Below are 57,671 nucleotides of genomic sequence, written 5' to 3' on the forward strand. Positions count from 1 at the left end.
GTTTTCAGTCATGGTTGTGCATTCTACTCTTGTCTGTTTCGGGTGGGGCAACTCCTCAGCAGGCGGGCAGCATCCACAGTGGGTGTTCAATCGGGCATCAATTGCGAACGATTGCAGGCCAGACTAGCAGGCAAAAGTCGAGAAATCATAGAGCCTATGCTCTTGATTTACATTGTTAATGAGTGTGATAAACCTTTAATTTTTTGGCATTGATTGGGTTTGTGCGTTGCTTTTGCAGAGTTTGCCGTAAGATTTGAGGGCATGAATGAGATTGTGAACGAAAACGCGAGCAAGATCGAAACGGCAATGACCCTGCTTTCGGAGGTTCCCGAAGAAGGTCTGCACATGCGCCAATTGGCCCAACTGAATGAGTCGAGCACCGGATTTGCCGCCCTGCTTGGCCTTCGCTTCACCGAGGTAACCCCGACCTGCGTCAAGGCGGAGATGCCGGTATCGGATGCACACCTGCAGGTGTCCGGAGTTGTCAACGGCGGCGTCTACTGCGGTATCGCCGAGTCGGTGGGCTCGATCATGGGCATTATCGCCGCCAAGGGCAAGGTCGTCCTTGGTGTCAACAACAACACCGACTTCCTTTCTTCAGTGCCGGCAGGGGTCATTTCTGCCGAAGCAACCGTGATCCGCAATGGACGCAATACCCAGTTGCTCAATGTGGAGATGTACCACCGCGACAAGCTCGTCGCGCGTACCACGCTGCGCACCATGCTCGACCCGGCTCCGGTAGAGGGAAATCCGGGCCGTCCGGAGGACAAGTTCAGCGTCTAAAAGCTTTTACTTTATTTACGGTTTAACCCCGCACGACGATAAGGCCACGGCGCCTTCGTCGTGCGGGGTTAAGCTTGCGTGTTATTTAGCCTGCAAAAGATCAGTGGCTGAGTTCTACTAAAGCCAGTTGCGCTTGCGGAAGAACCACCACAAGGCGGCGACGATCAAGACGATGACGCCGAGGACATAAAAATAGCCGTATTGGGAATGTAGCTCGGGCATGTTGTCGAAGTTCATGCCGTAGATGCCGGCGATGAGCGTGGGCACCGCGGCCATGCCGACGAAGGCCGAAATGGCACGCATGTCCGTGTTTTGCTGCAGGGTAATCTTGGCAACCGCCGCATCAATCAACGAGGACAGGCGTTCATCGAAACCAGCGATCTCGTCTTTGATCATGATCTCGTGATCTAATACGTCGCGGAAGTAGGACCTTAATTGCTTACCCAAGATGTCCTTATTTCCGGTAATCATCGTTCTTAATGCCGTATCTAATGGATCCACGGCATGCCGCATTTCCAAGATCTCGCGCTTGAGCAGGTAGATATGGTCGACGCTGAACTGCGAATCTGGTGTGAACACCGTTTCCTCAAGGGCGTCCACGTCGTCGGAAAGCTCAGCTCCGATTCGGACGTATTCGTCGACAAGGGCGTCCGACATGGCCCATGCCACCGCGAGCGGACCGCTGGCGGCCAATGCATCCTGAGACAGGCGTGCGGACACGTCGGGCAGTGGAGTGTTGTGGCGGATGGTGATGACGAAATCCGGTCCGACGATCATTTGCATCTCACCTGTCTCGATCACTTGACGCGAGCTGATCACCGATCGTTGCCGCTGATCGAAGTCCAAGTACTTCACCGAACGAACAACCATGAAGAGCTGGTTTTCATAACGCTCGACCTTGGGTCGCTGATGTGCGGTGACCACGTCTTCCACGATGAGGGCGTGCACACCGAATTCGGCCGCGATTTTGAGCATTTGATCTTCGGTGGGCTCGCACAAGGAAAGCCACACGAATCCCTGGTCGGTCTCGCCACAACGCTCGGCCAGCTGTGACAGTGCTGCGGAATGCTTACAATCCCCAGGGATCGACTTTCCGTTGATATAGAGGCGACAATGGTCGATGACCCGCTCGACCGGGACATGAATCCGCGACGGTGCTGAAGGGGAAGGCCTTTTCCTACTTAATGGATTCCTTGAGTAGCCGAACTTGGGCTGAGTCACGAATGCACCTCGCTTTCCGACGATCTGGGGGCACACAGAACAAGGAGTGCAAGATGTGTGCAGGATCCGGCCTGAATTCTACTGCAGGTTTTTCGTGTTTATCGAATAGGGCCACAATGCTGAATGAGGTTCCAATACAGACGGGTCGCACAATCGTCGTGGCGCCTGCGTCTGTTTCCCTTATACCGCCGATACAGTACGTCGACCGTGGCGCGAAAAATAAATCGTGTACTTCGGCGGTCCGCCGTTTTCACACGAAAGCATGTTAGTGATGGTGATAGAGTCTAGAGGTCCATTCGCTGGGGAGCGAAGCAGGGCGATAGCAGGGTAGGTTAAGGAAAGAATTCGGCTTGAGTGACAATTTGGTGAAACCGTTAAACACGACGGTAGAGCAGTTGCAAGAAACACTCGCTTCTTTGGAAAAAGAACGAGATGTCTTTGTCAAGAAGCTACAAATGGCAGAAGATCGTGTCATCGTCCTCGATCGCAAGATCTCGGCACTCAAGAAGCAAATCGAAGATGCTGTACACCCTGCGAAGCCAGCACCCGAAAAACGCGCCGAGTCCACCGTGGTGGGCGCGCACAAGCCGAAGGCATCCCTGATTCGGCGCGTGCCCGGCATTGATGGTCTGCGCGGTCTTGCCGTACTCACCGTGGTCATCTACCACTTCCTAGGGGACTTGCTACCCGGTGGTTACCTCGGTGTGGACCTCTTCTTCGTACTGTCCGGATTCCTCATCACCTCATTGCTGATTCGTGAGGCCACCGTCACAGGGCGAATTAACCTGCAAAATTTTTGGCTGCGCCGAGTTCGCCGCATCTTCCCGGCCGCCGTTACCGTCTTGCTCTTAACTTCCTCCATCGTTGGCCTGCGGGGTGGCGACCTCGCGGTGGGGCTTGGCAAGCAGTTTCTTAGTTCCCTGGTTTTTGCCAACAACTGGGTACAAATCGCTGGTTCCCACAGTTACTTTGCCGACTCCGGCATCGAGGTCTTCGCCCATTATTGGTCGCTTTCCGTGGAAGAGCAGTTTTACGTGGTGTGGCCACTGCTGGTAGGGCTGCTCATCGTGGTTCTGCACCGCAAGCGGCTTTTAGCTGGGCTCACGGTAGTCCTTGGCATTGCCTCCGCAGTAGCGATGGGGCTCATGTATGACCCAACGGTGGATCCGACTCGGATCTACTATGGAACCGACACCCACGCCTTCGGCCTATTGATCGGTGCTGCATTGTCGCTGGCCATCACCAACACGCGTTCAGCTACCGGAGATAGCTGGCCGAAGCGTCGACTAGCGTTCAGCGGCCTCGCCGGCGCCGCGGCGTTAGTCGGGCTGTGTTTCGCCTTCTTCACGCTTCACGACGTTTCCGCGCAGGCCTACCGAGGCGGCATCGTGGCCGCCAATCTTGCCGGTGCGTTGGTGTTGCTGTCTGTGGTGCGGGAATCTGGTCCGGTATCTTGGCTTTTCCGGCTTCCCTTCATGCGCTACCTCGGCGAGCGCTCCTTTTCCATTTACCTGTGGCATTGGCCGATTATCAAGGTGATGGAAGACATGTCCCTCGGTTGGAATCAGTGGGTTCTCGCCGGTGTTGCTACAGCGTTGACGCTTGTCGCCTCGGAGGTGAGCTACCGCTACATCGAAACTCCATTCCGCCGCAAGGGAATTGTTAAGACATTCCGTGACCTCAGCAAAGCCCGAGCCACCGTAGCTTTGCTCGCCGTCCTCATAGCGATTGCGCTCACCATTGTTGGCGCGCGCAACGCACCAACCAAGACGAAGCTCGAAGCTGATCTAGAGCAACTGGCTGCCATTCAAGCCGAGGCGGCTGCGCAGGCGGAGGCCGAAAAGGCTGCGGAGCTTGAGAAGTTGTCCAAGAGGAAGATGCCCACCGGCGATAAGATCACCGCTGTTGGCGACTCCGTGATGCTGGCCAGCTATGAAGCACTCATGGCCGAGTTCCCTGGGATCTATGTCGATGGCGAGGTTTCGCGCCATTACACCGCAGCGATCCCAATCCTGCAGTCCATGGAGGCCAACGGCACCCTCGATCAGTTCGTGGTGCTCGGATTTGGAACAAACGGTGCGATGTTCGATGGTCAGCTTGACCAGATCCTGCAGATAATTGGCCCCGACCGTATTGTCGTATTCACCTTGCCCTACGGTGATCGGGAGTGGATGCCACCTGCGCGCCAGGAGCTCTATGATGCGGCGCATTCTTATGACAATGTGTATATCGCCGACTGGTGCAACGCCGCCCGGACAAACCCGAGCTTGCTGCGCGAGGACGATGTTCACCCCAGCCAAGAAGGTGCGGCCGTGTATGCACAGGCTATCCGGGCTGCCTTCCAGCAGTGGGTTGACGGTAAGAAGGTCGTGCCGACGGGCTGCTACAACTAGCAACCTATACTTGTTGGCATGCCAACTTGGAAAGAAATCACCGCTGCTAATCCGTTACACTCGCGCAATTACGCCGCCAGGTGGCGGCAATTTGCTGCCGAAGGAAAAGACATCGTCGGCGAAGCGCGACTCATCGACGCGATGGCGCAGCGAAGCAGCCGCATTCTCGATGCCGGGTGTGGTACCGGCCGCATCGGCGGCTATCTACACAACGCGGGACATCACGTCACCGGCGTGGATGTCGATCCCTATCTCATCGACGTCGCCCGCCAGGACTTCCCTGAAGCCACCTGGGAGGTGGGCGACCTTGCCGCCGAGGGCTCGATCCTCACAAGCGGCATGGGCGACGGCACCTTCGACCTCATCGTGTGCGCGGGCAACGTCGTTGGGTTTCTTGCCCCCGAAGAACGCGAACCTGCCCTGCGCAACCTGTATCAGGCTCTGGCGAAGCCCACGCAAGAAAGTCTGTCTGGGCGTTGCCTGATTGGCTTTGGTGCTGGGCGCGGCCTGCTTTTTCCGCAGTTTCTCGAAATCGCCCAAGAGGTAGGCTTCCACGTGGACTCCTTGCATTCCACCTGGGATCTACGCCCCTTTGATCCGCAAACGAGCAACTTCCTCGTCGCAATCTTCAGTGCCTAGGACAGTCAACGAGCACCCCAGCTTTCACGGCACAAAAACAGGCAGTGGCCACCTCGCACATCCTGTGGGGTGGCCACTGCCAAAGCTTGCGCAACTTCGTTGGTTTACGCTGCGGTTTTTACTTGGTCTTCTTCGCCGAACCGTTTTCGGTGGCCTTTTCAGCGCTAATTTCGGCGCTGAGCTCACGGCGCAGGCGAGCCAACTCGGTGCGAGCGTTGAGCTGTTGGCTGGTGGTCGCCAGGTTCCAACGCTTGCGAGAAATGGCGTTGATGCCCCAGGAGAAGGCAGCGGTAGCGCGGTTGCGGAAGCCGACGAGGAACATGACGTGGACGATCAGCCATAGGAGCCAGCCGAAGAAGCCGGTGATTTCGACCTGGCCCATTTTGACCACGGCGCTAAACCGAGCCACAGTTGCCATAGAGCCCTTGTCGTAGTACTCAAAAGGCTCGCGATCTTCTACGGAACGTCCCTCGGCCTCTTCGGAAAGCAACTCGGCTACGTACTCGCCACCCTGAATAGCGACCTGGGCAACGCCAGGCAGCTTGTTCAGGGACATCATGTCGCCGATCACGAAGACATTTTTCTCATCGCCCACTGTCAGGTCAGGGTTCACGGGGACGCGGCCGGCGCGGTCAACCTCCACGCCCACCTGATCGGCGATCATCTTGCCCAGCGGGGAAGCAGCCACACCAGCAGACCAGATCTTGCAGAAGGAATCAATGGTGTATTCCTTGCCGTCGGCGGTGTTCTTGTAGGTCACAGAACGCTCGTCGACGTTGGTGACGATCGCATTGAGCTTGACCGTGACACCGATCTTTTCCAGGGAGCGTTGCGCGTTGCGTCCCAGACGCTTGCCGAAGGGCGGCAGGACCTGCGGTGCACCATCGAGCAGGATGATCTTTGCGTTAGCTGGGTTGAAACGCTTGTATTCACCTGCCAGGGTGCGGTGAGCCATCTCGGCGAGCTGGCCGGCCAGCTCCACACCTGTTGGGCCTGCACCCACGACGACGAAGGTCAGCAGGCGCTCGCGTTCCTCGGGATCTTCGGTGAGCTCTGCACGCTCGAATGCGCCAATGATGCGGGCGCGCAACTCTAGTGCGTCATCGATGGTCTTCATGCCCGGTGCAAACTCTGCAAAGTGATCATTGCCGAAGTAAGATTGCCCGGCACCTGCTGCCACGATGAGGCTGTCATAGTGGAGAGTCTTGGAATAGCCATCCAGCTCGGCGGTGACGAGGTGGTCGGCGATATTGATGTCGGTAACTTCGCCCTTAATGATGTGGGCGTTTTCTTGCTCCGAGAGCACCTGTCGGGTGGAAGGTGCAATCTCGCCGGAGGAGAGGATACCCGTTGCTACCTGGTAAAGCAGCGGCTGGAAGAGGTGATGATTGGTGCGGTCAACCAGGGTCACATCGACGTCGGCGTTCTTGAGGTTTTGCACTGCGAACAGGCCGCCGAATCCAGAGCCGATCACCACGACGTGATGGCGGCCGCCTTCCGGGCGAAATGGAGTCTCAGACATGGGTTGTACTTCTCCTGTAATAGAGCGTTCTCTACACAATTGTGAATGTAAATTTCACCGATTCTCCGGGTGATTTATCTCATGCTACAGGTCGGGTTCTCTTTTTTCATCTTCGCCTATCCACCAATCGAAATTACTGCACATGCCTGTTATGTCTGTGCATGTTTTGGGGTTTGCATAAACTAAGCCACCTCCTCCTCTATAGCAAGGACCGAGCGGTTAGTGCAGGTAAGAGTCAGTTTCGTATGTCTTTCTATTGATTAGCGTGCAAGATAATCCAACTTCGATGTGGTCGGGCAATAAGGTGAATTGTGCGCCGGCGGGTGAACACTTTTGGGTTTATCTCCCAACCCCGGCGCGTGTACCAACGAGAAAAACCTCAATGCAGTTAAGCTAGGTAAGGTTCTGCAAGGCTTCACTCAGATGGTTGTGGGTAGTTGGGAAAGTGGGGCTAAGTGAATGGCTAACCGGGCACCCGTGCGCCGCCGCTGATCTCGCAGTCACCTCTTGCGCCTAGAATGCAACCTTTGTTTCGATGCTGAGCTATAGGTCCAGGCAAACTTCCCGGAGCGCTTGTCGGTTCACTGCGCTTGATTATTGTCCTGATTTTTCATTTTCCGCTGGTGTCTCGCGCGTTGAGTGTGGGGGAAAGGTCTCGTTGATGCCCACGAGAGGTGAATTCGCTGGTCGACCTAAGGCTGGCTTCCGCGTCGATGCCAGTGTGTGGCCGCGGATAGCCAGCGTCCCTTCGGGTAGGAAAGCCCTGTGGGGAGCACGTCGGGCGGAGGCTGAATTTGCCCAGGCGTGCGACAAGGCTGGACTGGTGCTTTCTGGACGCGATGCAGACCTCATCGTGTATGAAGAGTCGCTTTTTCTTCGTTTGGCCCAGTTTGGGTATCTGGGGCTTGCCGAAGGATTTATGGCCGGTGACTGGCAAAGCCCGCATGTTGCCGACGTACTTACGAAGCTACTCCAGGTTGGCTATGCACCCAGACGCGGCAGAGAAGATGTTGGCGGCGCCTATACTGGTTTGGAACTTCCGCCAGCGCTCGTACGCCTGTTTTCCGGCGATGGAATGAGCTCCAGCGGTACCGTCTTTTCCTCCGGTGTTCCTACGACGGAGCGCACGGAGACGAAAAGCTTCGTTCCGGGCGCAGGCCGCGGCGTTGAGCCGGGGATGCATTTCGTCGACATCACTACCTTGACCGACCCCACCTTTGTTGAGCGGGCCGATTTGCCCGAGGCACAGTTGCGCGCGATTCGCATGCTTCTCGACGCTGCCAAGGTGCGCTCGGGCACGCATCTGCTCGATTTCCCGGCCTCGGGGGCAGCAGCCGGCATTGCCGCGGCCCATCGCCAAGCAACAGTAGATGTTGTCGGTGCCGATGCCGACCTCATTCGGGACATTAGAATGGTCAACGACCTTGCCGGGGTTTCAGACAACGTCCGCGTCGAGCTCATGGACGAGCCCATTCCTCACCGGCGTAACTGGGTCGGGCACTTCGATGCGATCGTTAGCGTTGAAAAGCTGGAAAACTTGGGTGACAATGGGCGCCGGAAATTCGCGCGCACGCTGGACTCCCTATTGTCTGTGGGTGGGTATGCCGCAGTCCAGACAGTAGTTGCCACTCCCGAGCGTGAATCTCTAGCCACCGACGCACTAGAGCTAGCACGTGCTTACCTGTGGCCGGCGTTCGAGCCTATGTCAATCGAGCAGATTCACCGCCTCATCGACCGCGAGACGGGTCTGCGAATAATTGGCGAGACGCACTTCGGTAGCCACTATGTAGAAGGTCTGCGTCTTCAGCGCGAAACGTTTGAGGGAAACGAGCGCGAGGCAGCCGCCGATGGTTTCGATGCGGTTTACCGACGAATGTGGATTCTCTATCTCGCGATGAAAGAGGCGCTCTTTCGCGTTGGTGCACTCGACGCCGTTCAATTGACGATAACCACCCGCAACCGGCGCGGCCGTCGTTAAGCTCTCAGTCTACGTCGCAGGCCACAAGGCCAGAACGACCACGGAAAAGGCTAGAAAATAACGAAACCGTGGCCCCTTACAAGCCTTTCTGCATCGAGCATGTAAGGGGCCACGGAATGTACTTTGGCCTTTTGTTGTGGCCGATTCTGTCGCCGATTTCTACGGTTTATAGTTATCGCCAGTTTTTCATTGCGCTTTCCGACGCTTCCAAGGTGATCATCGGGTTCGTTGACCATCGTGGATCGTTGCGATGACAACTGCGTTCATCGCTGTAGCGACGTGTCCGGCGCAGTTAGATGGACTCGAGGTTGAGTTCCTTGGTCTCCTTCATGATGATCACGGAAACCAGGGTGATAACCGAGACGACAATCAGGTAGTAGCCGACGGCTTCCACTCCGTGATCGCGGGCAAGGGCGGTTGCAATAAATGGTGCGACCGCAGCGCCCAGGATGGAGGAAACGTTGTAGCTGACTCCGGAGCCTGTGTAGCGGACGTTGGTGGGGAATAGCTCGGGCAGCACGGCGGACATCGGGCCGAAGATCAAGCCCATGATGAACATACCAATGGTCAGGAAGCCTAGGACGCTCAGCTTCGTGGCATGATCGGGGCTCAGCCAGAAATCAAAGGTGAAACCGAAAGCGATCATGACTGCAGAAACAACCAGCAGGAAATTTCGACGGCCATACTTATCGGCCCAGATGCCTGCCAGCGGAATGCCGACGATGAAGGCGAAGATGGAGATGAGCTGCAGCTTCAGGAAGTCATTGTAGGCGATTCCCAAGCCGAGGCCGGCGTCTTTTTTGCCGATACCAAAGGAAAGGATCCAGGTGGTAACCAGGTAGAACAGCGTGTAGCAGCTCAGCATGATGAAGGTGCCCAGGATCATGGGGCGCCAGGAGGTCTTGAATGCCTCCGCGATCGGGGTCTTTACCTTCTTGCCTTCGGCAACCGCAGCCTGGAAAACAGGGGTTTCTTCCAGCTTGATTCGAACCCATAGGCCGATGATCACCATGATGGCGGAAAGCGCAAATGGGATACGCCAGCCCCAGCTCATGAAGGCACCTTCAATGTTGCTATTAGTGTGGCCCAGGAAGGTCACCAATGCGAGGAAGAAACCATTGGCGAACAAGAATCCAAACGGGGCGCCAAGCTGCGGCCACATGGCCGCCCATGCGCGCTTGCCCTTTTCAGCGGTTTCGGTGGCAAGAAGCGCCGCACCAGACCATTCGCCGCCGAGACCCAAGCCCTGGCAGAAGCGCATGAGCGCCAGCAGAGCGGGGGCGAGGATGCCGACCTGACCGTAGGTAGGCAGGAAGGCGATGAGGAAGGTGGCGATACCCATGGTTAACAGGGATCCAACCAGGGTTGCCTTGCGCCCAATCCGGTCACCGAAGTGCCCGAACAAGACAGAACCTAGGGGACGGGCAACGAAAGCCAGACCGAATGTGGCGAAGGACTGCAGCAGCCCCACGCTCGGGTCGTCGTTCTTCGGGAAGAAAAGGTAAGGGAAAACTGCCACGGCTGCGGTGGCGTAGACGTAGAAGTCATAGAACTCGATGGTGGTGCCCACCATTGAGGCTGTGATAATGCGGCGCTTCATGGCCTTGTCGGCCATTGGGGCCGTGTGCGTTTGAGACGTGGTCTCAGTGGCGACGGTTGACATGAATCTGAGTGGTCCTATTTTGTGAGAAATGAAAGATAGGTCGCTGATTTTCAGGGCGCACCCTTGTGGATGCGGTGGCGATAGTGAATTGTGTTCGGCATCGTCGCCTTCTGTATCGCGACAGTTCAACCCTAGAATCTCAAAACGTGAGAGTCAAGTCCCATCTAATGGGATAGTGTCGGTTTGGTTGTAAAATGCCCGAATGCTTGGGTTCTAATTAATGAAAGTCACACTGAATGCCTCAAAATCAGAGGTGGCAACCCCGGAGGCAATGCCAATTTTTGCAAGAAATGACCGCGGCAAGACCTACCGGTCAAGCAGCTTCTTTGAAGAGATAGTGATATGTCAACCATATGGGGGTGGAGCTTGTTTATAGACAAGACCGGTGATCGTGGTGAGAAACCTCCAGGCGCCAGGCGCGATATCCCATCACTTGAGGCGTCTTCTTTCTGTGCGGAGGTTCCTCGCGCGACATTCGCAAAAATATGGGCGAATCTACGTTGCATAATCGAAGGCAACGGCATTGTCGGGAAACGGGGTTAGTAAGCGAAGGTGGGTGGCTCACAGCCATGCGAGTTCGTGCTTGCTTGAAGCTCCAATCCGATTCGTCCGCATGAGATGCTGGGCGGCACTCGGAGGGCTTTTGGGAGTTCAGGTCGGTGAAACTTCAGGTCCCCGAAACAGTCACAGCCAGCGTGACACGCGGGCGTGGCGTTGAAGGTGGTGTGCCGTGGGCGGCTGGAGGTACCCGAGAATACCCAGGGAAAGCGCCCGCTGATTGTCGGAGTGCAGAGGCTGCTTGGAGAATGAACAGGAGCGAGATTTTACTGGCAACTGACTGGGGCAGACCCCGCGGGTTCAAAATGACATAATGTACATTATCGGACAACAGGGGAATTGGATCTTCTTACCTCAGCTTGCGTCGCAATTCGACAACCCTAGCCCCGCCAGCCCGCCCACCTGGTTACCGGGTCGAATCGTTGTGAGTGTCGTTGTCATGGTGTCCCTTCGTCGACATCGCGGTCTAGGACGGTGTGCGGCTGTCGGGGCGAAAATATGGACACAGTGGGATGCGTAGCGTATTGGTTACCGAGACTGGTACGACACGTTGGGCGTCGACAAGCGCATCCGACGCGGCGTTCTTTCTTAATCCTTGGGGCTTAGCACCTCGTAGATCAAAACACCTTGCTGCCAGTTGGTTTATCAGAGCCACACGGCGTCGGCGCGTCTGATGCACATATGTCTCCGGTGGTGCCGGGCCTCACCATCGAGTCCCCTCATTCATAACCTTCGAAAAACCTGCGTGCCTGCAACTGAAACGCCCACCATTTCATCAATGTGACAATTTGGCGGGGTTATGGGGAAATGCGCTCAGCAATGTTATTGTGCGTTCTCCGGGGGCAACTGTTCTTGAAACTCTTTTTGCCTATACGCGGACACTAATTGCACCGAGGTGAGGATGATTAGGATTGCCGCAATGAGGGCGATCCACAAGGGGCCGGCGAAGGCCATGTAGATGCCGAAGGCGACCACGACTACTAGGCGCAACCACAGTGCAGGAATGATTTTTCGTGCCTGCACTAGTGCTTCTCCAGCGTGAGGAGGATGTTGATGTCACCTTCCTCGTTGATCTTGGCCGCCACGAACTCGGGGGTCTCAACATCATAGTCCCCACGATTGATGTGAATAGTCGTGGACACGATTAGCTGATTTTCCGAGCGCACGGCCTTGAATACAGGCTTCACATCCTGGGTGACGCCGTGGATCGTCAGCTTACCCGGAGCGGTGATCTCCGAGACCTCAGCGTTATCGCCGAGCTGAGAAACATCTACTGGACCGTCGAGCTCGAAGGACGCTGTGGGAAACTTATCGGTCTCAAAGATTTTGGTCTTGACGTTGATGTCACGCTTTTCCTGGTCGGTTCCCACATAATCCATATCCACCTCGACATTGGCGGCAGTGAGCTTTTCCTCTTCGATCTTCACCGAGCCGGTGACCGCGCGGGTCGAGCCAGAGGTCACCGTATCCTTAGCAGGAAGCAACTCTTGAAAGGTAAAGCCAACGGAGGAAATATTGGGGCTCTTGCCATACACAACTTTCCAATCGCCATTGACATCAGTCGTCGCCGGCTTGGCATGCGAAGCGTCAAGTTCTTCTGTTTTGACGCCCGGAGCTTGGAACAGCGGAATGATGGCGGATGCCATCGCGACAATACCGAAGACGACGATTCCCAAGACTGCGATCGTGACGATTGTTTTTTGTTTTGGCTGCATAATTTTCGCTTAAAACCCTGTCCTAACAAGAGGTAAAAGACCTTTCGAGCCCGATGAATCAAGCCCGAAATGGGAAACCCGAGCGGCCTGTGATCACGCAGCCCAAGCCACGTCACACCGATCACTCCTCGGAGATCATGTTTTAGTTGTGATGAACCGCCGCTTTAAGAGACGGGTCGGATAACGAAACCCTTATCGGATTTTCTCTATGTCCCTGGCGAGGACAACGAGCTCCTGACATAAGGGATCCAGCTCGGAAAAATCTGCGCCCTCCTTCGAAGCCGTGGCGATGTCTTCTGCAAGACACCTCAACTCAAAGAGCTTATCCCTCATTGCGGCAACGCTTTCTGGGCGCATAATGACAGCAGACGCTGGGATTGTTGTACCTTGAACATTTTGACGCTGCTCATAGGCTCTCTGACGGCATGATTGGCTGCAATACTTCTTCCGACGACCCCGTGGGGACTCGACAAGCTCTTTACCGCACCACTCACACCTTGGCTGGCGCTTGACTGACATTAGCCTTAGTGTACTCAAGTTGGATAGGGGGCGATAATCCGAATGGGTACTCCCCCCGAAAGTTCCTCACTCGCGAGGCATTGACTCCCCCTAAAGAGGTGACTCCAACTCGCACGCCGTCACTGTGGCGATTCCCCGCACATGAATCTCGTGGGGCGGGGAACAATATTCAGGTCGACGTGCGTTAGTATTAGAGATCTTGTTTAACGCGTGGGCCTTACTGCCCACCGAGGATGAAAGGACTGATCACCACATGGCAGATCGCGTTCTTCGCGGAAGCCGCATGGGCGCCGTGAGTTACGAAACGGACCGCGACCATGACTTGGCTCCGCGCCAGATGGTTCGTTACAAGACCGAAGCTGGCGATGTGTTTGAGGTCCCATTCGCTGATGATGCGGAAATCCCCGGCACGTGGCTGTGCAAGAATGGCCAAATTGGCCATCTGGTTGAGGGCGAAGGCATCGAAACCAAGCCCGCGAAGCCGCCGCGCACCCACTGGGACATGCTTCGCGAACGCCGCTCGATCGAGGAACTAGATGTCCTTCTCGAGGAGCGCATCGAGCAGCTTCGCAAGCGTCGCCGCAATGCACAGCGCCTGCTCAAGCAGCAAGAGGAAGAAGCCGCCAAAAACGCCTAAGCGGCGCGACTAGGACTTCGTTCTTCCCAAGGCGCAGCTCCCAGCATCCACTCTTTCGTGGAGGCTGGGAGCTGTATTTTTGTCACAGTCCTAGCAGTGTGGAAGGACTGTCAGGACCTCAGCAGGAACAGTAACAGTTGCAGCGCTGGCGTCGAGGTAGTGCCCCAGCCCCTCTGATGACGCTTGCGGCAGGTGGCAGCTCAGGCGCGATCGATACACGCCAGCCAAAGTCGTATCCTCGGCCTCAGCTGGCAAGACATGAACCGAGGCGAGCACATCGCTGGTGAGGTCATCGGCGCTGCCGAATGCAATCGCGGCGACCGAGTAACCTGGACCAATCGAGGCAGATCCGTTCACAGTATGGTCATCCGGCCAAGCGAATTTTGTTCCCTCGATACCCGAAATAACGGACGTCCCGTAGTTTTGAGCGTAGCCATCGGCGGCGATGGGGCTAGAAGCGCGCATGCCCACCAAGGACGCTTGCGGCACTGCCATCATAACGGATAGCTTCCAGGAAACGCGCAACGTCGGCCACCGTGGTCGTGGTATTGCCCCACTACCCGTTGTAGGAGCTCTCCCCCAGCCCAAACGAGGCGATAACTTCCGAGATCGCCTGCGGATAGGTGCGATCTAAGCGGGTTGCGATCCCATCGTCGGAGAACCGGATCATCGTCTCTACCTGCATCGCATCCCCTGGGGCGCCGTGATTGGCCACCCAGTAGCCCAAGAATAGCTTTGCCAAACTCATCGCCGCGCGGGGTTCGTGCGCGTTCGGAGTTTCGGTGATGGCCCCGTTGTCATACACGACGGCGATTTCGGTGCGGGCGGGAACTGCTTGAGGATCGAGATAGATGGAAGGTGCCTGCGTCGCAGTGGCCGGGATTGCCACTGTAATCGCGGTACCGAACGTGGCTATGGCAACGATGCCTGCTTGCTTACTGGTGTGAAAAAGTTTCAAGGTTGGACATCAATAAAGTTCTCGTGGTGGCTATCATTTTCACTTGACTGGCCGATGAAATTTGTTATTGAAAATCAATAGTCGCGGGATCAATGTCGTCGGCAAGCAATATGCGTACTGACGAGGCTCGAAACGACAATGGATAATCAAACAAGGAACCGCTTATTGAAAATAATCAATCGGAATATCACACTATCCTAGGCCATGGTTACCACGATTGAGAATTGCGCACCTAGAAGTTAACGAAAAATCCTTCCCCTCGGTGCAAGTGAGAGGAAGGATGTTAAGGCTGTCGACCAACCAAGCGCGATTTAGATCATGTGCTTCTTGCGGAACTGCTTGATGGCATAGTCTGCCTGGCCACCAAACTCCTCTTTCAAGGCGTGAAGCTGTGCGCCACGGTGCTTAATGCCCCATTTGGTGACCTCGACGAGGGAATCTTTGACGAAGCTGCCGTCGAGCTTGGATTCCCCGATCTCACGCTCGGTGAAAGTAATCGGCACCTCGCGCACGTCGAAGCCAGCTTGGATCACGCGGAAGGCCATGTCCACCTGGAAAATATAGCCAGCGTTGGACAGCTCGTCGAGATTGACGGACTCGAGAACCTCACGGCGGAAGGCCCGGTAACCCGCCGTCATATCGGACAGACCCGCACCCAGCGCCAAGGAGATGTAGAGGTTGCCGCCCTTGGACAGGAAGAAACGCTTCTTCGGCCAGTTCACAACCTTGCCGCCCTTGATGTAGCGGGCCCCAATCACCAGATCCGCGCCGTCGTCGATCTGCTCAAGTAGCTTATGAAGCTCCTCTGGCGCGTGGGAGCCGTCGGCGTCCATCTCACACAGCACCTGGTAGTCCTGCTCTAAGCCCCAACGGAAGCCCGCGACATACGCGCCGCAAAGCCCACCCTTGCCCTCACGGTGCAAGACCTTGATGTGGCTGTCTGCGGCAGCAAGCTTATCGGCAGCCTCACCGGTGCCGTCGGGGCTGCTGTCATCCACGATGAGGATATCGACCTCTGGCGCCGCCGTGCGGACCCGACCGGTGATCAGTGGGAGGTTTCCCAGCTCATTGTAAGTGGGGATGATGACCAGAGTCTTGTCGCTTGGATTGCTCATGGCGGTGGATGTTCTCCTTAAAAAGCCTAGTTGTACTGTAGAAAGTCAGGCCACACGGTGGCAATAGTTGCCACCACGGGGGACCAGCGAGGTGCTCATTGGCCTTAGCGCAGCAAAGCCACTATCCGCGGTAAGCACCCGACTTCTTAGGAGTGGTTCCCGTGAGATTTTTACGGCTCAGGCTACGATTCCTCAACGCCCATGCCGCGCACAATGTTCCTATGATAACCAACAAGTACTCAACGTATAAACCATAGCGGGTCGCAAAAGTTAAGGTATTGCGCAGCGGGAGATTAGCCACAAGGTGGCGGGCCTCGAAGATGTCTGTTTTTTCAATGACGCTGCCGTCAGGGTTGATCATCGCCGAGGACCCTGAGGTGGCCGCCACGACAACCGCCCTGTCTACCTCGACCGCGCGCAAGCGGCTCATCGCAAGCTGCTGGTAGGTCATGTCGCTGAAGCCGAATGTGGCGTTGTTGGTAGGAGTGGTCAAAATTGTGGCACCATTTTTCACCGCGTCGCGGCCGGCTGCATCAAAGGCAACCTCATAGCACGTGGCCACGCCCACCGCTACTGGATCACCACCGGAACGCGGCTGCATATGGACCACCCCAGTTCCATCGCCTGGCTTGAAGTCACCGGCGAGGTCAACCATGTCAGAAAAGATCCGGAAGAACGAACGCCACGGCATGTACTCGCCAAAAGGCTGGAGGAATTTCTTGTAGTGGTACTCCCCTGCGCCATCGACCGGATCCATGACGATCATGGTGTTACGCTCGCCCACCTCGTCCTCGGTGATTGTGCCCACGAGAGTGGGGGCGTTGACGGCGGCGACCGCCTGCTGGATCTGGGCATTCGCCGTGGCATCCTTGAACGGATTGACGTCGGAGGAGTTCTCCGGCCAGATGACGATGTCGACGTCGCTGCCTTCGTCGTCGGCAAGCCGCTGCGATTCTGCCACGTGGTTGGCCAGCACGGCGCGACGCTGGGCGTTGAACTCTAGGCCGAGGCGCGGGACATTGCCTTGGATCGCCGCCGCGGTAATCCGACCAAGGTCTTCTGCCCGCCCCTGAAAAGCGCCCGCCAAAAGCGAGCCACCGATGATGGCCACCACCACGCCAAGGCTAGCCAACCTATGCACGCGGGAGGTTTCGGCGTTGCTGGCAGGCCGGGAGCCTCGGTACGCTTGGCTGCTCATGCTCAGGCCGGAAGCGATGGCCACGCCCAGCGAGACGGTGGCGCAACCCACGAGGGCCGGGCCGCCATAGGCCGCGAGAGGCAACAACGGCCCATCGACCTGTCCCCAGCCGAGCCTTACCCAGGCGAAGCCCCCGAAGGGAAAGCTACTGCGGCCCCACTCGACTGCTTGGTACCAGAACACAAAAGCGATGGGATACCATCGCCACGAACCCATCCACGTGGCAACCAGCCCGAACAGCCCAGACCACAGCGCAAGGTAAACGCTGAGCGCGATGTAGGGCATGTTGCCCACCAGTTCGCCGATCCACGGCAACAAATAAAAGTAGATGACGAAGGCGTGGATAAAACCGGTGAGGAATCCGCCCCTGGCGGTCAGCCGGCCATGGTCGTCGATAAGCGCAAAAAGCAGGCGCTGGGTACGGTTGGGCACCTTCTTGCCCAGGCGATAAACAGGCTCGGCGCCGGAATAAAATGGCCACCAGCGTAGCGGCGCCAAGGCAATAAACAGCGCCGCGATGCCAAACCAAGCAGCAAGCCACACCCCCATCGGCTCATAGGAAGCATAGACAGCCAGCCCGCCCAGGCCCGCGACTATAAGGCGGGCGAAAAGAATCAACGTTAACCTTTGCATCGGCGCCGATTGTATCGCGCATGCAGACAGTCGCCCCGCTTAAGGGGCACTGAGGTAGATCAGTGAAAGTGGAAGTCCTATAGCCTCTAGAGATTGAGCCGCCCCGACACTTTGTGGGCCGTGGCAACAAGCCACCTTACTTGCGCTGATTGGAACGGCCGTCGCCCGTGCCTGGGTCGGTGAAATCCTCCGGACGTAGGTTGGAACTCCACTGCTGGATTTCCTCTTCGTCGATAACGCCGGCGGAGTCTTCCCCGCCGGCAAAGCTGCCGTAATTGGCGCGCTGCCGGTAGGAGTTGGCCGCCTCGAAGCTGCGCACGCCAAAGTCCTCGATCCGGGTGCGCAGCTTCTTAGCCAGCAATCCGCGGATGAGTGCACGGGTCGGCGCAAAGATCAGCAGCAAGCCCAAGATGGAGGTGACAAAACCAGGCAGGGCGACAAGGAAGGAACCTGCCGCCACGAGCCCCAGATCGCCGGCTGTTTGACCCGGGCCAATCTTGCCACTGCCGACCTTCTTGGAGATGCTGCTCATCTCCCACGCTGCGAGGAAGAGCCCGCCGAAGAAAAAGGCCAATAGCCATAGCACGGCCTTTCCTGGGCCCAACCAGCTAGCCACACCCCAAAACGTCAAGGCTTCGAGGAGGATGTACGGAAATGCGATCATTGCGGGCATAGTCTCCACCATAGCGATGTTTTGCGACGAAAACCGGCAATGAACCCCGTGCTCGCCAACGGCGAACAAACTTAGGGACACCCGCTGGCCATGTCGTGCGGGCGTGAAGTCCACCCTGGCTGAAAAATACAGGGTGTCATCGCAAGTGTACCCCATGGCGCCATCGTTTCTCACGCCATGGCTTTTTTGCTTGCCGACGCCACCAGGGCCGCGCCACCTTTGCGATTGCCTGCCCCGGCTTGGTGCGAGCATGAAGTGGCACAGCACCGCCCCAACTACGATGCACGGCCGGCGCCGTCGGCACGCACAGGCGTTAACTAGTTGCGCTCGCTGCGCTCCTCGAGCTCCCCCTCCATCTCCAAGAAGGTGGTGCGCAGGGTATCCAGTGCTTCTTGGGAAGGTTGCTCCCACAGGCCACGCTCGTGCGCCTCGAGTAGGCGCTCCGAGATGTCGCGGAGCGCCCACGGATTGGACTGTTCGAAGAACTCGCGGTTGGTAGGATCAGCGACATAGGTGCTGGTCAGGGTCTCATACATCCAATCTTCCATGAGGCCGGTGGTGGCGTCATATCCGAAGAGATAATCCACCGTGGCGCTCATCTCGAACGCGCCCTTGTAGCCGTGATTGCGCATCGCCTCGATCCAGCGGGGATTGACCACGCGGGCGCGGAACACGCGGCGCGATTCCTCGTGCAAGGTGCGGGTCTTGACCGTTTCCTGTCGGGTAGAGTCGCCGATATAGGCCTCGGGGTTGGAGCCGGTCAGCGCGCGCACGGTAGCCACCATGCCGCCGTGGAACTGGAAGTAATCATCAGAGTCGGCGATATCGTGCTCCTTGGAGTCCACATTCTTCGCAGCTACCTGAATGCGCCGATAGGCGCGCCTCATGTCCTCGTCGGCCTTTTCGCCATCGACGCCGCGGCCGTAGGCGTAGCCACCCCAGGTGGTGTACACCTCGGCGAGATCCTTGTCATCGCGCCAGGCGCCGGATTCGATGAGCTGGAGCAGACCTGCGCCGTAGGTACCCGGCTTGGAACCGAAGATGCGACGGATGCGTCCCTCGCCACCTGCACCCGGCGCGCCCTGCTCCGCGCGGTCCTGACGGGCGTGCGCGCGCACGTAGTTGTCCTCGTCGGCCTCGTCGAGTCCTGCAACCAGCTGGACGGCGTCGTCCAGCAAGGCAATGACGTGCGGGAAGGCATCGCGGAAGAAGCCGGAGATGCGCACGGTGGTGTCGATGCGTGGGCGGCCCAACTCCTGAAGTGAAATGACCTCCAGGCGGGTCACGCGGCGGGAGGCCTCGTCCCAGACTGGGCGGACTCCGAGGAGGGCGAAGACCTCGGCGATGTCGTCGCCCGAGGTACGCATGGCGGAGGTGCCCCATACTGAAAGACCCACCGACTGCGGATACGCTCCGTCGTGGTCTGCCTGGTAGCGCTCAATGAGTGAGTCGGCCAGGAGTTGTCCGGTTTCCCAGGCCAGGCGTGAGGGCAGCGACTTCGGATCGACCGAGTAGAAGTTACGCCCGGTGGGTAGGACGTTGATCAGTCCGCGCATGGGGGAACCAGACGGCCCGGCCTCGATGAAGCGTCCGTCGAGGGCGCGCAGGACTTGGTCGATCTCCCCGGCGGATTGAACCAGGCGCGGGATGACCTCGGTGCAGCTAAACTCCAGCAACCGGACGAGCGCCTGCGGGTCTGCGCCTTCAGGCAGTGCCTGGGACTGAGTAAGTTCCTCCACGAGGCCGCTGGCGGCGGTGGCATCCCAATTGGCGTCTTCGAGCTTGCTGAGCAGCCCCTTGGCGAGGTTTTCGATCTCGTCGACGCGGTGGCGGGACTCGTCGCCTGCCTCCGACAAGCCAAGTGTCTCGCGCAGTCCCAGGACCGCGTCTTCGCCGCCCCAGAGCTGGCGGGCACGCAGCATCGCCAGGACCAATTCCACTCGCATCTCACCGCTCACCGCCTCGCCGAGAACATGAAGGCCACCACGGATGGCCACGTCCTTGATCTCGCACAGCCAGCCGTCGATTTCCATCATCTTGTCATCGAAGGCCTCGTCGTCGGGACGCTCATCCCAGCCGAGGTCGGAGTCCATCTTGGCCGCTTGGAGCAAAGTCCAGATCTCCTGACGAATCGCCGGGAGTTTGGCAGGATCCATGGCTGCGATCGAGGCGTGCTCATCGAGCAGCTGCTCGAGACGAGTGATGTCGCCGTAGCTTTCGGCGCGGGCCATCGGCGGGATCATGTGGTCAATCAGCGTCGCGTGCGCACGGCGCTTGGCCTGGGTGCCCTCGCCGGGGTCGTTGACGAGGAAGGGATAAATGAGCGGGAGCTCGTTGATGGCTTGATCCGGGTAGCATTCTGCCGACAGTCCTGCGTTCTTGCCCGGCAGCCACTCCATGTTGCCGTGCTTGCCCATGTGGACGATGGCATCGGCGCCGAAGACCTCCCGCAGCCAGTAGTAGGTGCCTAGGTAATGGTGGTTGGCGGGTAGGTCGGGGTCGTGGTAAATGCCCACCGGGTTGTCGCCGAATCCGCGCGGCGGTTGAACCATGATGACGACGTTGCCGAACTGCAGGCCCGCGATGTAGAGCTCCCCGGTGGCCTCGTTGACGTAATGGGTGCCGGGGGCCGCACCCCAATGCTGCTCCATTTCCTCGCGCATGGCCTGCGGCAAGGTGGCGAAGAAGTTGAGGTAATCCTGCTTGGACAACTTCAACGGATTGGTGTCGAGCACCTCCTGCGTAAGCCAGTTCGGGTCGTGTCCACCAGCGTCGATGATGGCATGCATGAGAGCATCACCGTCAAGTGGGCCGTCCTCGTCGGTGAGTGTGAAGCCGGGGATGAGTGCGGGATCGCCGAGATCATAGCCGGCCTGGACGAGCGCGCGCACGACGCGCAGGGTCGACAGCGGGGTATCGAGGCCCACGGCGTTGCCGATGCGGGCGTGTTTGGTCGGGTACGCAGAAAACATCACAACGAGCTTTTTGTCCTTGTTCTCCAACTTGCGTAGACGTGCGTGCCGGTAAGCGATACCCGCCAGCCGCGCGCAACGCTCCTCGTCCGGGACGTAGGCGATGAGCCCGTGCTCGTCGTATTCTTTGAAGGAGAAGGCCACGGTGATGATGCGGCCATCGAATTCGGGTACGGCAATTTGGCTGGCCACGTCCATGGGCGAGAGTCCCTCGTCGGATTCCTCCCATTCCTCGCGGGAGTTGGTCAAGGCCAAGCCCTGGATGATGGGGATGTCGATGGAGGCGAGTGCGGCCACATCCCAGGCCTCGTCATCACCGCCGGCACCGGCGATGGCCGGCTTCGTTCCGCCGGCAGCCAGTACTGTCGTGATGAGCACGTCCAAGGTCGCGATTTCGTCGATAAGCTCCTGTGGCGCTTGGCGCAGCGACGCGGCGAAAAGCGGAACGGCCTTCGCCCCGCGAGCCTCAATGGCACGGGCGAGCGCGGCAATGTAATGCGTGTTTCCCGCCAGGTGGTGCGCGCGGTAATAGACGATGCCCACGCGCGGGGCCTCCGGGTCGGTGATGGTGGAGCTAAAAGCTTCCTCCCCCAGGTGTCCCCAGATGGGCATGTGCTCCGGCTGTTCGAATCCAAGCCCGGTGAGCAACACTGTGTCGGAAAGGAAGTGATGCAGGTTGACCAGGTTGTGGGTGCCGCCTTCGGCCAGGTAGGTGTGGGCTTGAGTGGCCACGCCCGCAGGCACGGTGGAAAGCTCCGTCAATTCTGCATCGACGGCTAACTCGCCGGAGACGATCACGGTGGGAACCCCGGAGCCAATGAGGGTGTGCAGCCCTTGTTCCCAGGCGCGCTTGCCACCGAGCAAACGCACGACGAAGATCTGGGAGTCCTGGATGAATTCCTCCAGTTGCGCGGGGGTGACCATATTAGGGTTGGCGAAGCGATACTCGACATCGGCCACCTCCGACGCGGCCTTTGCGGTAAGCAGGTCTGTGTCAGAGGTGGACAAAAGGGTAATCATGCTGGCGGTAAACCTCGTATATTTCGTTGCGGGAAGCGCGCCCGCGTGGGAAAGGAAACAATGTCCGCGAGAAGGTCTGGCTGTGACAGTGGCGCGACCGCCCGGGCTTTCACCGGATTCACCTCGCGGATGAGCGAGAAGGATTTGTGCTTGCGCTTGCAGCACGGCGCCTTTCTTAGCCCAACCTACCTTACCTGAGCCAGCCCACTTACCTTTTGGCTCCAAAGACAAAAGGAACTCATCCACGACGAGCGAACCCCTTTTCACCAGACCTAGATGCGAGAATCCTTAAGCCTCAAGCCCACCCGTGGCCCTTACTCGCTATCCAACCCCCTATCCTTCTTGCGCGCCACACCCTCCTGTGAGACGGGCGTATCTGTCACCACCATGTCGGGAGTTTCTGCCGGTTGCTGCTCATGGGCTTCGAGGATCACCTCAGGTGCCTGCGCTGTGGCGTTGTCACTACGCCCGTGGACGAGGAGATAAACCACCCCGGAGGCGATGACCACCGCTGTGAGCACCCAATACATAGTCCGGTAATCACTAGCCGAAATGAGTACTCCCAGGGCAATGGGGCCGAAACCAACGCCGACATCGAGCAGCAGATATAAGGTGGAAATCCCCGCGCCCATTTCCGTCGTGGGAACCAAGCGCACCGCGATAGCCTGCGAGGCTGGTACGAGCGACCCATAGCCGATACCGACAAACAAACCTGCGACCACGACCACCCAGTCGCTCGTCGCCCCGGCGAGCAGACCGAGGCCGATGGCGAAGGTGACCACCGCAGAGTACACAACCAAGTTGTCGCCGTTGCGGTCTTGGAGGCGGCCGAGGAAAAGGCGCATGATCAAGGAAATCGCTGCATAGGCGATGAAAAACAATCCCGCACCCGTCTCCAGCCCATAATCACGAGAATAGGCGTTGATGTAGGTAATCACTCCGGAATAGCCCACGCCCACCAGCAGCATGAACACACCGATCGGTGCCGCATGCGGGTGAATCATCGAGCGTAGACCGTGCCGGGTGCCCCGATGTTCTTCCTCCGGCACCCGCAGGAAGAACGCCAGGATGATGGCGATCACCGACAGGGCGGTAACGAGCTCGAACACTGCCACGTAATCGACGCTTCGGGTAATCGCCACGCCAGCCGCTGGCCCCAGGGCCGCCGCTAGCGTGGTACCGAGCGCGAAATAGCCGGTGCCCTCCGCGCGGCGCTGAGCGGGGATGACCGACTGTGCGACCGCCATGACCGCGGTGGAAGCGATCGCATAGAAGGCTCCGTGAACGATGCGCACAAAGATCAATAACACCAGCGAATGCGCCGGGACGTAGGCGATGCAGGCTAAGGAAACGATGATGGCGGAGAGCACGAGGCAGCGCTTGCGGCCGAAGGCATCGACAAGCATGCCCGAAAACAGGCGCGCTATCGTGGCGCCGACGATGAATGCGCTGGAGGCAAAACCACCCTCGGTGTCGTTGGCGCCGAATTGCTCGGCGGCGTACAACGCCATGATGGTCACGAGGAGATAGAAGACCATGTATTGGGCGAAGTTCACCAGCCAGGCGAAGATAAATGTGGAGGAGATCAAGCGAGCGCTCGTGGACTGAACTGAGGACGTGATGGTCACCTTCTTTTTTCATAGGACGAACGTCACAATCCTAGACCTACCCCTGAATTGTGCTGGGTCTATTCCCCACTTTGTGGGTTGTAAAAAATACAAACGCGAGCCGTGATTTTCCGATCGGCGCCTTGTGAAAAATTGGGGACTAAGCTCGAAAGACATGTCTGACAGTTTCTTCTCGCAACCTATTGTGGATGCGACCCAGGACGCCGCTGTCCTTATCGCCCGCCCGGACCGCAGTCGCCAAGACATGTGCCCCGGCACCTTAAAGCTGCACAAGGCCGAAGACGGCCTGATCGGCCGCGTTCGTTTCCCCGGTGGTGTTGTGCACCCCGATGATTGGGCACCTATCGCGCAGCTGTCCAAGCAGCACGGCAACGGAACCATCCACGTTACGACCCGCGGCAACATGCAGTTCCGGGGGGTGCGCGACGCCGCCGCTTTCGCCGAGGCGGTGGAAGCGGCAGGTTTCTTGCCCTCCCGGGAACACGACAAGCTGCGCAATATCATTGCTTCCCCCACGGCTACTCACCTCTGGGGTCTCGTCGAGGCGCTTGATCAGTCCTTGCTCTCTTCCACCGAGGTTATTGGCCTTTCCGGGCGCACGTTGTTCGGCCTCGACTCAGGTGCCGGCGATATTTTGTCCCAGCACCCTGATTTCGGAGTGTTTGAGGAGCAGGACTATTTCCGCTTCATCCTCGGTGGCGCGCTCACCGACATCATCATTCCCAACTCCGATGTGGTCGCGGATGTCTTGACCACGGCCGCTGCCACCTGGCAGGCCCAGCGCGGGCACCATTGGCGTGTCCACGAAGCACCGCAGTCCCATGCCCTCATCTGCGAGACGATCGTCAACAACCACGGCCTTGGCACCGCTCCCGCACCCGAGGTAGGCCAGGTGGCACCCGCGCGCCCCATCGGCTGGCTGCAAGAAGATGATGGACCTGTGAGCCTGGGTGCGGGCCTGAAGTTTGGCTTTTTCAACTCCACCGTCGCCGAAATCTTGGGCGCTATTGGTCGCCCGGTCACGATTACTCCATGGGCGTCGTTGCTCATCCACGACCTTCGCGAAGGCGATGCCGACGCGATCGTGAAGGTGCTGGCACCCCAGGGGCTCATTTTTGACGCCAACTCCCCTTGGCTGCGGGTGACCGCCTGCACGGGTCTGCCCGGGTGCGCGAAGTCCTTGTCACACACGCAGCACGATGCCGCCTCCTTGGTCTCAAGCGGGTCGGTTCCGGATGGTTTAGTACACTTTTCGGGGTGCGACCGCCGGTGCGGTCACCCGCTTGCCCATCACACGGAGTATGTCGCAACTGGCGACGGGGAATACGAGGTCAATGCTCGATGAGCTTCGATTACATCACTGACGGAAACGAGATCTATCGGCGTTCTTTCGCCATGATTCGGGAGGAATCCGACCTATCGGCCTTCGACGCCGAACAAGCACAGGTGGCCGTGCGCATGATTCACGCTGCTGGTCAGACGGATCTTGCCACAGATATTGAGATGTCCGCCAACGCAGTACCGGCAGCCCGCGCGGCGTTGAATGCAGGTGCTGCGATCCTCAGCGATGTCAACATGGTCGCCTCCGGTATCACGCGCAATCGCCTGCCTGCTAACAACGAGGTTGTCTGCTTGCTCAAGGATCCACGCACCGTCGAGCTTGCTAAGCAGTTGGGAACTACCCGCACCGCCGCGGCCGTCGAACTGTGGGCCGATCAGCTCGACGGTGCCGTCGTTGCCATCGGCAATGCCCCAACCGCCCTATTTCACTTGCTCAACTGGCTGGAGGCCGATCCCGCCCGCCCCCGCCCCGCGGTGATCGTGGGCATCCCGGTGGGCTTTATTGGCGCTGCAGAATCCAAGCGTGCCCTCGCTGATGTTGCCGGCACCTTAGGCACCGAGTTCATCACCGTGCATGGACGCCGCGGTGGTTCCGCTATCACCTGCGCCACCATTAACGCGCTAGCCACCGAAAAGGAGATCCTGTGAGCGCAAACGATGCCACCGGGGCGACCGGCCGTCTCATCGGCGTCGGCGTTGGCCCGGGCGATCCGGAGCTGTTGACGCTCAAAGCAGTGTCGGCGATTGCGGCCGCGGACGTCATTGCCTTCCACGCTCGCCCCAACGGCACTTCGACCGCACGCGCCATCGCCGAGCAGCATTTCCGCGGTGATCAGATCCTTGAGCTGTTGGAATACCCCGTGACCACGGGGATTACCGATCATCCCGGGGGCTATGCCGGGGCCATGGCCGATTTCTATCTCGAGGCAGCCGCCCGTCTGCGCGCACATCTTGACGCCGGGCGCACCGTCGCCGTGCTGGCATTGGGTGATCCTATGCTCTACAGCTCCTTCCAGCACTTACATCGCATGCTTGCCGACGACTTCCCCACCGACGTCATCCCCGGCATCCCATCCGTTACGGCCGCAGCCGACCTCATCCAAATGCCTTTGGCGGAGGAGGACGAACTGTTATCGATCATTCCGGCCACGCTGAGCCTGCCGGAATTGGCCGCCGCGCTGCGCATGTGCGACTCAGCCGTGGTGATGAAACTCGGCCGAAACTTTGACAAGGTCAAAAACGCGATGATCGATGCTGGTGTTGCCGATCGCGCGATGGTGGCCATTCGCGTGGGAATGGATGACCAGCGCTATGTGCCCCTTAATGAGGCGAGTGCGGATGACATCCCCTATTTCTCCGTGGCGGTTGTGCCTTCTCGCACCGCCGACGTAAAGGCGGGTTCCGATGAGGCGGCACCTGCTGCGATGGGAGAGGTCGTGGTCGTCGGTCTTGGCCCCGGCGCGGATCGCTGGACCACCGCCGAATCGGCCCGTGAGCTCGCCGCGGCGACCGATATCGTGGGTTACTCCACCTATGTCAATCGCGTGCCGTCCCGGCCTGGTCAGCGCCGTCACTTAAGCGATAACAAGGTGGAGGCGCAGCGTGCCGCGATGGCTTTGGATCTGGCCAAGCGCGGTCGTCGCGTTGCGGTGGTTTCCTCTGGTGATCCCGGTGTGTTCGCGATGGCGGCGGCGGTACTAGAAACCGCCGATGATGATGCCTGGCGTGATGTTCCGGTGCGCGTGATTCCGGGTATGACCGCCGCTCAGGCGGTCGCCTCGCGAGTCGGTGCTCCGCTCGGCCATGACTTTGGCATGATCTCGTTGTCCGATCGGCTCAAGCCCTTTGAGATGGTGGAAAAGCGGGTTCGCGCACTCGCTGCAGCCGATATGGCGTTTGCCGTCTACAATCCCGCTTCCAAGGAACGTCGCTGGCAGATTGCCAAGCTTGCTGAGATCGTCGCCGAGTATCAGGCTCCTGAGACCCCGGTGATCGTTGCCCGCGCGGTCGGTTCCGACAAGGAGAACGTCACCATCACCACCCTGGCGGATTTCGATCCGGAGATCGTGGATATGCGCACGATGGTCATCATGGGCGCCTCCACGACGCGCGCGTATGACTCCCCCGCCAATGGCACCCGCGTTTTTACCTCCCGCCGATATGAAAAGTAGCGCCTAAAGCGTGCTGTTATTATCCCAGCTTGGCAAAGGCCACAGTTCACACCGACAACGGCCGGCCGGGCTGGGGTTTTGCATGTCTGGGCACAACATGCCCGGGCAGCAATCCCACCAATGCGCCCGAATCGTCGTGCTCCAGGAAAGGCCTCCCCCTTATTTTCGACCGCCTCGACGAGTGTTCGTCACCGTGATTGAGGTTGTTTTTCTCACGCCGCGTGCCTTCGCCGGCGCTTTCTACTCGGCGCGGCTAGATAATTTTTCGTGATTGCTTTCCGACGCCACGGTGTCCTGCTCCATGCGGTGGTGTGAGCCGGCGTTTACTTTGCTGACTCTGAAACTGTTTTCCTTATCAAGAGGGTGCGAGGAGGGTTTTTTGGGGTTTTAGGTGCGCGGGCATTTCCGCTGCGGGTTGTCAATCATAGGTGTAACAAGGTGGGGCTGATTTTCACGTGATTGAAAAGAAACTGTGCGAGCTGCCGGTTTATCGACGTTTGGCGTGTTAGGCTCCGCTCATGCATAGAGCAGTCGTGATGGATAAAAGGACCACACCGGTCGCCTTTCGCCGCGGCCGCATTGACGGCCTCGACGGGTTGCGTGCTTTGGCCGTGGGCGCTGTCCTCGCCTTTCACCTCGATCCGGAGCTTGTCCCCGGAGGCTTCATCGGTGTGGACGTCTTCTTTGTCGTCTCGGGTTTCCTCATTACCACGCTGCTTATACGCGAATTCAACAAAACGGGCGCGGTGGACCTTGTCGCTTTTTGGCAACGCCGCATTCGTCGCCTCATCCCCGCCCTGGTTGTCACCGTGTTGACCTCGGTGAGCGTGACGTGGCTTCTTTCGCTTTTTCATGACAATGCGAGAGATCTCCTTTATGGGATCGGCCGCCAGCTGCTTGGTACGGCAACTTTTACTTCCAATTGGCTCGAGATCGCTGCTGGCTCCTCTTACTTTGATTCACGCGTGCCGCAGTTGTTTTCCCCTTTTTGGTCACTAGCTGTGGAAGAACAGTTCTATCTCTTCTGGCCACTGCTGTTTCTGTTATCGATGAGGTTAGTTCCCGCTCCACGCCTGCGCGCTTGTATTGCCGTGATTATTGCGCTCGCCTCGGCGCTGAGAATGGCCCTTGTTTATGATCCCTCCGGCGATGCCACCCGCGTCTACTATGGCACGGACACGCATCTTTTCGGCCTCATGCTCGGAGTAGCCATCGCTTTTGAGTTTTCCCGCTTCGACGCCGGATTGTTCGGGACCCGGTGGTGGCGCCAATTCGGTTCCCTCATTGGTGCCAGCGGTATTGGAATCCTCTTCATCCTTTTCTTCCTGCTAGGGGAAGCGCAGCCTGTTACCTTCTACGGCGGATTAGGTTTGGCCTCGTTAGCCTCGGGCATGGCCATCGCGGGGATCCTAAGCGGTCCCAGCCGTTACACGCGCATCCTCGACCTGTCTTTCTTGCGGTGGATCGGTGAGCGCTCGTATGGCATCTACATTTGGCACTGGCCAGTTATCTTGCTGCTGGATGTCGTAGTACCGACCTCGCCCGGTTCCTTGGGTGGATTCATTGTCCAGATTGTCGCGATCGCGGTGACCCTTGGTCTTTCCGAGGCCTCCTTGCGCATTGTAGAAACCCCCATGCGCCGGGAAGGCATCCGTGCCACATTGGGCTCGTGGCGCAGCCAATTGCCGTCGAATCGGCTGGTCCAGGTGGGGGCCGCTGTAACCTGCCTGGGTATGGGTGCGACTACTGTAGCTGCCGTCACTGCCCCCGACATGACGTCGGTAGAGGCAGCGATCCAGGCTGAAGCATCCCAAGTGGCAGCGCTCAAACCCACCGCTAATCCCACGCCAGACACGGCAACGCAATCCCACGGTGATCCCAGTACGCGTGAGGTCGATTACACCCCGCCGCGCGGGGAGGAGTTAACCATCTTCGGCGATTCGATGGCCGTGACCTCGGTCGATGGTCTCGTCGAGCGCTGGCCAGGTCTGCACATGGATGCTGAGTCAAATCGCAGGTGGGAAGATGTCATCCCCATCGCCGACGCGCTCAACGCCCAGAGTGCGATCAGGCGCGCAGTTGTTTTCATGCTTGGAACCAACTGGGGTATCCAAGACCCGGTCCCTGTCGAGGGACTCATCGATCGCATTCAACACGGTCGCACAGTGGTCTTGGTGAACTCTTTCGGCGCTGGTTGGGAACCACAGCTGACCCAGCAACTGCAAGCCATCACCGACAAATATCCGAATGTCGAGGTTGCTGACTGGGAGTCTGTGGCACGAGGGAACCCGGACAAGCTCCAGGCCGATGGTGTTCATCCCGACTTCGCCGGGATTCCACTGATGGCCGAGGTCATCGCAGCTGCCTTCGATCGTCTTGCGGCCAGGGGCGAAACAGGAGCCACAGGCCGCACCGCCGAAATCGCGCCGACTTCCCCGCCCCCTGCCCCACCAGCACCTGCTGCAATCCTCCCTGAGGTGGAGCAACCAGCACCTTCACAACAAACCCCGTTCATCGGAGAAGGTCCTGCGGAACAAATCCCACCCCCAGCCCCCGCGGAACAAGATCCAGGCATTGGAGAAGAACCCCCAACCCCCCGCACCGGCGGAGGTACCTGATCCCTTGGGTGATGAGCACCCCGACGAAGTGGTGGTTGCTCCGTTCGTTTGAACTTGTTTCGCATATTCCACGCCTTCATACTCGTAGGACGAATCTGACGTGGCCTGTAGAAAGGACTAAGCACCAAAGCAACTTTCGTGTCACAAGTCGGTAAACGGCCTCAAGGATTATGCCGAGTTAAACCTCGTATTTCTTTTCCGCGAGAAGAAGTTGCGTAACGTTATAGACCACATTTACGTTGTATTACTTAAGTGGCATTGACGGCGTCTGCTGCGATGCTCGCCTGTGAGACGACCGAAGAAACAATACAAGGAGATTTTTGCCAATGATGAAGTCCAAGGTTCGCGTCTTGTCCCGTCGGATCGTTGCTGTCGGTGTCGCAACCGCAGTCACCTGTGGCGCCGTTGCTCCCGCATATGCGCAATCCGACTCGCTGGCATCCAGCGAGTCCTCCTCGGAACTGAGCTCGGTTTCTGTCACCTCTTCGGAGGAAGGCTCCGAGAACAACATCACCCTTGGCAACCTCCTGTTCTTCTTGGCCTCGCTGGGCACGATTCGCACCCTGATCTTCAATATCTTCCGCGTATAATCAACCCCTCAGGCTAGTCCACCACAGCAGGAAGACCGGGTAGGTATTCCGGCCCAATTCCTGCGAGCCTGCGTGAGCAATCGGCACCAAGACTGAAGCCACCGCAAGCAATGTCGTTGCTTGCGGTGGCTTTAGGCATTTGCCTGCAAAAAATGGTTGCTTCGAGCTGTCTTTCCGTTACAGCCGTGAAACAAGCTCCATCACCTCTTCAGGCGTGTGGGCCTCAAAGGTGACCTGTGGGAGCGCTGGTCGCTGCACCATGATCACCGGAATTCCCAGCTCCCGTGCGGCCGTGAGCTTGGCCTGGGTCATCGCGCCCCCGGAATTCTTCGTGACCACGCAGTCGATCTGATTATCACGCATGAGCTTTTTCTCATCATCTACCGTAAATGGCCCCCGCGATTGAACAAGCCGGTGGCGTGGCGGCAAAGGGACCTCGGGCGGTTCCACGGTGCGGATGACATACAGGTTGTGCGGGTCAGCGGCGAAAGGCGCCAGCTGCTGGCGGCCGATGGTCACAAACACGTGATGGAAATCGCGGGCGGCGACTCGTGCGGCTTCTTCCATGGAAGCCACCGGAATCCACTTGTCCCGCGGCTGTGGCTGCCATGCGGGGCGGTGCAACGCGATCAGCGGAATTCCGGTGGCGCGGGTTGCCTCTGAGGCCGATAGGCTGATGCGCTCGGCAAAGGGATGGGTAGCATCTATCACGACTTCTACCCCATTGTCGATTAACCAAGTCACCAAGCCCGCCGGGCCGCCGAAGCCACCGATGCGAACCTCGCCGACCGGCAACGCCGGATTGGACACCCGACCCGCCAGCGAGCTGGTGACATGCCAGCCTGAATCCACCAAGAGCTTGGCCACGGCCCGGGCCTCGCCCGTGCCGCCGAGGATCAGTGCGCGCACGGAATCGTCCTTCCATGCTCATCACGGGGGCGATCATCGGAATACAGGAAGGAATCTGGGAAGCCCTCGGCGCCCAGGACATTGCCGACGATAATCACCGCGGTACGGGTGATGCCAGCTTCTTTGACCTTGCTTGCGATATCGACCAGCGTGCCGCGCACGACCTGCTGCTCGGGGCGGGAGGCATAGGCCACCACCGCAACCGGACACTCCTTGCCATAATTCGGTTGCAGCTCCTCGACAACCCGGTCGATGTCGTGGGCGGCGAGGTGGATGACCAGTGTCGCCCTCGATGCACCCAAGGTGGCTAGGTCTTCACCTTCCGGCATGGCGGAGGCACGCCCAGACACGCGGGTGAGGATCACGGTCTGCCCCACCGTGGGGACGGTGAGCTCATGGCCCAACACCGCGGCGGCGGCGCTAAAGGAGGCCACACCTGGCACGATCTCATAGTCAATGCCCAGTTCCACGAGCCTGCGGGCCTGCTCAGCTACAGCGGAGTAGATGCTTGGATCGCCCGAGTGGAGGCGGGCAACATCCTTGCCTTCCTCGGTTGCCTGCTGAATCACCTTGGTAATTTCATCCAAAGGCATGCGGGCGGTGTTGATGACGGTGGCCCCTTCCGGGGTGTTTTCCAAGACCTCCGGCGGGACGATGGAACCCGCATAGAGGCACACCGGGCAGCGGCGGATGAGGCGGTCGGCACGAAGAGTCAACAGATCCTCAGCGCCGGGGCCGGCGCCAATGAAGTACACGGTCATGAAGGTCGTCCTTTTTGCTACTGGTTAATTGATACTAATTCTTATCAGCACTGTGTGCGCTCTATGCACACGAGATCGTTGCGGTGGCGAAACCGTAGGCGTCGGAAAGCACAAGCTTGAAACAAGCAAGCAACGCGCTGCCTACGACCTACCCTGCATGACGCATGCGGTGTCTTCGCCACATGGGCGTAGGGAATGGCTCGCAACGTGGCCGTTTCTAGCTGCGCGGCCCGGCAGGTTTGGTCACCGCCCATTGCGTCACAGGCAGTGCGGGCTTAAAGGCGTGGAAGGAGCCGATCTGGTACTGATTGGAGATCTCAAAGCGCGCCAGGTTGCCGCCATGTGTGCGCCAAAGCTCGATGAGCATGTGCTCCGATTCGATCGTTACGGCATTGGCCACGAGCCGCCCGCCGGGCTTGAGACGCTCCCAGGCCTGCTCGAATACCCCGGGATGCGTAAGACCACCGCCGATGAAGATGACATCCGGGGTATCTGGTACGGATCCGAAGGACTCCGGTGCACCCTTTTGCACGGCCAAGCGTGAGACAACGCCCAGCCGGGTGGCGTTATCGTGAATCGTCTGCGCGCGTGTGGGGTGGGATTCAAAACAGATTGCCCGTGAACGGGTGGTCGCCCGGAGAAATTCGATGGCGATGGAGCCGGAACCGCCGCCGATGTCCCAGAGCGTATCGGTGTTGCGTGGGCGAAGCGCTGCCACCGACAGCGCACGGATATGCTGCTTGGTTAACTGGCCATCCGTGAGGTAGTTGTCGTCGGCAAGTCCGGGCACCAGCGACTGCCCGGCCGTGACTGGTTCCACGGCGATGACATTAAGGGTGCTCGCAGGCTTAGGGGGTGCATCCGCCGTGGTTTCCACCACCTGTTCTTGCGGGCCGCCGAGATCGGATAAGACCCACACCTTCGCCTTCCCATTGCCGCGTTCCGATAAGAGCGCGCAGATCTCGCCGGGGGAATTCTCATTTCTGCCGAGCACGAGGAAGCGCTCGCCTGAATCGATGGCTGTGTGTAAACAACTCAGCGGATTGGTGACGAGGGAATGCACGGGGGTGGCATCCACTGGCCAGTGCAGGCGGGCGCACGCCAGAGAGGCACTGGACGGCTGCGGGTACACCTCGAAGTCGATCTCCGGAAGCATGCGAGTCAGCGTGGTACCGATGCCGTGGAACATCGGATCCCCCGAGGCAAGCACCGCGATGCGGCGTCCCTCGAGCTCATCGAAAAGAGGACGAATGGCCGGTACCAGCGGCGAGGGCCACGGTCGGCGCTCGGCATGAAGGTCCTCCGGCAGCAGGTTGAGCTGCCGCCACGAACCGACGATGACCTCGGCTCGGATAAGGGCCTTTTGTGCCGGGTGGGAAAGGTCGATAAAGCCCCCGGCGCCGATTCCCACGATCGCAACGAAATCTTGGCCGGCCACATCGTGCCCGTCGACGGTGCGCAATACCGAAGTTGCCTGTGATGCCGAAGATGCTGCAGGTGGGGTCATGAGTGGATATTCTAGTGTGACTTAATTATCGAGGCATCATCCGCCACACCGGCCGCGGGACCAGCTTCATCACCCACGCCAGCACCTGCAGGCGACGAGGAATCCACAGGGTCACCGATGCCTTCCTCGAGCTAGGTAGCCCCGGCTTGTCGGAGCCCGCGATGGCGGCTGCGATTGCGTCGGCGACCTGCGCCGGCGTCGATGACAAAGGTGCAGGCTTCATTCCCTGCGTCATAGACCCGATGACGAAACCCGGCCGGGCAGTAATCAGGCGCACGTTCGTGCCGTGGAGGCGATCGGCAAGCCCCTGACAAAACGCATCCAGCCCGGCCTTGGTAGAGCCGTAGACGTAGTTGGCCTTACGGGCACGCCAGCCGGCGATCGAGGAAAAGGCCACCAGTGTCGCAGGCTGGGGCTGTTTCAAGGCGGCGTCGGCGAGCACCGTCAGCGCCGCGACCTGGAGCGCGTAGTCGACGTGGGCTATCTCATAAGCGTGTGCTTCGGAATGCTCCGCAAGCGTTTGGTCGCCGAGGATGCCAAACGCCACGATGGCGCACTCGAGGTTGGCAATGCCTTCGACAATTCCGCGCAGCCCGGTTGCTGGGTTGACTGCGTCCTCGGCGGTAGCGACGATGTCGGTCGTTGCGTCGAAGTGATGCTTGACCACCGAAATGGCCCCTTGCGCCATAAGCGTGCCTTCTAGCGGGGCGAGCGCATCGACCCGGCGCGCGGCCAGCACGACCCTTTTCCCCTGGCACAAACGGGCGACAAGCTCGCCGCCGATGTCTGAGGTGGCGCCCAACAGCAGCACGGTGGGAATGGTGTCGTCGAAGGGCTGCGCATTGGTGGTTGCCGCCATTACAGGAGGTTCCTCGGCTGGTTGTTGAGCTGCCTGCAGCCGGTGGCGGTGACCACGACGATGTCCTCGATGCGGGCGCCGACCTTGCCTTCGATGTAGATGCCCGGCTCCACGGAAAAGGCCATGCCTTCTTCGAGCACGAGGGCGTTTCCTTCGATGATGAAGGGTTCTTCGTGGGTGGAAAGCCCAATGCCGTGGCCGGTGCGGTGGATGAAATCATCGCCATAGCCTGCCCGTTGAATGATCTCCCGGGCGGCGCGGTCGATGTCTTCGGCGCGAGCCCCTGGGCGCACGGCGTCCACGGCGGCTTGTTGGGCCTCGAAGAGCACGTCGTAGAGGTCCTTGGCTAGCGCGGCGTGGGGGTTTCCGGCCAGCGCGTTGGGGCCGCCGACGCAATAGGTGCGGGTGCAGTCCGAGTGGTAGCCGGTATCGAGGCTGCCTCCGATGTCAACGACAACCATGTCGCCGGTTTCAAGCACGCGATCCGAGTAGTCGTGATGCGGGTTGGCGCCGTTTGCTTGGGAGCCGACGATGATGAAGTCAACGAGCTCGTGTTCTGAGAGGATGAGCCTTTCGATGTCGGCTGCGACCTCGCGTTCGGTGCGTCCTGCCTGCAGCAGCGCGGGCACCTGCGCGTGGACGCGGTCGATGGCTTTACCCGCGCGCTCGAGTTCAGCAATTTCGGCGGGGTCTTTGGCCACGAACATCTCCGCCAGCACGGAGGTTGCCAGCGCGAAGGTGGCACCTGGCAGCAGCGCCTGAAGCGTGAGCAGGTGGTGCGCGCTCAGATCGGAGCCCACGCCGATGGTCACATCATGCTTGCCGACGAACGCAGCCGCCGCAATTTCATAGGGGTTGTCGCCGTCGACCCAGCCGTAGAAATCAAGGTCGAGGCTGCCTAGTGGCGAGTGCGTGAGGCTTGCGCGATCAACCTGCGGAAGGATGAAACGAGGCGCGCCCGTGGCGGGAATGACGAGCGCGGTCAGTCGCTCATGAGTGCTGGCCCAGGAGCCAGTAAGATAGGCAAGCTGTGCGCCGGTGCCGATGATAACTCCGTCGAGCTTCTTGCTCTCGCACAGGCGTTGCGCCTGCTGAATGCGGTTGGCGTACACGGTGGTGGAAAAGCTTCGCATAGCTTTCAAGCATAGGCCAACTAGGATGGGACAACGATGGGTCCTGCGGGATCATCCGGGTGCGGTGGGTTTGTACTGCTCACGCACCTCCCCTCGCGGGCCGGCCCACATCGTGGATGATACGACAAGCTGACACCTCACTATGTCCGCCGCCTATTTTGCTCCTCGCTTGGCGGGGTGACACCACGGGGAAACGAGATTGCATGGGATATACCGACACCGCCTCACACGGCGCATGGCCCCACGATGAGGCCGGCGCCTTCATGGCGTCGCTTCGTTCACCGCGTGGGATGACCTGCTCCGGGTTCCTCTTCGCTCTGCCCGAATGCGATAACACAGGGTGCGATACGGCGGGTGGTCACTTGATGGAGATGCCGATCCGCTATGTGATGACGGTGGCGCACTTTTTTGGCCCGCCGCCCAACGATCAGTTTCGGGTGGGCATGCGCCGGATCCGTTCGGGTATGACGCGCTGGTGGCGCGAGCTTTTCACGCACCACAACGCTGACGACAGAATGGATATGGATTCCAGCCGCGCTGCACTGGCACTGCGGCCGGAACCGATTCCTCACGAGGATACGGAACACCATGCGGAACGCATTTCTGTGCGCATCGGGGGTAAGTATTACTATTCGACCTGCTACGCGCGGGTTCCTGCCACCGACATCGCCATCCTGAAGTTGGATCGGCCGGTATTTATTCAACCCGAGAAGGTGCCGGTGCTCGACTGTGACGGCAGGGCTCGCCTCCTGCCTGGGAGGCGGTTTGCCCAATATGGTTTCGGTGCGAAGCGACTGGTTCACAGGCGCGGTCGGCTCCTGTTTCCCCTCCCATGGGCGGGCTCGCGGGGATTATCAACGAGGGTGCGGCATGCCTACTTCACGCATGTGAACCCTAAGGTGGTGCGCGGTGATTCCGGGGGTCCGATCCTTCGGCTTTCCCCGCCAGCAGGGGAGAACACTTCCCCACGGCTGATCGCCTATGGTGTGCAGTCGATGATTCATGACCCCTGGGGAATCGACGTTGGGATCGCGGTCATCGCCCGCATCTACCCGCACCGCGAAGCGATTGCGCAGGTACTTGGCAGGCTTGAGTCCTTGGACGGATAGATTTCGCGGCGGCATCGATGGATGTCTGTGAATAATACCGCCCAGGCGGCGAGCGTGGCCGCACTAGAGACGTCGGCAAGCACCAGCACCGCGCCGGGAAACGGGCAGGAAGCGTGGGCACATCGAAGACGACGAAAGCGATAAACACACAAGAAAGCTAGAAACAACACCTGTCGCGGGCGACATTCCTCGGTCGGCGATGCTTCGGTGAGCAATCGCCTAGGAGCCGATGGCAACCACTCCCCGGCGAATCGCCTCGATGGCTTGGCGGGCGCGATCGCGGGTGTCATCTTGATAGGCGGTCGAACGCACCTGTTCCAAAAGATCGATCACCTGGCGTGCCTGGCGCACAAAGTCGCCCGGTGTCAGCTCCGCGCCAGACTCCGCGGCAGCTGCCAGGCAATAGCCAAGCGGGGCGCCGGCTGCCCATTGGTGAATGGACAACGCGAAACCCGCCTCCGGGTACTTGGTCACCGGCAGCCGGTAGCGACGCTCGTCAAAGCTCAACTCCTCCCACAAACGCACAGTGGCGTTCATCGCATCGACCATCGCGTCGGTAGCGCCTTCCGGGCTGCCCTTGGTCTCACGTCGGTTCTCGAAGGTGCACATACTCACCACCCCGGCGAGCTCGGCCGGATCGAGGTTGTCCCAGATACCGCGCTTGAGACACTGGGCAACGAGTAGGTCGCACTCGGAGTGAATTTTGGCAAGGCGCTGTCCTTCGTCGGTGACCTGTGGGATCTCACCTTCATACTCCACATAGTCGTATTCGCCGAGCAACCGCAAGATGCGGTCAAAGGTCTTGCCCAACGTGTCGGTAGCGGCGCTGATGGTAGCTTTGAGCCCATCAACCTTGCGTTGGGCGCGCAGAAGTTGCTCTCCCACGCGGACCAGATCCTCCCGGTCAGCCCACGAATGCACCGGATGGGTGCGAATATCAGAACGCAGCTGCGCAATCGTGGCGTTGGTGCGGTGGCGCGGCTGGTGGCGCATTTTCTTCGGGCGCGGATAGTCAGCGCGATCAAACTGCTGCACCACCAGCCCGGAATTCTTGCGGGGGTGGGCGATCGCGGCACGAGGAATACGCATCGTACCCACCTGCTGCGGGGGCATGCCCACCTGATCGGCACCCAATCTGCCAGACCAACCGGTCTCAAACGTAAACCACGGGCGCGGATCGTGATTGTTACCCGCCTGCTGGATCACCACCGCGAGGATAGGCCGCTTCTTCCCGGGCAAGGCCACGACATCGCCCAGGCGCAGCCGGGCGAGGACGGAGACCACTTCCTTTTCCCGCTGCTCGATGGACAACCGTTTCGAACGACGCTCCTCATCGCTCAGTTCCCGGCGCAAGGCCACGTAGGACTCGATATCGGCCAAGGGATCCTCGCTCGCGGGATTCGAGGCCTCAAGCAATCTCTGCAATTGTCCCCGGATGACCTCGGCGTCTTTTTCCGCTTTGGCCACCGCGCGCACCTCGCCGACGATGGAGGCATCCGCCTGGTACTGGGCAAAAGACTGATCCAGCAACCTGTGCGCCGGTTCGAAGCCGATGGTGCCCACGAGGTTGACGGCCATGTTGTAGCCCGGCGCGAAGGTCGAGACCAGCGGATAGGTGCGCGTGGAGGCAAGGCCTGCCACCGCCGAGGGGTCCACCGCCGGCTGCCAGAGCACCACGGCGTTGCCCATCGTGTCAATGCCGCGCCGTCCCGCACGGCCGGTCAGCTGGGTGTACTGGCCTGGGGTGAGATCCACGTGAGCCTCCCCGTTGTACTTAACCAGTTTCTCCAGCACTACCGTGCGCGCGGGCATGTTGATGCCCAGGGCCAGGGTCTCGGTGGCGAAGACGGCACGGACCAGCCCTTTGGTGAAAAGCTCCTCCACGATGTGGCGGAACGCAGGTAACATGCCCGCGTGGTGGGCGGCAAACCCGCGCTGCAGGCCCGCCTTCCACCGGGCGAAGTCCAGCACCTTAAGGTCCTCCGGCGGAATGCCCTCGACGCCCCGGTCAACGATGCGGCCAATCTCCTCGGCCTCGGCCTGGGAGGTGAGCACCAGCCGCGAGCGCATACATTGATACATCGCCCCGTCGCAGCCGGATCGGGAGAAGATAAACGTGATCGCGGGCAGCATCTCGTGCTCCTTGAGCAAGGAGATGACCTCTGGGCGGCCAAGAATCTGACGCTTGTCATGATGGGTGGCGCGCGCCGGGAGCCTGCCCGCTTCGCGCCGGAAGGGCTTGGCTTTATGCATGGACCAATCCGAGCCCCCGTAGCGGCCCTGCTCGAGGCGCTCGATGTGTGCCTCGAGCGTGCGGTTGACAGTGATATCACCCGGTTCGAACAAGGGGTGTAGTTGCTTGCCGACGAGCATCCACTGGTCCAGCGGGACCGGGCGATGATCGGTAACGATCACCTCGGTGTCGCCGCGCACCGACTGCAGCCACTGGCCGAACTCCTCGGCATTGCTGACGGTGGCCGACAAGCCAATCACGCTGACCGAATCGTCGAGGCCCAAAATAGCCTCCTCCCACACGGCGCCGCGGGACTTGTCGGCAAGAAAGTGAACCTCGTCCATCACCACGTGAGAGAGTCGGTCGAGCGCGCCCGACTCGGCGTAGATCATGTTGCGCAGCACCTCGGTGGTCATGACCACCACGTCGGCGTCATGATTGATGGAGACATCGCCGGTGAGCAGTCCGACGTTGTCCTCACCGTGCTGGTGGCACAGGTCGTGGTACTTCTGATTGCTCAAGGCCTTGATGGGTGTGGTGTAGAAGCACTTCGTGCCGCGTGACAACGCCAGCGAGACGGCGAACTCGCCGACGATGGTCTTTCCCGCTCCGGTGGGCGCGCACACTAATACTCCATGGCCCCGCTCTACCGCCTGGCACCCTTGGATCTGGAAATCATCGAGCCCAAATTTTTGCTGGGCGATGAAATAGTCAAGGTGCGTGGCATAAGAGTCAGTCATGGATTCAAGGCTAGTAAAACAAGCGCCAGTTAACACCTTGGGGCCACAACTGGGGATTCCACGAGCCGTTTTCACAACAAAACCGGGCAGGTACCTCGGTGGTACCCGCCCGGTGACAAGGTGGCGCTTGCGTTCAGGCACGCCATTGTGAGTTATGCCTGCGGTACTAGATCACGTCATCGAAAGGATCAAAGCCCGGATCGTTGGCAGGCTGCGTTGGATAAATGCGCGAAGGTGGTGAGATGGAGCTCGGCCCCGAGATCGCACTGGGCCCAGAGCTGGAATTCGGGCCATCGATGCTGCCCGCGGGTCCAACTGGTTGCGGGGCGTCGACCCCACCGGGGGCGGTGTCGAGGGCCGAGGAGGATTCATCATCAACGTCGAGCCAATCGGGACGGGCGTTTTCGACTCGCTTGTCATGCAGGCGCATGACCTGCAGGGCGATCTCGACCAACAGCGCCAGTGCCACACCCAGGGCGGTCATGGAGAATGGATCTTGGCCAGGGGTCATCACCGCGGCGAAGACGGCGAGGAAGACCCAGATGATATCGCGGCGGCCCTTGATGGCCTCATAGGGTAAGACCCCTACGAGGTTCAACGCGACGAGGAACAAGGGAACCTCGAAGCTGACGCCGAAGACGAAGATAAGGGTGAGGATGAAGCTGAAGTAGCGCTCACCCGTCAGTGCTGCGACCTGGGACTGATCACCAATCGTGAGCAGGAAACTCAACCCGTAGGCCAAGACGAAGTAGGCCAGCACGGCGCCCGCAACAAACAGGGCGACTGCTGTAGAGACAAAGCCCAAGGTCCAGCGGCGCTCTTTTTTGAGCAGGCCAGGGGTGATGAATCCCCAGATTTGCTGTAACCAGATCGGCGAGGCCAGAACGGAACCAGCCAAAGCACCCACCTTCAGGCGCAGCAAGAACATTTCGAACGGCGAGGTCGCCAGCAGACGGCACTCCCCGTCGCTTCCGTAAATAGCCCGGGACTCCTCCGGGAGCTTGCAATAAGGCTCGCGCAGGATATTGCCCAGACTGGGGATGCCGAAGAAGGAGTTCTGGTACCAGATATATCCGATGACTGCACCGACCGATAATGCCACCACGCAGACGATGACGCGGCGCCGCAGCTCCTTGAGGTGCTCGACCAGCGCCATCGTCCCGTCATCCGGGCGCTTTTTGCGCCTAGTGGCACGGGTATGTGTTTGACTGCTCATCAGCGACCAAGTCCCCTTCCCACACCCGCTTCATTACTGCTGGCCGTTGTTAGGCTGCTCCTGCAGATTTTGGATGGGGGCTGCAGCCGGGTTCGGAGCCTGGACGCCACCGTTGGTGATCTGCTGCTGTGGCTGGGCCTGAGCCTGCGGCTGATCGTCGTTATTCATCTCCTTGATTTCGGACTTGAAAATGCGCATGGAGCGACCCAGCGAACGTGCGGCATCAGGCAGCTTCTTGGCACCGAACAGGAGCACGATAACTGCAATGATGAGGACAAGTTCCCAACCGCCGGGAAGTGACATAGTAGATCCTTTCAGGAAGAAGCAGCACTAAACCACGATTTGGCTAGCACTGCCGATCTTATCGGCTTGGGTCCGCGAAACATAAGCGCGACCCTCATTATGTACATGGGTGAAGCGCCTTGGGCACGAGACAGCACGCGTTTAGTGGCGCCCACTTATAAGCTCTCTGCTTCTCGGCCATCATACGCCTGAATTGCGATCTCAGCGCGTCGGCGGATCTCGGCTGGAATGTCCGCAGGCGAGACCACCCGTACTCGGTCGGCGTTTTCGAGTGCAAAGCGGATTAGCCACTCCCGCGAGATCAAGGGCACCTCCACCTCATAGAAGTCCTCATCGTTCCAAAATCCGTCGGCGGTGGGAAAAGTATCGGCCAGCCAGGCGGAGTCTTCCTCAAAAAGCAGCACCGCGCGGGTGGCTGCCTCCCGCAGATTAAACGGATCGTTGACGTCGAGGGGCTCCAGCTCAACGCGGGTCGCCGGGACCTCCAATTGGGTGACATCCTGCATGCGGTCAAGGCGAAAGACCCGGATCTCCCCACGGTCGTGATCGAGGGCATGCATGTAGCCGTGCGTGTTGTGGGTAAACAGCCGCTGCACGCTCACCGTGCGCACCGCCACCTCCCCGGACGATTGGCTGGCATAGCGAAACTGAATCTGCTGCCCTTCGCGCATGGCCTTGGCCAGCGCCTCCGCGTTCGGCTCGGGTACCGTATCCCGCCCGGTGGAGTCGGTGTCAAACACGGCCCCGAGGTTGTCGCCCATAACCGCGCGCAACTTCGTCGCGGCGCTGACAACGGCCTCGCGATCGACGAGCCCCGGCACGGACTCGAGGTACTCCAAGGCCATGACCAACGCCGTCGCCTCGGTCAAAGTCAAACGCAAAGGCTTGTCCATCCCCTGAGAATCGAGGATCTGCACGGCGCGGTTGTCCACATCAAGATCCACGAGTTCATCCGGATACATTCCTGGCCCACAGCACAACAGGCGGAAAAGATCCTGCTTTAATTGGCCGATGGGAAGACCCAGATCAGCCGCCGCCGCCATGATGGAGCGCCCCGGATGGGATTGAAAATAGGGCAAAAGGTTGAGCAGTCGCACGAGGTCGCCAATGTTCTCATTGGCTGTGCTGGACTTTGTTGCCTTACGCGGCGAAGAAGAATGACGGCTCATTCTGCAACCTTTCGAAGCCGTGCGGTGATCTCCTCGATGACCTCTTTCGGAGATTCAACGCGCACATGTGGGGCGTGTGCCAGGGTGTGGCGAACAATCCAGTCCTTCTCGATGGCCTCGAGCCGGTAGCGGCCGCCACCAAGCGGGACGGACCTATTGGTGATCTCAGGCGCGAAACCATCGTCGACCGTTAAGGTGACGTCGACGACGTTGTGCCCTATCCGCAGCTGCGTTTCCACCATCTTTTGAAAATCGGTGTCCGGTGCCGGATAGTGGAAGGGTCCATAGCCTGCCACCTCCGGATCCGACATGTCGAGGATCTCCACGTCCGCGATGCGCCGGGAGCGAAAGACCCTAGGGGCTTCTCTGTCGACGTCATAGCCGACGAGGTAGACGGCATCGCGCAGCCCCACCAGTTTCCAGGGATCCATCCACCGGGTGATCGGCTCGAAGGAAGAGGACTTGGTGTAGCTAAAACCGATGCGCCTGTGCTCGAGGCAGGCCTTGACCACAGTATCTATTAAATCCACGCTCAGGGTGTCCCAGTCATTGACCGCAATCAGCTGCGGGCCGCCACGAAGTTCGCGCTCGACGCCGGTTGCGGCGATCTTCGTCCAACCGGAACGGGTGAAACTGGCCAGCTCGCTGCCCAAACCCATGTTTCCGGCCAGCGCCAGCACCGAGGCTTCCTCCGGGGTGAACTCCACCTCGGGCAGCTCGTATTGATCGATCGGTAGCCGGTAGCCCACGGATCCGCCGACCGCGACTGATTCGATGGGTACCCCGGCGCGGATCAATGCGGCCCGGTCGCGTTCGAAGCGCTTTTCCAGCGCGCGCAGCTCCTCGGGCGAGGAAGGATCGAGGTCCTTATAGCCCGGGATATTCCTGGCAATCCATGCGACGGTGAGCGCGCTGCTACCAGACTTTGCCGCCTGCAAGAAAGCAAAGGTGAGGTTGATGCGCCGCTCCAGCTGGGCATTGCCTCTGGTGCCGCCTTTGTTGCCTGCCACCTTGAACATTCCTTTCCCCGCGCAAGCCCGCGGCTTGCCGGTGTGCCTTCGATCTAGCCGTTCTTGTGCACCGCAGGCGTGCCGACGCCTACCAGGCCGCCTCCGTGCCTACAGCGCGGTACCGGCGGCGTGGGCACGCATATAGGCCACCAAATCATCGACCCGCCGGTCGTGGGAGGCAAAGGGGTCGCCTAGCTCCACAATCTGCGGTTCCGGGCGGGTCACCTTCAACCGTAACCAGTCCACCGCGATCGCGGCGTTGAGCTTATTGGCCTCACGCAGGAATGCTCCGCGCAGTGCAGCCCGGGTTGTCGACGGCGCCTGTGTCTTGGCTTCCTCTACCTGATCGTAGGTTACCCAGGTGCTGACCAAGCCCCTAGCCTCAAGCACGCGGAACAGGCCTCGGCCTGCACGGATGTCATGATAGGCCAGGTCCACCTGCGCAAGCTTCGGGTGGTTGAAGTCATCGGATTCCAGCCCGAGGCGAGACTGATACCTGCGCAGAAGGTTGAGTTTGATGGCCCAGTCGATGTCGCCGGCGATGGAGGCGAAGTCCTGGTTTTCCACCGCTTGGACCACCTTGTCCCACAGCTGCACGACGATGCCCATCTCCTCGTTGGTGGTACCCGTGCCTAGGTGCGGGTCCGACTCCGGGCGCTTGTGCAGCCATGTTTTCGCCGCCTCGAGATACGCGCGCTGGATGGCGATCGCGGGCATGGGGTCGTGCTCGGCCAGCGGCACCAGCACCTGCCCAGATAGGTCGCCGGAGATCTCGCGGATGGCGGCGACCTCGTTGGCGAGCTGGATATTCGGCAGCTCAACTCCTGCCTCGATCATCTCTAGCACCAGCAGCGTGGAGCCGACCTTGAGCGCGGTGGTGGTCTGCGAAGGGTTGGAGTCGCCGACGATGACGTGCAACCTGCGATATAGGTGCGAATCGGCGTGCGGTTCGTCGCGGGTATTGATGATCGGGCGCGAGCGCGTTGTGGCGCTGGAGACGCCCTCCCAAACGTGGTCGGCACGCTGCGAGAGGTGGTAGTTGCCGTCCTTGATGCACCCGGCGCCGGCGATGAGCTGGCGGGTGATCAAAAACGGCAGCAGCTGCTTGCCTAGCTTCTTGAGCACGACCTCGCGTCCGACCAGGTAGTTTTCGTGGCAGCCGTAGCTGTTGCCGATGGAGTCCAGGTTGTTTTTGAAAAGGTAGACCTGCCCGTCGATGCCTTCTTTAGCGAGGCTTTCTTCCGCCGTGCGCGCGAGCTCGTCGACGATTTCGTCGCCCGCACGGTCATAGGCCACCAGCTGCGTGAGACTATCGCACTCGGCGGTGGCTACCTCCGGGTGGCTGCCCACATCCAGATACAGGCGCGAGGCGTTGGGGTGGAAGATGTTCGAACTCCCCCACGTGTCGATGACCGGCCGGAACATGTAGCGGGCGATCTCGTCGGCACCGAGTTTCCGGTTGGAGCGATCCATGCAGGTGATCCCGTACTCGGTCTCGATCCCCATGATGCGACGGGTGAAGATGGCCACCTTTTACTGGCCACCCTTCTGCACGTAGGAGCGCACGAATTCCTCCGCGTTGGTCTCCAACAGGCCGTCGATCTCGTCGAGCAGGTCGTCGACGCCGTCTGTGTTGATCTGTGCCTGTCCCGCGGCGCCCTGTTCGATGATTTCGTCGTGGTCCTTGCCGCCACCGGCGTTGACCTGGGAAGTTCCGCTCATTGTCGTCTCCTTAACTATTAAAGATTGAAAAAGCCTCGTGCCCTCGCCTGTCTGTCCGCGTGCACGTGTTTGCAGTTTTTTGCTTGCCGACGCCTTCCGGTTGCTGGCCTTCGCCCACGCGGGAGATGCACGATGGCTACCAACTGCACGGCGAGGGGACCGTGTTCGTGCCTTGTTTAGCCTACGGCAGTCCGACCTCGGTGGGCGCCAGCAACGAAGCACCTGCGTCCAACAACATGTCGACGCTGTCCGCTTCTGCCAGCAGGTGCTGAGTCTGGTCCTTGGTCAACGCCCCGAGATCGGTCAGCGAGATGCGGCGCAGGCGCCTTTGGCCGTCGTAAAGCACGAGCGACTCCCAGCTGGCTGCAGCGACATCGTTGCCGAAACGGCTGGCCACCTGACCGCGGAAAAAGGCGCGGGTATCGGCCGGCGGGTGCCACGCGGCGTGCTCGATCTCCTCCTGGCCAATCAGCGTCCTCATCCTCCCCTTGCGCACGAGCGCGTGGTAGAGGCTCTTTGCCGGATCGATGTCGGCGTATTGAAGATCCACCAGCTTGATCTTCGCGTCGTCGATACCCAACCCCTTGGCCATAAACGACCTAATAAGTGCGTACTTTGCACACCAGTCGAGCAGATGGGCGCAGGCAGCCGGTCCCTGTTCGAGCAAGTCAAGCACCTCACCCCACAGCCGGTGGACCTCCTCATCGACCCTTGTGCGCGGGGTGACCCGCTCGCGGTAGAGACGCAAGATCTCGCTGGCGCGAAGCTTGCGGCCGTCCTTGAGCTGCAGCTTGTGGACCAGATCAAGGTCGTAGCTCACCAAGCGCACCTCGTCGACGGCGTGGGCGAGCTGAAGGTCGGTGAAGTCCACACCTTCCTCTATGGCATCGAGTACCAACGAGGTCATGCCCAGCTTGAGCAGGATCGCAGTGTGCGACATGTTGGCATCGCCGATGATCACGTGCAGGCGCCCGTAGGATTCGGCATCGGCGTGTGGCTCATCGCGGGTGTTAATGATGCCGCGGTTGAGCGTGGTCTCCAGCGAGATCTCCTGCTCGATGTAGTCGGCGCGCTGGCTGATCTGGAAGCCCGGGTGCTCGCCGTGCTGGCCGCGGCCCACCCGGCCCGCGCCGATGATCACCTGACGGGTGACGAAGAAGGGAATCAGCGCCTGCGCCATCGTGTCGAAGTCGACCGAACGGGAATAGAAATAGTTCTCGTGGCTGCCGTAGCTTGCACCCTTGCCGTCGACGTTGTTCTTGTACAGCTTCAACGGCGGGCACGGATCGTGGTGCTCGAGCACCGAGTGATTCCGGGCAGAAAGCGCCTCCACGTCGGAGCGGGCCTTGTTGAGCACAACGTCGCCGGCGAGATCATAGACCATCGCGTCGAAGGCGTTGGTGGTCTCGGGTGCGGAATACTCCGGGTGCGCATGGTCGACGTAGTAGCGACCACCGTTGGTCAAAACCACGTTGGCCACGCCGATTGCATTGGGGTCCACCACCGGGACGGTGTGGTAACGGCGCAGATCAAAGCCGCGGGTATCGCGCAAGGGGTGCTCCGAGGCGAAGTCCCAGCGCGCGCCCGTGGCGCACTGTTCAGCCGCGCCGAAGGCCACCACCACGTGGGTGGAGGTGATAATCGGCGACAACACCGGATTGCTTGGCGTGGCGATGCCGTATTCGGTCTCGGTTCCTACAAACCTGCTCACGAGAAATTCCCCTTCATTTTTGCACCTGACCTTGCCGGGGCCTTTCTACAAGCGCCCGACAGCCAAGCCCTTTCCACTTCCAAACATGCTCATTACTTTGCCAACGGTATTCACTTGCCCTGCCCACGCTTGTATTAGATCAAAGCTCGTTGCCGAGCCTTTTCTCCAAGGTGTGAGCCTGGGCTCGTCTTTGCTAGGAGTGCCCCAGCACTCTCGCGCTTAACACCCGCACCCCGCTGCGGCCGACGATCCGGCTCCACTCATCCGGGTTTGCCGTGTTGGGCAGATCCTCGTTCTCCCGGTTTTCCAGCTCCACGGCATCGATGAGGTCCTGGCGTGAAATCCCCTGTTCGCCGCCTTTGAGGTGGCGCTTGATCGCGTTCTTTTTCGCCCGGTCGACGATGTTGGCAATCATCGCACCGGAGACAAAATCACGGTAGTGCAGGACCTCGGTGCAACCGTTGACCAGCTGCAGCTCCACGTAGGGATTATCCCTAAACAAGGCGTCACAGGCCGCCGAAATCAACTCCTGCGCCGGCGCCAACAAGGGCACGGAATCGTTGAGGTAGAGCCCGAAAATGTCGCGGGCGGCCTTTTCATTGGGGCGCTGCACCCGGATCTTGACATCCAAACGCCCGGGGCGCAGAATCGCTGGATCGATGAGCTCCTCGCGGTTGGTCGCGCCAATGACGATGACATTGGAAATCGACTCCACGCCATCGAGCTCCGTCAAAAGCTGCGGCACCACGGTGGTTTCCATGTCGGAGCTTACCCCAGAACCGCGGGTGCGGAAGATGGATTCCATCTCGTCAAAGAAGATAATCACTGGGCGGCCGTCGGACGCCAGCTCGCGCGCACGCTCGAAAATCAGCCGAATGCGGCGCTCGGTTTCACCGACAAACTTATTGAGCAACTCCGGCCCTTTGACGTTGATGAAATAACTCGAGCCGCCATGCCCCAAGCGAGTAGACAGCGAATTAGCCACCGCCTTGGCAATCAATGTCTTTCCGCACCCGGGCGGGCCGTAGAGCAACACCCCCTTAGGCGGATTGAGGTTGTACGCCCGGTAGAGATCCGGGTGTGCGAAGGGTAACTCGACTGCATCTTGGATCTGCTCGATCTGATCGTCGAGGCCACCGATATCGGAGTAGGTCACATCGGGGATCTCCTCCAAAGCGAGTTTGGCAACCTCGGTCTTGGGGATAACCTCAAAGGCATAGCCGGCCTTGGTATCAATAAGAAGGGTATCGCCCGCCCGTGGGGCGCGTTGCGACGGCGCCTTCCCGCGGGTTGCTCCCATACCCGCGCCGGCGAAGGACTTCGCCTTGAGCAGTGGCTGCGCCAGGCGCACGAGGCGTTCCTCACCGTTGTGGTCGGTGACGAGCGCACGGTCAGTGCCGATCATTTCCGTAAGTACGCCCAAACTTCCCGTGGAGTCAAAATCGGTGACCTCAACCACCTGACTTGCCTCCCCCAGTCGAACCTGCACCCCAGGTACGAGACGCGCCGGATCCACCAAGGGGGAAATCATCAGACGCATCTTTCGTCCGGCGGTAAAGACCTCGGCCGTCTTGCCGCCGGAGGAGAACTCAAGGAACGTGCCGTAGGTCGACGGAGGCTGCGCCATCTCTTCCAACTGCAAGGAAAGAACCTGAAGCTTGTCCCGAGAAGCCTTAAGCAGCTCTGCGAGCTTAGTGTTCCGCGTTGCCAGGTCAGAGGCGACGCGCTTGAGGCGAGCTAGCTCCGCTTCCTGATTTACGGGATCAACGAAGGTATCACGGGAGGTTTCCATGCTGTCCACATTAGCGCCCCTGGCGCGGTGACCGTCACATGCGCCCTAGCGTGGGTGCACACCGCGAGGACTAGGCGCCCAAGCCCTTCCAATAACCGGCTTAAACCATGTTCAAAAATGGAGCTTACGTGGGAAACCACCCTCGCGCGGCATGATGATGGCAGGTGAGGAGCGGGGATCTCGACATCCTGTGGCCAGGCCAACAGGCCGCCTTCGAAATCGCTCAAACATAGGTGAGAGCCGACGCAGTGTGCGTGGCCACGACGCGCGTTGCTGCAACCTGGAGAACAGGGGCGCGGTGGACGTCGGCAAGCCCCGCGATGAACGGAATCGAAGTCCCATTACCCACGGTACGCACGGAAGAAAAAACTGGCTTTGATCCCGGTCGGTGCTCGCTTTATCGTGGCCTTTGGTCCCGCGCCCTCAACTTGCCCACCGCCGTGGTCAAGGGGCTAACCTTCTTCTACTTGCGGGCGCGACGCTGCGGGCGCGGCGGGGTCACACCATCGGAAAGCCGGCGGGCCCAGACCAGGAAGGCGGTGTGTGCATTCATGCGATGCTCCGGGCGGGTAGCAAGTCCTTCTACGCGCCACTCGCGCACGAGTGACTCCCACGCGCGCGGCTCGGTGAAGCACTTTTGCTCACGAATGCCTTCCATCACCTTCATCAGCTGAGGCACCGTTGCCACATACGTCATGAAAACACCGCCGGGAATCAGCAGGTTCCGAACCGTGTCCAAGCACTCCCAGGGTTCCAGCATGTCCAAGATGATGCGGTCGACCGGACCTCCGATGTCATCGACGGTGACCTCCCGCAAGTCCCCCAGGTGCGGTTCCCAGTTGGTGGGGCGGCCACCGAAGAACTCATCGACATTCTTCTCGGCGAACTCAAGGTGGTCCTCGCGAATCTCGTAGGAGATCACGGTGCCCTTCTCACCAACCGCGCGCAGCAGCGTCATCGACAGCGCACCCGAACCGGCACCGGCCTCCAGCACGCGCGCGCCGGGGAAGATGTCGCCTTCGACAAGTATCTGGGCGGAGTCCTTTGGATAGATAACGGCCGCACCACGCGGCATGCTCAGCACGTGATCGACCAGCAGATGACGGAAGCATAGGTACTCATAACCTTGCTCCGAGCGCACGACGGTGCCCTCGTGGGCGCCGATGATGTCGTCATGCTTAATGATGCCCTTATGGGTGTGATACAGCTCGCCGGGCTTGAGCACGATGGTGGCGTGCCTGCGCTTGGGGTCGGTGAGCTGAACGCGGTCGCCGGGCTGGAAAGGACCTGAATATGCCATAAGGGTTTACCCTACCAAATACTCATGCAAGACCTGTTCAAGCTGGTAGAGATCGCGGATATGGGCAAGCTCGCGAGCGGAATGCATCGACAAAAGCGGCACACCCACATCGACGGTATCGATGCCTAGGCGCGTGGCGGTAAGCGGACCGATGGTGGTGCCACAGGGCACCGAGTTATTGCCGGCGAAGACCTGAGTGCTTACACCTGCGCGTTCGCAGGCGGCCAACCACATAGCCTCGGTGACCGCATTGGAAGCATAACGTTGGTTGGCGTTGACCTTCAGTGCCGGACCCATGCCCATGACTGGTGCGTTTTCGCTATCGTGGCGCTCGGGATAGTTGGGATGAATGGAGTGCGCGGCATCGGCGGACACGCAGCTCGAGCGCGCATACATCCTGCGGATGCTGTCGGCGGTGGCACCGAGCGCAGTGGCGGTGCGCACTAGCACGTCCTCCAGGATGGGGCCGGCCGCACCCGTCGTCGATCCCGAACCGATTTCCTCGTGGTCGAAGCAGGCAAGCACGAGGATATCGTCGCCTTCGCTGGCCAGGTCAGAGGCGCGAGAAAGAGCGCGCAACCCTGGGTAGACGCTGGAGAGATTGTCGAGCCGGCCTGCGGCGAGGAAATCCTCGTTGGCGCCAAAGATCTCTCCCGGTTGCGCATCGGCGGTGATGAGGTCATGCGCAACGATGTCCTCGGCGGCAACGCCTGCAGCCTGCGCCACCACATCCATGATGGTGATCTCGGGCTGGCCTGCGGAGAAGATGGGTTGGAGGTGGCGTTGGCGATCGAGCTGCAGTCCGTCATTGACGCTTCTGTCCAGGTGGATGGCCAGATGCGGGATGCGCATCACCGGTGGGGTGGAAACCAGCTTCGTCTGACCGTCAGCGAGCACGACCCGTCCGGCGAGAACGAGCTCGCGATCGAGCCAGGACGGGATAATCGGCCCGCCGTAGACCTCAACGCCTGCCTGTTGGAAACCTGCACTAGACCGGTCGCCGTGCGGCTTGAGCTTGAATCCGGGCGAGTCATTGTGGGCGCCGATGATTCTAAAACCGGATTCCTCCGCGGTGGCGTTGTTTGGCACGAACCATGCCATCAGCGCACCTCCGCGAATGAGGAAGTGCCCGCCCGCGCTTGCATCCCAGGGCTGAGTTTCGTCTTGTTGGCTAAAGCCTGCGTCTTCAAGCAGCTGCGCGCCACTCGCGGCAGCGTGATAGGAGCTTGGTGCAGAAGCGATGAAGGAAATCAGGTCGTAGGCAAAAGAGTTCACGCCTTCTAAGCGTAGTCGCAGACGCAAAGGTGTCGATGTGGACTAGTGTTTTCTAGGTTATGAGTGCAAAGATCGCCCTGTCCCCCTCCCGTGCCAGCGACTACCAGCAATGCCCGCTGCTCTACCGCTTCCGTGCCATCGACAAATTGCCCGAACCGAAGACGGTCGCCCAGGTCAAAGGAACCCTTGTCCATGCCTGCCTAGAAGACATGCACAAGTGGGAGCGCGAGGCGCGTACCTTTCCGGCGGCGGTAAAAAGGCTCAAGCCCAACTGGGCGAAGATGACCGAAAGGGATCCTGAGCTCCTCGAAGTGGTGCCACAGGAAAAGACATACGATTTTCTCGTGGAATGTCGCACGTTGATCCGCGGCTATTTCGAGATGGAAAACCCGCAAGGCTTCGATGCATCCGAGTGCGAGATGTGTGTTGACACCACCTTGCCCAACGGCGTGCCTGTGCGCGGTTTCATTGACCGCGTCGACGTGGCTCCCAGCGGCGAGGTACGCGTGGTCGACTATAAGACAGGAAAGAAGCCCCTACCCCGCTACTCCCACGACGCCCAGTTCCAGATGCGGTTTTACGCTCTGGTCTACTGGCGTTTGTTCGGGGTCATCCCCACCCAACTGCGCCTGATGTACCTCAAGGTCATCGACTCCATGTACCTTGCACCGTCGAAGGAGGAACTGGAGTTTTTCGAGCGCGACGTCGCCGACTTGTGGACCAAGATCGAATCCGACGGCAAATCCGGGGACTTTCGCCCCAAGACCTCGAAGCTGTGCGATTGGTGCCAGCACAAGGCCTTGTGCCCCGCCTTCGGCGGGCAGCCGCCGGCCTACCCCGGCTGGCCAAATGATTAGAACAGGCCGCCGATCTGGCCGTCTTTGACGTCGATTCCCAGGGCAGCGGGCTTCTTCGGCAGGCCCGGCATGGTCATGACATCGCCGGTGAGCGCCACGATGAAGCCGGAACCGATGCGCGGCAGCAGCTTGCGCACGTGCAGGGTGTGTCCGGTGGCAGCCCCCAGCAGGCTAGGCTCATCGGAGAAAGAGTACTGCGTCTTGGAAATGCACACCGGTAAGGTGTCCCAGCCGTTGTCCTTGAGATACTGCAGGTCTTTTTCGGCGCGCCAAGAGTAATGGACCCTGCCCGCCGAGTAGACCTTGGTGGCGATGGTTTCGATAGAGGCCTCGATGCCCTCGGCTGGGTCGTACAACTGCGTAGAATCCTCGCGGAGGTTGTCCATGACGACCTTTGCCAATTCGACTGCGCCCTCCCCTCCCTTGGCCCAGACGTCAACGGGGACGAGTTGCACCCCATACTCAGTGGCCCAGTTGTGCATCCACTCAATCTCGGCGGCGGTGTCTGAAGTAAATCGGTTGAGAGCCACGATGGGGGTGACACCAAACTGGCGGACATTGCGCACGTGGGCCTCGAGGTTGGCCACACCCTTGGCTAGCGCGTCGAGGTTTTCGTCGGTGAGCTGATCCTTGGCCACGCCCCCGTTGTATTTCAGGGAACGAATGGTGGCGACGACGACAGCCCCGTTGACCGTCAGCCCACCGATGCGGGACTTGATGTCGAAGAATTTCTCCGCGCCGAGGTCGGAGCCGAAACCAGCCTCGGTGAGCACCACGTCGCCGAGCTTGAGGGCGGTGGTGGTGGCAATGAGCGAATTGCAGCCGTGGGCGATATTGGCGAAGGGTCCACCGTGGACGAAGGCCGGGGTTCCACCGAGTGTTTGCACGAGGTTGGGGTTGATCGCATCGCGCATGAGCGCGGTGAGAGCGCCTTCGACCTTCAAGTTGGCAACGGTGACCGGCTTGCCTTCGAAGTTTTGCGCAACCACAATGCGTGAGATGCGAGCACGAAGGTCCTCGAGGTCGGTGGCAAGGCACAGGATGGCCATGATCTCGCTGGCGGCGGTGATGGTAAATCCGGTCTCGGTCGGCGTTCCGTGGGCGCGGCCACCGAGGCCGGTCACAATCTTGCGCAGGGAACGATCATTGACGTCCATGCAGCGCTGCCAGGTAATCGAGCGCACGTCGATTCCGAGCTCATTGCCCTGCTGGATGTGATTGTCAACGAGCGCGGCCAGCGTGTTTGTTGCTGCAGTGATCGCATGGAAATCGCCCGTGAAGTGCAGGTTAATGTCTTCCATCGGAACCACCTGGGAATAGCCTCCGCCCGCGGCGCCGCCTTTGATGCCCATCACCGGCCCCAGCGAGGGTTCACGCAGCGCAACGATAGAATTGTGGCCGATCAACCGCATGGCATCGGATAATCCGATAAGTACAGTGGATTTGCCTTCCCCCGCTGGCGTGGGCGAAATGCCGGTGACGAGGATGAGTTTGCCATCCGGATTGCCCGGCACCTTGGCGAAGTCAACCTTCGCCTTGGCGGCTCCGTAAGTGATCAGAGCCTCGTCTGGAATTCCGGCGCGCTTGGCAATCTCGGTGATGGGCTCGAGGGTGTGAGCCTGGGCAATCTCGACGTCAGTAGACATGGCAACCTTAAAGCGTTCAAGGGGCGGTAACGAAAAATACAAGAAATCCATCAATAGAGATTCCTCACAGCCATGTTACCTACTCGGTTTGCACTCCCCTTATGCCACGCCCACGAAGCCGTACTCGACGCTTGCTGCCAAACGCACGCTTCGCCCTTGCGCTTGCCGACGCGTGCCAGGCGCCACACGCACACGGTATCCGTGCCGCGTGCGGTGGAAAAAACCCGTACCCCTCGGCCGAAGGGGAAAAAGGATGCCGCACCCAACGAGAAGCTGGAAGCGTCGGCAAGCAAGAAGGCCGCAAAAGGGCACACACGTCGATCACGTGCGTGCCCTTCGGTATACAGGCCTTACCAGGCGGCGACTTTTATGGCCTCATCACAGCAGATAGCCCCTTGGAAAAGGCCCGGTTGGCCGTCTCGAGGATTGAAGCTTTGAGGCCAGCTAGCGCATGCTAGTTGTCGAGGTAAAGTTGGCCGCGAAACACCGGGTGCATGAGGTTTTCGGTGGACAGAACCTGATTTAGGGTATCTTCGTCCATCAGTCCCTTTTCTAGCACGAGCTGTTTGACGGACTTGCCGGTGGCAGCTGCCTCTTTGCCGATCAGATCACCGTTGTGGTGTCCGATAAACGGGTTGAGGTAGGTGACGATACCGATGGAGTTTTCCACATAGGCGCGGCACACATCGGCATTGGCGGTAATACCCACGACGCACTTTTCGCGCAGGGTGTCGGCGGCGTTGCCGAGGATGCGAATCGATTGGAACAAGGCCTCACCAATGACCGGCTCCATGACGTTGAGTTGAAGCTGACCGGCCTCGGCGGCCATCGTCACGGTTAGATCATTGCCGAAGACCTTGAAGCACACCTGGTTGACAACCTCGGGGATGACCGGATTGACCTTCGCCGGCATGATCGAGGAACCGGCCTGACGCGGCGGGAGGTTGATCTCATGCAGGCCTGCGGTCGGTCCGGAGGCCAGCAGGCGCAAATCGTTGCAGATCTTGGACAACTTCATGGCCGCGCGCTTGACCGCCGAATGCGCGAGCACGTAGGCGCCGGTGTCGCTGGTGGCCTCGATGAGGTCACGGGCGGACTTGATTTCAAGGCCGGTGACCTCAGACAAGGTGGCAGTGACCTGGTGACGATACCCGGAAGGGGTGTTCAAACCGGTACCGATGGCGGTTGCACCCAAATTGATTTCGAGTAGGCGGTTGGCGGCCTCACGCAACACCGACTGCTCCTCGGCGAGGTTGTGCGCAAACGCCGCAAACTCATCACCAAGCGTCATCGGCACCGCGTCTTGCAGCTGGGTGCGACCCATCTTCAAGATGTCCACAAACTCGCGAGCCTTGGCATTAAAGGCCGCCTGCAGAGCCTCGATCTGGGTGATCAGGGTTTGCATGCAGTCGTATACGCCGAGGCGGAATCCGGTCGGGTAAGCATCGTTGGTGGACTGGCTCATGTTGACATCGTCATTGGGGTTGATGATGTCGTAGGCACCCTTGGGGTGACCAAGGTATTCCAAGGCGAGGTTGGCCACGACCTCATTGGTGTTCATGTTGAGGCTGGTGCCAGCTCCTCCCTGAAAGACGTCCAAAGGGAACTGATCCATGCAGCGACCTTCGACCAAGATCTGGTCGCAGGCCCACACGATGGCCTCGCACTTCTTGGCAGGCAGGGTGTGCAAACGCCGATTGGCAAGCGCGGCAGCCTTCTTGACCTGAACCATGCCCCGGATGAACTCTGGGATCTGGTTAATCGTCGTGCGCGAGATCTGGAAATTGTCGATGGCACGCAGGGTGTGAACGCCATAGTAGACATCGTTGGGAACCTTCATCTCCCCCAACAGATCGACCTCAATGCGATAGCTGCGATCGGAATCGAGATCTTTGACCACCTCGGGGGCATCGACGGGCTCGTCGGTTGTCACCACCTCGACAGGATCGGAACCGCCGTGAGCCTCCTCCTTCTTCTTCTTTTCGGAGTCGGCCGCCTTTGAATGGGACTTTGCCATTGCTTCTTCCTTCATCAATCAACGAGAAATCTGAAATATCTACCTTCAAGGCTAGACACGTCGTTGTTATGCCCGCCACAGAATTCTGTGGGATTTTTTAACAATCAGACCGAGTCCGCAGCTCGGGGTGGCACACCTGCTACTTCTATCAGGTGAGAGTTATTCAAAGGCGCAAGCTGTGCCGAAACACAGACGCACCGAGGTGCCCTTTCGGGGGTAGTTTTGTTAGACGAACAGTGGGCCGATGAGGAATCCGAGCGCCACAGAGATGGTGATGCAGACCGTGCCCGGAATAATAAACGGGTGGTTGAACACTGCCTTGCCGATGCGGGTCGAGCCGGTATCGTCCATCTCCACGGCGGCTAGGAGTGTCGGATAGGTGGGCAGGATGAACAACGCTGACACCGCTGGGAAGGAAGCGATCGCCGTGAGCGGGGACACCCCGATGGCAAGCGCTGCAGGAATGAGCGCCTTGGCGGTAGCCGCCTGCGAGTACAGCAATGCGGCAGCGAAGAAGAGAACGACGGCGAGCATCCACGGATAGCTGGTCAACAGGTCGCCGGAGAACGCCTGAATGGGTTCGAGGTAATGATTGATGAGCGAGGTACCCAGCCAGGCAACGCCGAGCACACACATCGCGGCCGACATGCCCGAGCGAAACACCTGGGTGGTGAGAATGTCGGCGGCCTGAATCTTGCACATCATGGTGATCGCAACCGCTGCGGTCAGCATCACAGTCATGATGGCCTCATTGCGCGGCAAGGTTGGATCCGCGATGATCCCTAGCTGATCGGAGATCAAGGTTGCGTACACCATGACGGCGACAATGGCCACGAGGAAGATAATGACCGAGCTCTTCGCCCCTGAAGTTGGGGTGTATTCGATCTTTCCCTTCGGCGGGACGATAACGCCACGCTTGAGGCGATCGTTGTACTCCGGGTCGTCTTTGAGTTCCTTGCCCAGGCGCTGGCTTAGCCACGCCGTGGGGAATATAGCCAGGAAGGTCGCGGGAATACAGATCATGAGCAGATCTAGATAACCCACTCCATATTGCTCAAGCTCGTCTGCCATAAACACCACCGCAGCCGAGATCGGCGAGGCGGTGATAGCGAGCTGGGACGCGACCACTGCCACCGACAGCGGACGCGAGGGGCGCACTCCCGTCTCCTTCGCCACCTCCACGATGACAGGCAGGGTGGAAAAGGCCGTGTGTCCAGTTCCAGCGAACAGGGTCATGAGATAGGTGACCACGGGCGCGAGGTAGGTGATGTGCTTGGGGTTTTTGCGTAGCACCACTTCAGCGAGGTGCACCAGATAATCTAAGCCACCGGCACGCTGCATCGCCGAGATCGCCGCAATGACGGTCATGATGATGCCGATGACATCAAAGGGAATGTCATCGCGGGTGATCGGGACGCCTGAAAGCCCCAAAGCCATGACGCCCAGCCCGCCGGCGAGGCCGATTCCTATCGATCCTAGGCGCGCGCCAAGGTAGATCGCCACGAGGATGATGAGGACGTGGACGATGGCCATAAAACCCCCCTTTAGTTTCTATATAAACATAGAAATGTGGCAATTTGTTTGATTACTTCCGAGTTTTCTGTACTTGGCCGACAAAAGCAAGTGTTTCCCACAGCATCAGCCCGGCGAAAAGTGAACGACGTGTGAATTTAACAAGCACTCGCCCCAAAAAGGTGAGCAAACACACGAAACCCTAGACCCGAACGGGGTCTAGGGTTTCTCTATTTTCGCTTAACGACGATTCCTGCCGATTCACAGCCACACCGGCTCATCGTGGTGGCTTCTCTATCTCCAGCCTTGAATACCGCGGTGTTAAGTCATCACTCCTTGCGAAAG

At 59.6% G+C, this 57,671-nt stretch carries 45 protein-coding genes (1 of these 45 only partly in view); 12 read left to right on the forward strand and 33 right to left on the reverse strand.

Translation table 11 applies throughout. The features are described from left to right. On the reverse strand, positions 1-12 hold the 5' portion of the coding sequence (gene gndA, locus PAB09_RS06805) for an NADP-dependent phosphogluconate dehydrogenase (RefSeq protein ID WP_271032968.1). It extends 1,443 nt beyond the left edge of the window; 12 of the gene's 1,455 nt are visible here — the first part of the coding sequence; its start codon is at positions 10-12; its stop codon lies beyond the left edge, outside the window. Positions 13-261: 249 nt separating this feature from the next. Here gndA and PAB09_RS06810 point away from each other — a divergent pair, with 249 nt between their 5' ends. Continuing rightward, the gene (locus tag PAB09_RS06810) at positions 262-783 is read left to right on the forward strand and encodes a PaaI family thioesterase (RefSeq protein ID WP_442873647.1); all 522 of its coding nucleotides are present in this window, start codon (positions 262-264) and stop codon (positions 781-783) included. Positions 784-900: 117 nt separating this feature from the next. Here the strand turns inward: PAB09_RS06810 and PAB09_RS06815 are convergent, their stop codons facing one another. Further along, a complete protein-coding gene (locus tag PAB09_RS06815) occupies positions 901-1,929 on the reverse strand; it encodes a magnesium and cobalt transport protein CorA (protein ID WP_271035311.1) in 1,029 nt (342 codons plus the stop codon). A gap of 530 nt (positions 1,930-2,459) precedes the next feature. Between PAB09_RS06815 and PAB09_RS06820 the strand changes: the two genes are divergently transcribed. Together PAB09_RS06820 and PAB09_RS06825 are read left to right on the forward strand one after the other, a co-directional pair. Then, positions 2,460-4,397: an acyltransferase family protein gene (locus PAB09_RS06820; protein ID WP_271032969.1), complete on the forward strand. Its 1,938-nt coding sequence runs from the start codon at positions 2,460-2,462 to the stop codon at positions 4,395-4,397. An 18-nt stretch (positions 4,398-4,415) separates the two neighbouring features. After that, on the forward strand, positions 4,416-5,036 hold the full coding sequence (locus tag PAB09_RS06825; protein WP_271032970.1) for a class I SAM-dependent DNA methyltransferase: 621 nt from the start codon (positions 4,416-4,418) through the stop codon (positions 5,034-5,036). A 118-nt stretch (positions 5,037-5,154) separates the two neighbouring features. On the opposite strand, the gene PAB09_RS06830 is transcribed toward PAB09_RS06825, so the two are convergent. Further along, on the reverse strand, positions 5,155-6,558 hold the full coding sequence (locus tag PAB09_RS06830) for an NAD(P)/FAD-dependent oxidoreductase (RefSeq protein ID WP_271032971.1): 1,404 nt from the start codon (positions 6,556-6,558) through the stop codon (positions 5,155-5,157). Between the two features lie 661 nt (positions 6,559-7,219). On the opposite strand from PAB09_RS06830, the gene PAB09_RS06835 reads away from it, so the two are divergent. Further along, entirely contained in the window at positions 7,220-8,536 is a 1,317-nt protein-coding gene (locus tag PAB09_RS06835) for a class I SAM-dependent methyltransferase (RefSeq protein ID WP_271032972.1), read from the forward strand. Between the two features lie 292 nt (positions 8,537-8,828). Here PAB09_RS06835 and PAB09_RS06840 read toward each other — a convergent pair whose 3' ends face one another. From PAB09_RS06840 to PAB09_RS06855, 4 genes are all read right to left on the reverse strand, one after another. Further along, a complete protein-coding gene (locus PAB09_RS06840) occupies positions 8,829-10,199 on the reverse strand; it encodes an MFS transporter (protein WP_442873648.1) in 1,371 nt (456 codons plus the stop codon). A gap of 1,380 nt (positions 10,200-11,579) precedes the next feature. Further along, positions 11,580-11,780 (reverse strand): hypothetical protein, encoded by a 201-nt coding sequence (locus PAB09_RS06845; protein WP_271032973.1) that lies wholly within the window; start codon positions 11,778-11,780, stop codon positions 11,580-11,582. Then, positions 11,780-12,472 (reverse strand): YceI family protein, encoded by a 693-nt coding sequence (locus PAB09_RS06850; RefSeq protein WP_271032974.1) that lies wholly within the window; start codon positions 12,470-12,472, stop codon positions 11,780-11,782. The genes PAB09_RS06845 and PAB09_RS06850 overlap by 1 nt, the downstream gene beginning before the upstream one ends. A 192-nt stretch (positions 12,473-12,664) precedes the next feature. Further along, positions 12,665-12,991: a hypothetical protein gene (locus tag PAB09_RS06855; RefSeq protein WP_271032975.1), complete on the reverse strand. Its 327-nt coding sequence runs from the start codon at positions 12,989-12,991 to the stop codon at positions 12,665-12,667. A gap of 253 nt (positions 12,992-13,244) precedes the next feature. On the opposite strand from PAB09_RS06855, the gene PAB09_RS06860 reads away from it, so the two are divergent. Further along, entirely contained in the window at positions 13,245-13,628 is a 384-nt protein-coding gene (locus PAB09_RS06860) for an RNA polymerase-binding protein RbpA (RefSeq protein WP_271032976.1), read from the forward strand. A gap of 90 nt (positions 13,629-13,718) precedes the next feature. Here the strand turns inward: PAB09_RS06860 and PAB09_RS06865 are convergent, their stop codons facing one another. The 7 genes from PAB09_RS06865 to PAB09_RS06895 all read right to left on the reverse strand — a co-directional run bounded on the left by PAB09_RS06865 (position 13,719) and on the right by PAB09_RS06895 (position 23,819). Then, positions 13,719-14,126, reverse strand: a complete 408-nt coding sequence (locus tag PAB09_RS06865; RefSeq protein ID WP_271032977.1) for a hypothetical protein — start codon at positions 14,124-14,126, stop codon at positions 13,719-13,721. A gap of 58 nt (positions 14,127-14,184) precedes the next feature. Next, positions 14,185-14,586 carry a hypothetical protein gene (locus tag PAB09_RS06870; RefSeq protein WP_271032978.1) on the reverse strand — a complete coding sequence of 134 codons (402 nt, stop codon included), beginning with the start codon at positions 14,584-14,586 and terminating at the stop codon, positions 14,185-14,187. A gap of 311 nt (positions 14,587-14,897) precedes the next feature. Further along, complete coding sequence (locus PAB09_RS06875; RefSeq protein ID WP_271032979.1) at positions 14,898-15,701, reverse strand: polyprenol monophosphomannose synthase; 804 nt, start codon at positions 15,699-15,701, stop codon at positions 14,898-14,900. Positions 15,702-15,822: 121 nt separating this feature from the next. Further along, complete coding sequence (gene lnt / locus PAB09_RS06880) at positions 15,823-17,532, reverse strand: apolipoprotein N-acyltransferase (protein ID WP_271032980.1); 1,710 nt, start codon at positions 17,530-17,532, stop codon at positions 15,823-15,825. 136 nt (positions 17,533-17,668) lie between these two features. Continuing rightward, positions 17,669-18,205 carry an FxsA family protein gene (locus PAB09_RS06885; protein WP_271032981.1) on the reverse strand — a complete coding sequence of 179 codons (537 nt, stop codon included), beginning with the start codon at positions 18,203-18,205 and terminating at the stop codon, positions 17,669-17,671. A gap of 317 nt (positions 18,206-18,522) precedes the next feature. Further along, entirely contained in the window at positions 18,523-22,197 is a 3,675-nt protein-coding gene (gene cobN, locus PAB09_RS06890) for a cobaltochelatase subunit CobN (RefSeq protein ID WP_271032982.1), read from the reverse strand. A gap of 314 nt (positions 22,198-22,511) precedes the next feature. Next, complete coding sequence (locus PAB09_RS06895; RefSeq protein ID WP_442873745.1) at positions 22,512-23,819, reverse strand: MFS transporter; 1,308 nt, start codon at positions 23,817-23,819, stop codon at positions 22,512-22,514. Between the two features lie 160 nt (positions 23,820-23,979). On the opposite strand from PAB09_RS06895, the gene PAB09_RS06900 reads away from it, so the two are divergent. The 5 genes from PAB09_RS06900 (at position 23,980) to PAB09_RS06920 (ending at position 30,545) form a co-directional block, all read left to right on the forward strand. Next, positions 23,980-25,170 carry a precorrin-3B synthase gene (locus PAB09_RS06900; RefSeq protein ID WP_271032984.1) on the forward strand — a complete coding sequence of 397 codons (1,191 nt, stop codon included), beginning with the start codon at positions 23,980-23,982 and terminating at the stop codon, positions 25,168-25,170. Then, positions 25,167-25,814 (forward strand): precorrin-8X methylmutase, encoded by a 648-nt coding sequence (locus PAB09_RS06905; protein WP_271032985.1) that lies wholly within the window; start codon positions 25,167-25,169, stop codon positions 25,812-25,814. The genes PAB09_RS06900 and PAB09_RS06905 overlap by 4 nt, the downstream gene beginning before the upstream one ends. Next, entirely contained in the window at positions 25,811-27,337 is a 1,527-nt protein-coding gene (cobJ, locus tag PAB09_RS06910) for a precorrin-3B C(17)-methyltransferase (protein ID WP_271032986.1), read from the forward strand. Before PAB09_RS06905 ends, cobJ begins: the two co-directional genes overlap by 4 nt. Before the next feature lie 518 nt (positions 27,338-27,855). Then, complete coding sequence (locus PAB09_RS06915) at positions 27,856-29,955, forward strand: acyltransferase family protein (protein WP_271032987.1); 2,100 nt, start codon at positions 27,856-27,858, stop codon at positions 29,953-29,955. Between the two features lie 326 nt (positions 29,956-30,281). Beyond that, positions 30,282-30,545, forward strand: coding sequence for a hypothetical protein (locus tag PAB09_RS06920; protein WP_271032988.1), 264 nt, complete (start codon positions 30,282-30,284; stop codon positions 30,543-30,545). Between the two features lie 177 nt (positions 30,546-30,722). On the opposite strand, the gene PAB09_RS06925 is transcribed toward PAB09_RS06920, so the two are convergent. The 5 genes from PAB09_RS06925 to PAB09_RS06945 all read right to left on the reverse strand — a co-directional run bounded on the left by PAB09_RS06925 (position 30,723) and on the right by PAB09_RS06945 (position 35,714). Continuing rightward, entirely contained in the window at positions 30,723-31,454 is a 732-nt protein-coding gene (locus tag PAB09_RS06925; protein ID WP_271032989.1) for a cobalt-precorrin-6A reductase, read from the reverse strand. After that, complete coding sequence (cobM, locus tag PAB09_RS06930) at positions 31,442-32,215, reverse strand: precorrin-4 C(11)-methyltransferase (RefSeq protein ID WP_271032990.1); 774 nt, start codon at positions 32,213-32,215, stop codon at positions 31,442-31,444. The genes PAB09_RS06925 and cobM overlap by 13 nt, the downstream gene beginning before the upstream one ends. A 217-nt stretch (positions 32,216-32,432) precedes the next feature. Then, positions 32,433-33,722: a precorrin-6y C5,15-methyltransferase (decarboxylating) subunit CbiE gene (gene cbiE / locus PAB09_RS06935; RefSeq protein WP_271032991.1), complete on the reverse strand. Its 1,290-nt coding sequence runs from the start codon at positions 33,720-33,722 to the stop codon at positions 32,433-32,435. Between the two features lie 25 nt (positions 33,723-33,747). Continuing rightward, positions 33,748-34,581 carry an SDR family NAD(P)-dependent oxidoreductase gene (locus PAB09_RS06940; protein WP_271032992.1) on the reverse strand — a complete coding sequence of 278 codons (834 nt, stop codon included), beginning with the start codon at positions 34,579-34,581 and terminating at the stop codon, positions 33,748-33,750. After that, the gene (locus PAB09_RS06945) at positions 34,581-35,714 is read right to left on the reverse strand and encodes a M24 family metallopeptidase (protein ID WP_271032993.1); all 1,134 of its coding nucleotides are present in this window, start codon (positions 35,712-35,714) and stop codon (positions 34,581-34,583) included. Before PAB09_RS06945 ends, PAB09_RS06940 begins: the two co-directional genes overlap by 1 nt. Positions 35,715-35,917: 203 nt before the next feature. Here PAB09_RS06945 and PAB09_RS06950 point away from each other — a divergent pair, with 203 nt between their 5' ends. Then, a complete protein-coding gene (locus PAB09_RS06950) occupies positions 35,918-36,823 on the forward strand; it encodes a hypothetical protein (protein ID WP_271032994.1) in 906 nt (301 codons plus the stop codon). Positions 36,824-37,042: 219 nt separating this feature from the next. On the opposite strand, the gene PAB09_RS06955 is transcribed toward PAB09_RS06950, so the two are convergent. From PAB09_RS06955 to PAB09_RS07005, 11 genes are all read right to left on the reverse strand, one after another. Beyond that, positions 37,043-39,796, reverse strand: a complete 2,754-nt coding sequence (locus PAB09_RS06955) for a DEAD/DEAH box helicase (RefSeq protein ID WP_271032995.1) — start codon at positions 39,794-39,796, stop codon at positions 37,043-37,045. A 166-nt stretch (positions 39,797-39,962) separates the two neighbouring features. Then, positions 39,963-41,012: a twin-arginine translocase subunit TatC gene (gene tatC, locus PAB09_RS06960; protein WP_271032996.1), complete on the reverse strand. Its 1,050-nt coding sequence runs from the start codon at positions 41,010-41,012 to the stop codon at positions 39,963-39,965. A gap of 33 nt (positions 41,013-41,045) precedes the next feature. Next, a complete protein-coding gene (tatA, locus tag PAB09_RS06965; protein ID WP_271032997.1) occupies positions 41,046-41,315 on the reverse strand; it encodes a Sec-independent protein translocase subunit TatA in 270 nt (89 codons plus the stop codon). 155 nt (positions 41,316-41,470) lie between these two features. Continuing rightward, positions 41,471-42,484, reverse strand: a complete 1,014-nt coding sequence (locus PAB09_RS06970; protein ID WP_271032998.1) for a helix-turn-helix transcriptional regulator — start codon at positions 42,482-42,484, stop codon at positions 41,471-41,473. Continuing rightward, positions 42,481-43,494 carry a helix-turn-helix transcriptional regulator gene (locus PAB09_RS06975; RefSeq protein WP_271032999.1) on the reverse strand — a complete coding sequence of 338 codons (1,014 nt, stop codon included), beginning with the start codon at positions 43,492-43,494 and terminating at the stop codon, positions 42,481-42,483. The genes PAB09_RS06970 and PAB09_RS06975 overlap by 4 nt, the downstream gene beginning before the upstream one ends. Positions 43,495-43,602: 108 nt before the next feature. Continuing rightward, entirely contained in the window at positions 43,603-45,000 is a 1,398-nt protein-coding gene (gene pafA / locus PAB09_RS06980) for a Pup--protein ligase (RefSeq protein WP_271035313.1), read from the reverse strand. 27 nt (positions 45,001-45,027) lie between these two features. Continuing rightward, positions 45,028-45,216 carry a ubiquitin-like protein Pup gene (locus PAB09_RS06985; protein WP_271033000.1) on the reverse strand — a complete coding sequence of 63 codons (189 nt, stop codon included), beginning with the start codon at positions 45,214-45,216 and terminating at the stop codon, positions 45,028-45,030. Positions 45,217-45,397: 181 nt separating this feature from the next. Beyond that, positions 45,398-46,927 carry a depupylase/deamidase Dop gene (gene dop, locus PAB09_RS06990; RefSeq protein ID WP_271033001.1) on the reverse strand — a complete coding sequence of 510 codons (1,530 nt, stop codon included), beginning with the start codon at positions 46,925-46,927 and terminating at the stop codon, positions 45,398-45,400. A 193-nt stretch (positions 46,928-47,120) separates the two neighbouring features. Beyond that, positions 47,121-48,719 carry a proteasome ATPase gene (gene arc, locus PAB09_RS06995; protein ID WP_271033002.1) on the reverse strand — a complete coding sequence of 533 codons (1,599 nt, stop codon included), beginning with the start codon at positions 48,717-48,719 and terminating at the stop codon, positions 47,121-47,123. 463 nt (positions 48,720-49,182) lie between these two features. Beyond that, positions 49,183-50,019 (reverse strand): tRNA (adenine-N1)-methyltransferase, encoded by an 837-nt coding sequence (locus PAB09_RS07000; protein ID WP_271033003.1) that lies wholly within the window; start codon positions 50,017-50,019, stop codon positions 49,183-49,185. A 6-nt stretch (positions 50,020-50,025) separates the two neighbouring features. Continuing rightward, positions 50,026-51,321, reverse strand: a complete 1,296-nt coding sequence (locus PAB09_RS07005; RefSeq protein ID WP_271033004.1) for a M18 family aminopeptidase — start codon at positions 51,319-51,321, stop codon at positions 50,026-50,028. Positions 51,322-51,353: 32 nt separating this feature from the next. On the opposite strand from PAB09_RS07005, the gene PAB09_RS07010 reads away from it, so the two are divergent. After that, complete coding sequence (locus tag PAB09_RS07010) at positions 51,354-52,151, forward strand: RecB family exonuclease (RefSeq protein ID WP_271033005.1); 798 nt, start codon at positions 51,354-51,356, stop codon at positions 52,149-52,151. On the opposite strand, the gene PAB09_RS07015 is transcribed toward PAB09_RS07010, so the two are convergent. From PAB09_RS07015 to PAB09_RS07025, 3 genes are all read right to left on the reverse strand, one after another. Beyond that, entirely contained in the window at positions 52,148-53,797 is a 1,650-nt protein-coding gene (locus PAB09_RS07015; protein ID WP_271033006.1) for a formate--tetrahydrofolate ligase, read from the reverse strand. The two genes, PAB09_RS07010 and PAB09_RS07015, sit on opposite strands and share 4 nt — an antisense overlap. A gap of 454 nt (positions 53,798-54,251) precedes the next feature. Next, on the reverse strand, positions 54,252-55,814 hold the full coding sequence (gene aspA / locus PAB09_RS07020) for an aspartate ammonia-lyase (RefSeq protein ID WP_271033007.1): 1,563 nt from the start codon (positions 55,812-55,814) through the stop codon (positions 54,252-54,254). A 225-nt stretch (positions 55,815-56,039) separates the two neighbouring features. Next, a complete protein-coding gene (locus PAB09_RS07025) occupies positions 56,040-57,347 on the reverse strand; it encodes an anaerobic C4-dicarboxylate transporter (RefSeq protein WP_271033008.1) in 1,308 nt (435 codons plus the stop codon). Between the last annotated feature and the right edge of the window lie 324 nt (positions 57,348-57,671).

The organism is Corynebacterium sp. SCR221107 (assembly GCF_027886475.1).
GTDB lineage: Bacteria > Actinomycetota > Actinomycetes > Mycobacteriales > Mycobacteriaceae > Corynebacterium.

Bases quoted from the DNA above. Each gene is read 5' to 3' on its own strand.
- PAB09_RS06810 (WP_442873647.1), top strand. From the start codon at position 262: ATGAATGAGATTGTGAACGAAAACGCGAGCAAGATCGAAACGGCAATG.
- PAB09_RS06820 (WP_271032969.1), top strand. From the start codon at position 2,460: ATGGCAGAAGATCGTGTCATCGTCCTCGATCGCAAGATCTCGGCACTC.
- PAB09_RS06825 (WP_271032970.1), top strand. From the start codon at position 4,416: ATGCCAACTTGGAAAGAAATCACCGCTGCTAATCCGTTACACTCGCGC.
- PAB09_RS06830 (WP_271032971.1), bottom strand. From the start codon at position 6,558: ATGTCTGAGACTCCATTTCGCCCGGAAGGCGGCCGCCATCACGTCGTG.
- PAB09_RS06835 (WP_271032972.1), top strand. From the start codon at position 7,220: ATGCCCACGAGAGGTGAATTCGCTGGTCGACCTAAGGCTGGCTTCCGC.
- PAB09_RS06840 (WP_442873648.1), bottom strand. From the start codon at position 10,199: ATGTCAACCGTCGCCACTGAGACCACGTCTCAAACGCACACGGCCCCA.
- PAB09_RS06850 (WP_271032974.1), bottom strand. From the start codon at position 12,472: ATGCAGCCAAAACAAAAAACAATCGTCACGATCGCAGTCTTGGGAATC.
- PAB09_RS06855 (WP_271032975.1), bottom strand. From the start codon at position 12,991: ATGTCAGTCAAGCGCCAGCCAAGGTGTGAGTGGTGCGGTAAAGAGCTT.
- PAB09_RS06860 (WP_271032976.1), top strand. From the start codon at position 13,245: ATGGCAGATCGCGTTCTTCGCGGAAGCCGCATGGGCGCCGTGAGTTAC.
- PAB09_RS06865 (WP_271032977.1), bottom strand. From the start codon at position 14,126: ATGATGGCAGTGCCGCAAGCGTCCTTGGTGGGCATGCGCGCTTCTAGC.
- PAB09_RS06875 (WP_271032979.1), bottom strand. From the start codon at position 15,701: ATGAGCAATCCAAGCGACAAGACTCTGGTCATCATCCCCACTTACAAT.
- lnt (WP_271032980.1), bottom strand. From the start codon at position 17,532: ATGCAAAGGTTAACGTTGATTCTTTTCGCCCGCCTTATAGTCGCGGGC.
- PAB09_RS06885 (WP_271032981.1), bottom strand. From the start codon at position 18,205: ATGCCCGCAATGATCGCATTTCCGTACATCCTCCTCGAAGCCTTGACG.
- cobN (WP_271032982.1), bottom strand. From the start codon at position 22,197: ATGATTACCCTTTTGTCCACCTCTGACACAGACCTGCTTACCGCAAAG.
- PAB09_RS06900 (WP_271032984.1), top strand. From the start codon at position 23,980: ATGTCTGACAGTTTCTTCTCGCAACCTATTGTGGATGCGACCCAGGAC.
- PAB09_RS06905 (WP_271032985.1), top strand. From the start codon at position 25,167: ATGAGCTTCGATTACATCACTGACGGAAACGAGATCTATCGGCGTTCT.
- PAB09_RS06915 (WP_271032987.1), top strand. From the start codon at position 27,856: ATGCATAGAGCAGTCGTGATGGATAAAAGGACCACACCGGTCGCCTTT.
- PAB09_RS06920 (WP_271032988.1), top strand. From the start codon at position 30,282: ATGATGAAGTCCAAGGTTCGCGTCTTGTCCCGTCGGATCGTTGCTGTC.
- cobM (WP_271032990.1), bottom strand. From the start codon at position 32,215: ATGACCGTGTACTTCATTGGCGCCGGCCCCGGCGCTGAGGATCTGTTG.
- cbiE (WP_271032991.1), bottom strand. From the start codon at position 33,722: ATGACCCCACCTGCAGCATCTTCGGCATCACAGGCAACTTCGGTATTG.
- PAB09_RS06940 (WP_271032992.1), bottom strand. From the start codon at position 34,581: ATGGCGGCAACCACCAATGCGCAGCCCTTCGACGACACCATTCCCACC.
- PAB09_RS06945 (WP_271032993.1), bottom strand. From the start codon at position 35,714: ATGCGAAGCTTTTCCACCACCGTGTACGCCAACCGCATTCAGCAGGCG.
- PAB09_RS06950 (WP_271032994.1), top strand. From the start codon at position 35,918: ATGGGATATACCGACACCGCCTCACACGGCGCATGGCCCCACGATGAG.
- PAB09_RS06955 (WP_271032995.1), bottom strand. From the start codon at position 39,796: ATGACTGACTCTTATGCCACGCACCTTGACTATTTCATCGCCCAGCAA.
- tatC (WP_271032996.1), bottom strand. From the start codon at position 41,012: ATGAGCAGTCAAACACATACCCGTGCCACTAGGCGCAAAAAGCGCCCG.
- tatA (WP_271032997.1), bottom strand. From the start codon at position 41,315: ATGTCACTTCCCGGCGGTTGGGAACTTGTCCTCATCATTGCAGTTATC.
- PAB09_RS06970 (WP_271032998.1), bottom strand. From the start codon at position 42,484: ATGAGCCGTCATTCTTCTTCGCCGCGTAAGGCAACAAAGTCCAGCACA.
- pafA (WP_271035313.1), bottom strand. From the start codon at position 45,000: ATGGGGATCGAGACCGAGTACGGGATCACCTGCATGGATCGCTCCAAC.
- PAB09_RS06985 (WP_271033000.1), bottom strand. From the start codon at position 45,216: ATGAGCGGAACTTCCCAGGTCAACGCCGGTGGCGGCAAGGACCACGAC.
- arc (WP_271033002.1), bottom strand. From the start codon at position 48,719: ATGGAAACCTCCCGTGATACCTTCGTTGATCCCGTAAATCAGGAAGCG.
- PAB09_RS07000 (WP_271033003.1), bottom strand. From the start codon at position 50,019: ATGGCATATTCAGGTCCTTTCCAGCCCGGCGACCGCGTTCAGCTCACC.
- PAB09_RS07010 (WP_271033005.1), top strand. From the start codon at position 51,354: ATGAGTGCAAAGATCGCCCTGTCCCCCTCCCGTGCCAGCGACTACCAG.
- PAB09_RS07015 (WP_271033006.1), bottom strand. From the start codon at position 53,797: ATGTCTACTGACGTCGAGATTGCCCAGGCTCACACCCTCGAGCCCATC.
- aspA (WP_271033007.1), bottom strand. From the start codon at position 55,814: ATGGCAAAGTCCCATTCAAAGGCGGCCGACTCCGAAAAGAAGAAGAAG.
- PAB09_RS07025 (WP_271033008.1), bottom strand. From the start codon at position 57,347: ATGGCCATCGTCCACGTCCTCATCATCCTCGTGGCGATCTACCTTGGC.